Annotated in this window: 46 protein-coding genes, 2 tRNA genes and 1 pseudogene (1 of these 49 running past the window's edge); 5 read left to right on the top strand and 44 right to left on the bottom strand. The window is 33.0% G+C overall.

What is annotated here, in order from left to right; all coding sequences use genetic code 11:
* From IY230_RS03890 to IY230_RS03850, 9 genes are all read right to left on the bottom strand, one after another.
* Positions 1–409, bottom strand: the 5' portion of a protein-coding gene (locus tag IY230_RS03890; protein ID WP_196370014.1) for a response regulator transcription factor. Its footprint begins 242 nt before the window's first position; only the first 409 of its 651 coding nucleotides appear in the window; its start codon is at positions 407–409; the stop codon falls past the left edge of the window.
* Positions 410–427: 18 nt separating this feature from the next.
* The gene (gene phoU / locus IY230_RS03885) at positions 428–1,093 is read right to left on the bottom strand and encodes a phosphate signaling complex protein PhoU (RefSeq protein WP_196370013.1); all 666 of its coding nucleotides are present in this window, start codon (positions 1,091–1,093) and stop codon (positions 428–430) included.
* An 18-nt stretch (positions 1,094–1,111) separates the two neighbouring features.
* Positions 1,112–1,876 (bottom strand): phosphate ABC transporter ATP-binding protein PstB, encoded by a 765-nt coding sequence (pstB, locus tag IY230_RS03880; protein WP_196370012.1) that lies wholly within the window; start codon positions 1,874–1,876, stop codon positions 1,112–1,114.
* Positions 1,876–3,090 (bottom strand): phosphate ABC transporter permease PstA, encoded by a 1,215-nt coding sequence (gene pstA, locus IY230_RS03875; RefSeq protein ID WP_196370011.1) that lies wholly within the window; start codon positions 3,088–3,090, stop codon positions 1,876–1,878. Before pstA ends, pstB begins: the two co-directional genes overlap by 1 nt.
* Entirely contained in the window at positions 3,080–4,027 is a 948-nt protein-coding gene (gene pstC, locus IY230_RS03870) for a phosphate ABC transporter permease subunit PstC (protein WP_230852592.1), read from the bottom strand. Before pstC ends, pstA begins: the two co-directional genes overlap by 11 nt.
* 28 nt (positions 4,028–4,055) lie before the next feature.
* Positions 4,056–5,000, bottom strand: a complete 945-nt coding sequence (locus tag IY230_RS03865) for a substrate-binding domain-containing protein (RefSeq protein WP_196370009.1) — start codon at positions 4,998–5,000, stop codon at positions 4,056–4,058.
* A gap of 98 nt (positions 5,001–5,098) precedes the next feature.
* Complete coding sequence (locus tag IY230_RS03860) at positions 5,099–5,998, bottom strand: ABC transporter permease (protein WP_196370008.1); 900 nt, start codon at positions 5,996–5,998, stop codon at positions 5,099–5,101.
* On the bottom strand, positions 5,991–6,893 hold the full coding sequence (locus IY230_RS03855) for an ABC transporter ATP-binding protein (RefSeq protein WP_196370007.1): 903 nt from the start codon (positions 6,891–6,893) through the stop codon (positions 5,991–5,993). The genes IY230_RS03860 and IY230_RS03855 overlap by 8 nt, the downstream gene beginning before the upstream one ends.
* 18 nt (positions 6,894–6,911) lie before the next feature.
* Positions 6,912–7,820 carry a diacylglycerol/lipid kinase family protein gene (locus IY230_RS03850; RefSeq protein ID WP_196370006.1) on the bottom strand — a complete coding sequence of 303 codons (909 nt, stop codon included), beginning with the start codon at positions 7,818–7,820 and terminating at the stop codon, positions 6,912–6,914.
* Between the two features lie 76 nt (positions 7,821–7,896).
* Here IY230_RS03850 and IY230_RS03845 point away from each other — a divergent pair, with 76 nt between their 5' ends.
* Positions 7,897–8,814: a lipoate--protein ligase family protein gene (locus IY230_RS03845; protein ID WP_196370005.1), complete on the top strand. Its 918-nt coding sequence runs from the start codon at positions 7,897–7,899 to the stop codon at positions 8,812–8,814.
* 4 nt (positions 8,815–8,818) lie between these two features.
* On the opposite strand, the gene IY230_RS03840 is transcribed toward IY230_RS03845, so the two are convergent.
* The 10 genes from IY230_RS03840 to IY230_RS06695 form a co-directional block, all read right to left on the bottom strand.
* On the bottom strand, positions 8,819–9,457 hold the full coding sequence (locus IY230_RS03840) for a YczE/YyaS/YitT family protein (protein ID WP_196370004.1): 639 nt from the start codon (positions 9,455–9,457) through the stop codon (positions 8,819–8,821).
* A 147-nt stretch (positions 9,458–9,604) separates the two neighbouring features.
* Positions 9,605–10,981, bottom strand: a complete 1,377-nt coding sequence (gene lpdA / locus IY230_RS03835) for a dihydrolipoyl dehydrogenase (RefSeq protein ID WP_196370003.1) — start codon at positions 10,979–10,981, stop codon at positions 9,605–9,607.
* A gap of 15 nt (positions 10,982–10,996) precedes the next feature.
* A complete protein-coding gene (locus IY230_RS03830; RefSeq protein WP_196370002.1) occupies positions 10,997–12,613 on the bottom strand; it encodes a 2-oxo acid dehydrogenase subunit E2 in 1,617 nt (538 codons plus the stop codon).
* Between the two features lie 13 nt (positions 12,614–12,626).
* Positions 12,627–13,610, bottom strand: coding sequence for an alpha-ketoacid dehydrogenase subunit beta (locus tag IY230_RS03825; protein ID WP_196370001.1), 984 nt, complete (start codon positions 13,608–13,610; stop codon positions 12,627–12,629).
* A gap of 1 nt (position 13,611) precedes the next feature.
* Positions 13,612–14,697 (bottom strand): pyruvate dehydrogenase (acetyl-transferring) E1 component subunit alpha, encoded by a 1,086-nt coding sequence (gene pdhA, locus IY230_RS03820; protein WP_196370000.1) that lies wholly within the window; start codon positions 14,695–14,697, stop codon positions 13,612–13,614.
* A 155-nt stretch (positions 14,698–14,852) separates the two neighbouring features.
* Positions 14,853–15,452 carry a Fic/DOC family protein gene (locus IY230_RS03815; protein ID WP_196369999.1) on the bottom strand — a complete coding sequence of 200 codons (600 nt, stop codon included), beginning with the start codon at positions 15,450–15,452 and terminating at the stop codon, positions 14,853–14,855.
* Positions 15,449–15,772: a type II toxin-antitoxin system RelB/DinJ family antitoxin gene (locus IY230_RS03810; protein WP_196369998.1), complete on the bottom strand. Its 324-nt coding sequence runs from the start codon at positions 15,770–15,772 to the stop codon at positions 15,449–15,451. The genes IY230_RS03815 and IY230_RS03810 overlap by 4 nt, the downstream gene beginning before the upstream one ends.
* Positions 15,773–15,956: 184 nt before the next feature.
* Positions 15,957–16,457, bottom strand: coding sequence for a hypothetical protein (locus IY230_RS03805; RefSeq protein ID WP_196369997.1), 501 nt, complete (start codon positions 16,455–16,457; stop codon positions 15,957–15,959).
* A 101-nt stretch (positions 16,458–16,558) separates the two neighbouring features.
* Positions 16,559–17,425 (bottom strand): agmatinase, encoded by an 867-nt coding sequence (gene speB / locus IY230_RS03800; protein WP_196369996.1) that lies wholly within the window; start codon positions 17,423–17,425, stop codon positions 16,559–16,561.
* Entirely contained in the window at positions 17,422–18,897 is a 1,476-nt protein-coding gene (locus IY230_RS06695; protein WP_196369995.1) for an aminotransferase class I/II-fold pyridoxal phosphate-dependent enzyme, read from the bottom strand. The genes speB and IY230_RS06695 overlap by 4 nt, the downstream gene beginning before the upstream one ends.
* Before the next feature lie 127 nt (positions 18,898–19,024).
* On the opposite strand from IY230_RS06695, the gene IY230_RS03790 reads away from it, so the two are divergent.
* Together IY230_RS03790 and IY230_RS03785 are read left to right on the top strand one after the other, a co-directional pair.
* Positions 19,025–19,885: a hypothetical protein gene (locus IY230_RS03790; protein WP_196369994.1), complete on the top strand. Its 861-nt coding sequence runs from the start codon at positions 19,025–19,027 to the stop codon at positions 19,883–19,885.
* 71 nt (positions 19,886–19,956) lie between these two features.
* Positions 19,957–20,538 carry a uracil-DNA glycosylase family protein gene (locus IY230_RS03785; protein ID WP_196369993.1) on the top strand — a complete coding sequence of 194 codons (582 nt, stop codon included), beginning with the start codon at positions 19,957–19,959 and terminating at the stop codon, positions 20,536–20,538.
* Positions 20,539–20,580: 42 nt separating this feature from the next.
* Here the strand turns inward: IY230_RS03785 and IY230_RS03780 are convergent, their stop codons facing one another.
* Positions 20,581–22,299 carry an InlB B-repeat-containing protein gene (locus IY230_RS03780; RefSeq protein WP_196369992.1) on the bottom strand — a complete coding sequence of 573 codons (1,719 nt, stop codon included), beginning with the start codon at positions 22,297–22,299 and terminating at the stop codon, positions 20,581–20,583.
* Between the two features lie 68 nt (positions 22,300–22,367).
* Entirely contained in the window at positions 22,368–23,558 is a 1,191-nt protein-coding gene (gene ribA / locus IY230_RS03775; RefSeq protein ID WP_196369991.1) for a GTP cyclohydrolase II, read from the bottom strand.
* A 460-nt stretch (positions 23,559–24,018) separates the two neighbouring features.
* On the opposite strand from ribA, the gene IY230_RS03770 reads away from it, so the two are divergent.
* Positions 24,019–24,318 carry a YerC/YecD family TrpR-related protein gene (locus tag IY230_RS03770; protein ID WP_230852591.1) on the top strand — a complete coding sequence of 100 codons (300 nt, stop codon included), beginning with the start codon at positions 24,019–24,021 and terminating at the stop codon, positions 24,316–24,318.
* A gap of 122 nt (positions 24,319–24,440) precedes the next feature.
* Entirely contained in the window at positions 24,441–25,277 is an 837-nt protein-coding gene (locus tag IY230_RS03765) for a polyprenyl synthetase family protein (protein ID WP_196369990.1), read from the top strand.
* Between the two features lie 35 nt (positions 25,278–25,312).
* Here IY230_RS03765 and IY230_RS06775 read toward each other — a convergent pair whose 3' ends face one another.
* The 23 genes and pseudogenes from IY230_RS06775 to IY230_RS03655 all read right to left on the bottom strand — a co-directional run.
* Positions 25,313–25,402: a hypothetical protein gene (locus IY230_RS06775; protein ID WP_196369989.1), complete on the bottom strand. Its 90-nt coding sequence runs from the start codon at positions 25,400–25,402 to the stop codon at positions 25,313–25,315.
* Positions 25,403–25,410: 8 nt separating this feature from the next.
* On the bottom strand, positions 25,411–25,539 hold the full coding sequence (locus tag IY230_RS06690; protein ID WP_269059430.1) for a hypothetical protein: 129 nt from the start codon (positions 25,537–25,539) through the stop codon (positions 25,411–25,413).
* 107 nt (positions 25,540–25,646) lie between these two features.
* Positions 25,647–26,999, bottom strand: coding sequence for an aldehyde dehydrogenase (locus tag IY230_RS03755; RefSeq protein ID WP_196369988.1), 1,353 nt, complete (start codon positions 26,997–26,999; stop codon positions 25,647–25,649).
* Between the two features lie 108 nt (positions 27,000–27,107).
* Positions 27,108–27,437: a hypothetical protein gene (locus tag IY230_RS03750; RefSeq protein ID WP_196369987.1), complete on the bottom strand. Its 330-nt coding sequence runs from the start codon at positions 27,435–27,437 to the stop codon at positions 27,108–27,110.
* 40 nt (positions 27,438–27,477) lie between these two features.
* On the bottom strand, positions 27,478–28,470 hold the full coding sequence (locus IY230_RS03745) for a calcium/sodium antiporter (RefSeq protein WP_196369986.1): 993 nt from the start codon (positions 28,468–28,470) through the stop codon (positions 27,478–27,480).
* 769 nt (positions 28,471–29,239) lie between these two features.
* On the bottom strand, positions 29,240–36,655 hold the full coding sequence (locus tag IY230_RS03740; protein ID WP_196369985.1) for a S8 family serine peptidase: 7,416 nt from the start codon (positions 36,653–36,655) through the stop codon (positions 29,240–29,242).
* A gap of 45 nt (positions 36,656–36,700) precedes the next feature.
* Complete coding sequence (locus tag IY230_RS03735) at positions 36,701–37,372, bottom strand: hypothetical protein (RefSeq protein WP_196369984.1); 672 nt, start codon at positions 37,370–37,372, stop codon at positions 36,701–36,703.
* The gene (locus tag IY230_RS03730) at positions 37,369–40,287 is read right to left on the bottom strand and encodes a cohesin domain-containing protein (RefSeq protein WP_196369983.1); all 2,919 of its coding nucleotides are present in this window, start codon (positions 40,285–40,287) and stop codon (positions 37,369–37,371) included. The genes IY230_RS03735 and IY230_RS03730 overlap by 4 nt, the downstream gene beginning before the upstream one ends.
* Before the next feature lie 154 nt (positions 40,288–40,441).
* Positions 40,442–40,576, bottom strand: a pseudogene (locus tag IY230_RS06770) (hypothetical protein); the annotation flags it as partial.
* Positions 40,577–40,971: 395 nt separating this feature from the next.
* A tRNA-Glu gene (locus tag IY230_RS03720) sits at positions 40,972–41,047 on the bottom strand.
* Positions 41,048–41,049: 2 nt separating this feature from the next.
* Positions 41,050–41,140, bottom strand: a tRNA-Ser gene (locus tag IY230_RS03715).
* Between the two features lie 63 nt (positions 41,141–41,203).
* Entirely contained in the window at positions 41,204–43,378 is a 2,175-nt protein-coding gene (locus tag IY230_RS03710; RefSeq protein WP_196369982.1) for a Tex family protein, read from the bottom strand.
* A gap of 66 nt (positions 43,379–43,444) precedes the next feature.
* A complete protein-coding gene (locus tag IY230_RS03705) occupies positions 43,445–44,125 on the bottom strand; it encodes a hypothetical protein (RefSeq protein ID WP_196369981.1) in 681 nt (226 codons plus the stop codon).
* Between the two features lie 63 nt (positions 44,126–44,188).
* Positions 44,189–44,545 carry a holo-ACP synthase gene (gene acpS, locus IY230_RS03700; RefSeq protein ID WP_196369980.1) on the bottom strand — a complete coding sequence of 119 codons (357 nt, stop codon included), beginning with the start codon at positions 44,543–44,545 and terminating at the stop codon, positions 44,189–44,191.
* Between the two features lies 1 nt (position 44,546).
* Complete coding sequence (whiA, locus tag IY230_RS03695) at positions 44,547–45,470, bottom strand: DNA-binding protein WhiA (protein ID WP_196369979.1); 924 nt, start codon at positions 45,468–45,470, stop codon at positions 44,547–44,549.
* Positions 45,471–45,489: 19 nt separating this feature from the next.
* Positions 45,490–46,395 (bottom strand): NAD(P)/FAD-dependent oxidoreductase, encoded by a 906-nt coding sequence (locus IY230_RS03690; RefSeq protein WP_196369978.1) that lies wholly within the window; start codon positions 46,393–46,395, stop codon positions 45,490–45,492.
* 13 nt (positions 46,396–46,408) lie between these two features.
* Positions 46,409–47,938 (bottom strand): prolipoprotein diacylglyceryl transferase, encoded by a 1,530-nt coding sequence (gene lgt / locus IY230_RS03685; RefSeq protein ID WP_196369977.1) that lies wholly within the window; start codon positions 47,936–47,938, stop codon positions 46,409–46,411.
* Entirely contained in the window at positions 47,922–48,875 is a 954-nt protein-coding gene (gene hprK, locus IY230_RS03680) for an HPr(Ser) kinase/phosphatase (RefSeq protein ID WP_196369976.1), read from the bottom strand. The genes lgt and hprK overlap by 17 nt, the downstream gene beginning before the upstream one ends.
* On the bottom strand, positions 48,865–49,371 hold the full coding sequence (locus IY230_RS03675; protein ID WP_196369975.1) for a hypothetical protein: 507 nt from the start codon (positions 49,369–49,371) through the stop codon (positions 48,865–48,867). Before IY230_RS03675 ends, hprK begins: the two co-directional genes overlap by 11 nt.
* Before the next feature lie 12 nt (positions 49,372–49,383).
* Entirely contained in the window at positions 49,384–52,197 is a 2,814-nt protein-coding gene (gene uvrA / locus IY230_RS03670; RefSeq protein ID WP_196369974.1) for an excinuclease ABC subunit UvrA, read from the bottom strand.
* Entirely contained in the window at positions 52,190–54,169 is a 1,980-nt protein-coding gene (gene ligA / locus IY230_RS03665) for an NAD-dependent DNA ligase LigA (protein ID WP_196369973.1), read from the bottom strand. The genes uvrA and ligA overlap by 8 nt, the downstream gene beginning before the upstream one ends.
* A 74-nt stretch (positions 54,170–54,243) precedes the next feature.
* The gene (locus tag IY230_RS03660; RefSeq protein ID WP_196369972.1) at positions 54,244–55,392 is read right to left on the bottom strand and encodes an ATP-dependent helicase; all 1,149 of its coding nucleotides are present in this window, start codon (positions 55,390–55,392) and stop codon (positions 54,244–54,246) included.
* Positions 55,393–55,499: 107 nt separating this feature from the next.
* The coding region (locus IY230_RS03655; RefSeq protein ID WP_196369971.1) for a hypothetical protein at positions 55,500–57,671 on the bottom strand (2,172 nt) is incomplete at its 5' end.

The following is a 57,671-nucleotide window of genomic DNA, read 5'->3' as shown; positions in this document are numbered from 1 at the left end:
ATTTTTCTTTATCAATGGTGACATTACCTTTAGTAATAATGCTACGCGCACCTGATTTTCTTAAGTGGGCATTCATTCTAGCGGTTAACTCTAAAATACCAAATGGTTTAGACATATAGTCATCAGCTCCCAAATCAAGGGCTTTTACTTTATCCATTTCGGTATCAAGTGCAGATAGCATAATCACAGGTAGTTCTTTGTAAAACTCTCTTAATTTAGCGAGTACTTCTAGACCAGACATATCTGGTAGAAGTACATCTAAGAGTACTAAGTCTGGTGCTTTTTTTCTAACAGCTTCTAAAAAGTCATTACCTTTCATAAAGCCTTGTTGTTCATACCCGGCATTTATAATTGTCTTTTGGATGATATATGATATTTGCATATCATCTTCTAAAAAATATATTAACATAAGTTTATAAGCCCTTTCTTAAAACAATGGCGTTTTCTTGTGTTCACCTGTAATCATAAATATGGTCCACTCTGCTAAGTTCACTGCGTGATCCGCTACACGTTCCATGTATTTAGCAACCATAATCACAGATACTGCATATTGTGAATCAATGGAGTCATTTTTAATTTGTTCTGTTACAGATGCCATAACATCGTTAAACTGAGCATCTACAATATCATCATCTTCAATGACTTGTCTTGCTAACTTAACGTCTTGTTTAACAAAGGCATTAATTGCATTTAATACCATTTGGTAGGCTGCTTCACTCATAATCGTTGTTTTTGGTAAAAGTCTTTGGTTTTTTAAGTCCCCAATATGTATAGTTTGTTCTGCAATATCGGTTGCATGATCCCCAATACGCTCAAGGTCTGTAACTAACTTTAAGATACCAGTAACAACTCTTAGGTCTTGAGCGTAAGGTTGTTCTTTCCAAATGACTCTTAAAGCAGCCTTTGAAATATCTTCTTCAAGCTGATCAACTTGATCATCAGCTTTCATTAAACTTTCAGCTTTTTTTAAATTATTAGTTTTAAAGGCTAAAAAAGACTCATTAATATTATTTAATACAAGGTCCGCCATCGTTACGACTTCACCTTTTAATTCTTCGATTGCTTTTAATAAAGATGCTCTTAATGCTGACATAGATATTCCTTTCTTAGATTAACCGAATTTACCGGTAATATAATCTTCTGTTTGTGAGTGTTTTGGATTAGTAAATATTTTGTTTGTTTCATCAAACTCAATAAGTTCACCCATATAAAAGAATGCAGTTTTATCAGATATTCTGGCTGCTTGTTGCATATTATGCGTAACTATAACTATAGTATACTCTTTTTTGAGTTCTAAAATCAATTCTTCTATTTTAACAGTAGCTATAGGATCAAGTGCCGATGTTGGTTCATCCATCAAAATAACTTCAGGTTTCATTGCTAATGCTCTAGCTATACATAGTCTTTGTTGTTGTCCACCAGATAAGGCAAGTGCCGAATCATGAAGACGGTCAGAAACTTCATCGTATAACGCAGCTTCTTTAAGAGAGTTTTCAACTATCTTATCTAATATGTCACGTTTTTTAACACCTTGACATCTAGGGCCATATGCAATGTTATCATAAATACTCATAGGAAACGGATTAGGTGATTGGAAGACCATACCTACATTCTTTCTTAATCCATAAATATCTATATGTTTATCATAGATATTTTGGTTATGATAACGAACTTCACCTTCAATTTTTACATTTTCAATTAAATCGTTCATACGATTTAATGTTCTTAAGAAGGTTGATTTACCACAACCAGATGGACCAATTAAAGCAACTATTTCTTTAGAACCAATTTCTATATTAATATTTTTTAAAGCTTGTTTTTCACCATATGACAAATTTAGGTTTTGAACTTCAAATGTTTTAATTTCGTTTTTCATCAAACTGTCCTTCCATTTCTTCTCATAAATCGTTTAGATAAAAACTTCACTAGTAGATTTAACATAAGTACCATCATTAATATAATGAGGGCAACCGTATTAGATAGTGCAACGTTTGCAGGTTCATCTGACATCATCGTTAAGATATGTACTGCAAGTGATGTTGAACTACTTGTAAGTGATACATCATCTTTAATGGTTGCACCAATTGCAAAGACAAGTGCTGCCGATTCACCAATGATTCTACCAATTGCAAGTAGTGTTGCTGTTAATATACCTGAAAATGCGCTTGGTAGGACAACCTTGAAAGTTGTTTGTGTTTCATTTGCACCAAGTGCAAGGGAAGCAAATCTATAATCCATAGGTACCACTTTAAGTGATTCTTCTGTGGTTCTAATAATTACTGGTAAGACAATAACCGCTAGAGTTAACGCACCAGATATTAGGTTACCACCGGTTGCACTTGTAAGTGAAATCGTAATTGGTACAAAGAGTGCCAACCCCATAAGACCATAAATAATAGATGGTACACCAGTAAGTGTTTCAATAAATGTTCTAAGTCTCTTATTAAACCAATTATCACTCGCATACTCATTTAAGTATATAGATGCACCTATACCAATAGGTAGTGCAAATACTAAGGTTAATCCGATAAGTACTAAAGTTGTAATAATAGATCCTCGAATACCACCACCTGGAGTTTGAAATTCAAACTCTCTAATACTATCCACCATATCCAATATACTTATCATATTTTCTGCACCTTGAATAGAGAGTGCAGAAGGTTGATTCGTAAATGCAATTCTTACAACAGCATATTTATCTTTAAGTTCGAGTTCACCTTGACCAACACCTTTATTCACCATATGAAGTAATGGTGAATCTTTGTGTACATAATCAATAAAGATTACATTTTTACCTAATAGGTCTATATCATCTCTTAGTGCAATACCCCATTTTGTAGAATAATACACATCCTCTTCTAACTCAAAATCAATGGTGTAGTTACCCACACTGTAATCTTCTTTTAATTCCGTAACATAAGTTACAGATTCATAGTTATTTAAGATTAAGTCCATATTAAGTAGTGGAATACCTTGGATAAATACATTAACCACTATTAACATCAATACAGCAAAACTTAACAATGCTCCGCCATAAGTTAATATATTTCTAATGACATCTTTATATCGAAATTTAGGTTTATTTAACATCGATGTTACCCACCTTTTTCTTTATAAAGTTTAGGATGGCATTCGTTAATAGAATAATAACCATTAAAATAATACCCACGGAAAAACGAATATCATAATCAATACCGGTTGTTTCCTTCATACCTTCTAACATGATAGAAGTTAATGTAGAAGTTGTATCTAAAATATCAAATGAAAAACCACTTTTTCTACCACCAGCAACTAAAGATACTGCAGTCGCCTCACCTAGTGCTCGACCAATACCTAAAATTGCTGATGCAAATATACCGGATTTTGCTGCAGTTAAAACCACTTTAAAATTGGTTTGAGATTTGGTTGCACCAAGTGCAAGGGATGCATTAACAATCTTTTGATTCACACTACGAATTGCCACCTCAGAAATAGAAGCAATTGTCGGTATTGTCATAATTGCTAAAACTAAAATAGTAGCTAGCATGGAGTTACCACCTTTAGATTGGTAACCAAAAGCTGCCGATAAATTATATACAAAAGGTTTAATGATTGTAGCACCAAATAAACCAAAAATGATCGATGGTATCGATGCTAAAATTTCAATGATTGTTCTAAATGTTTCTGATAGTTTTTTTGGTGCGACTCTCGCAATAAAAAGGGCAGTCATTACACCAATTGGTAAAGATATTAATAAAGAAAGTAATGCAATAAAAATTGTTGACACAATAATAAATCCGATACTATACAAGTTGGACTGGAAAGCAGTACCTGTAAGCCATGTATCACCGGTAATAAATCTGAAGAAATCTACACGCCCTAAGCCTTGATTATACGTGACAAAAGGGGTTATCCCCTTAACGATAATGACCCCTACGATGATAAAAATAAATGAGGCTGAGGCGATTGTAAATGCATACAATACGCCTCTAACCATTTTATCTATTAATTTATTATGGTGTTTTATATTATTTGATATATCCGTCATATAACCCATCCTTACTTGAACACATAACCTATGCTTGGGCTTCTAAGATTGCACCCCAAGTTTTATAAGTGCCATTGTAAATACCTTTTAGTTGTTCAGCAGTAATGTTAGACACTGGATTGTTTTTATGTACAATCGCAACAATTGCGTCCCACGCTAATTGTCCCGTATGTTCGACATCTGAACCTGCAATTTCACTTGCTGTAAACGGTCTTGATGAGAATCCAACATCTTTACCTACTGATGTATCTTTTACTGCTGGATCCCAAGTTCTTTTGAATGCATCACCAGAACCTGTGTGATCATGTTCAGCAATAAAGTTACCAGCTTTAGGTTTAAATGCGTTTGTAAGTGCTTCTGCTACTTTTTGGATAGAGTCAGATCCACCAAATCTTACAGTAACGCCTGAGTTATCTTGATTTGTAATTGGATGATTTGCTTTAATGTCATCCCATGTTTGTGTTGCAGGTAGTGCAATGGCACCACTGTTATTAATAATATCTGCTGCATCCGTTGTACCTAAGAATGCAACAAAAGCTTCTACTAACTGTTCAACAGTTTCTGATGCATAATCACCGCTTGCTCTTGTCATATACATAAATGGTCTTTTTAATCCATAAGTATCATTTAATACATTTGGAACCGTTGGTTTTACACCTTCGAAATTTAAGCCTTTAATTTGGTTATTTAGTGTAGATAATGAAATATAACCAATACCATATTCATCTGTTTGCATGGATGTAAATATTTGAGTGTTATCTTGTGTAACAAACCCTTGCACTAATAATGAGTCGTTTGCAGATGCTTCTTTAAACCCAATACCTTCCATAAATCCAGCACGCGTTCCAGAAGTTGTATCTCTTGTATAAACTACGATATTAGCATCTTCTTTAAACCCATCATTTGATGGTCCACATGCTACAAGTAATACTGATAAAACTATAACTGATAAGATTGAAAAAGTTTTTTTCATGTTATCTCCTTAGATTTAAATTTTCTACCCTAATTATAGACTTTTAAAATGGATAGAAAAACCAAATGATGTAAGGAGATTGTAAAGATTTTGTAAAGTTATTTTTTAATACGTTTACTCATAATTGTTGAAGATAGTACAAGTAGTCCTATACCTAATACAATGCATCCTATCATAATAGCAATCATTGGTACGTCTATACCTAGTATACCTAACTCATTAAACCCATACACTTTTTTAAGTTCCATCATCACTTCATTATATTGTTCCAGTGATTCAAACTTGTTTGGATCAAACAAATCAAATGCTTGTGTCATCACAACACGCTTTAACAAAATATTCATATGTGTAAATGGTACAAGGCTAGCAACCTTTGTCATAAACTCTGGTAACACAAATAGTGGCATATAAATACCTGATGTAAACCCGATTAATGTACCAAACACACCAGATACTGCGCCAAATGCATTCACTGATTTTATTAATGATGTAATAAATATCATGATTGCAGTAGAGATAAATGAAAACAATACAACAAGTAAGATACTTTGAATATAAATCATGAATGCTAAATGTTCACCGGTTGAAATACCCATAATTAAAAAGGCAGCAACTGTTAGTAGTATTGAGATAATAACTGTAATAACAAATGAAGATAGATAGTAAGCTAGTATGACTTTATAACGTTTTACTGGTGTGACTAGAAAACTATCAATTTGACGATACTCAAAGTCATTAATGATGTTACCCAAATTACCTAATGGAATAGATACGCTATTAATTACAATTAATCCAGGGATTAATTGTGAGTACACTAAGAATGTAATTTGGTTATCTGTTAAGATACCTTCTAATCCATCCGGTCTTAAGTTATTACCTAAAAATAGGATATATAATCCAAGTAAGATAATAACTGATAGGAATGAGAAAAAGACTGCTGTTTTATCTCTTAAATAGGCTTTGATGTTACGATTTACTAACGATATTGTACTATACATTTTGTTCACCTACTACATTGACAAACACATCATCTAATGTACCCTTTACAACTTCAAATGTTTTAATGTTTTCTTTAATATCTGTAATTAAGTCCAGTGTATCTTGAGTATCCTTAATCTCAATGTAATATTGATCAGCAATGAGTTCATATACTCTTTTTTGTTTATCTAAATAGTTAATCAGTAACACTTTATCTTTAGGTACAACTCTAAAGTAGTCCTTAGAATACTTATCCTTTAACTCCGATGGTGAACCATGTACAACAATATTTCCCTTATGGATAACGACAATATGATCTGCATTGGCAGCTTCTTCCATGTAGTGTGTTGTTAAAAATACTGTGATACCATCATGTTTTCTTAAATCATTAATTACACGCCAAATCACTTGGCGTGTTTCAGGGTCAAGCCCTGTTGTTGGTTCATCTAATATAAGTAGTTCCGGATTAGAAAATAATGCTCTGGCAATTTCTACTCTTCTTTTTTGCCCACCAGATAAGGTTTTAAATCTTTGGTTTTCAATTTCAATTAAATTAAGTTTTTCCGCTAAAATTTCATATCTAGCTAAAACTTCTTTTTTTGAACTTAAATATAAAGCGCCTCTATTAAGTAAATTTTCCTTAACTGTAAGTGTTCCGTCTAATACGTTATCTTGAAAGACGACACCGATATGATTTCTAATGTAGTTTTCATCCTTCTTACCATTTAAAAGGACTTCACCTCCATCTTTTTCAAGTAGTGTGATAATCATTCGAATAGTTGTAGACTTTCCTGCACCATTTTGACCTAAAAAGGCATACAATTCACCTTTTCTTACATAAAAAGAAATATTGTTAACGGCAGTTAGGTCACCATATTTCTTGTGTAGATTATTGACTTCTAATATTTTTTCCATGTATTCCTTTTCCCTTTTCTAAAACAATTTATTTATTTTCTTTGGATGTACATAAACTTCTATTTCTTCTTTTAATGTCTTAACTATAATTTCACCCGTTGGACCCGCTTCACCATCTACATTCCAAATATATTTTCCTGGTAAAGTGATTTTTGCATAATCTGTGGTGATATGTATATCATTGTGGAAATATCTTCCTTTAAACAAATAAAACCAAATGATTTTCATCCATGAAAATACATGGTTTCTTGTAAAGATACGAATATTTACTTTACCATCATTAAACTTCGTATCTTTTGTAAATTTACTAATATTAAATCCCCCTACTCTAGAACCAGACGCGATTAATATAAGAAAGGCTTTTCTATTAATTTTTAAGTTACTAGTCTCTAGACATAGATCCATATGATACTTATTTAATAAATCCCTTTTAGCATTCATCAAGTAACCAATAGAACCTAGCTTTTTTAACCTGACTCTATCAATGTCATAACTTACATTAGAAAACTTACCTGCTGCTGCAGCATACACAAAGTATTCATTGTTTAAGCAATATACGTCACTATATCTATAATGATTAGTTTTTAAAAGTGCTAAATTAAAATCTAAGTCTTTACCTAAGCCTAGCATCGTCGCATAGTCGTTGGTTGTACCAAATGGTAAAACTAAAAGTTTTGGTCGCTTATGTTTTTCTATACTCATAAGACCATTAATGACTGAATGAATTGTACCATCGCCACCAGCGATGGTGAGTACATCATAATTTGACGCTAGTCTTTCAATGTCATGTGCTACTTTATCCGTTACCCTAACATCATATATATCATAATTAAAGTTGTTTAATTTAAAAAATGTTTTGATTTTACCAAAACTTTGCATAAACTTTCCATTACCTGAAGATACGTTGTATATTAGCAATATGTTCATAATCATTTCCCCTGAGGACCTTATAGTTCCATTATATAATATTATTATGATAAGATTAATTAAACGAGGTAAAAAAATGAGAACAATACATGCAATCAGTCAAGACCCTTACTTTAATTTGGCTTGGGAAGAATATATATTTAAACACATCCATAAAGATGAGGATATTTTTTTGTTGTGGCAAAACGCACCATCTATCGTACTTGGAAGAAATCAAAATGTATTTGAAGAAGTCTATTTAGACTATATTGTTAAAAACCATATACCCCTAATACGCAGAAACTCTGGTGGTGGTACAGTCTATCATGATCTAGGTAATATCAATTTTAGTTTTATGACAAGTGCTAAAAGCACAATCAATAATTATAAGTTGATGACAGAAAAGATTACAAAAGCCCTAAATAAGTTAGGTATTCCTGTTGAATTCATTGAAAAGTCAGACTTAAAAATTAATGGACTAAAGGTCAGTGGAAATTCTCAGTTCGTCTTTAAAGATAAACTACTGCATCACGGCACACTCCTTTTTAATTCTAATTTAGATACACTAAATAGTGTAATTAAACCTAAGCATGATGCAATCGATAGTATTGGTGTGAAGTCCAATCGTTCTTTAGTCACCAATTTAAAAGATTATACAACACTTTCTATAGAGGAAATGAAATCTTATTTATTAAAAGAAATAAGTGGTGAAAGTGAAGTGTTAGAATTATCTTCAAAAGATATAAAGAAAATTGAAATGCTTAAAGAAGAACGCTATTTATCATTTAACTGGAATTACGGACAATCTCCAAAATCCACAATTGTTAAGTCTTTGGGGGACTACAGTATTAAATTGACTGTGAGTTTTGGTCATGTTGAGGACTGTATTATTATGCATAATGATACGGTTGCACTTTCTTTATCATCTAGTTTAGTTGGGGAAAGACTTTTCCCAACCGACTTAAGTTTCTTAAAGAAAAAAGCACCTGAAGTATATCAGATGCTTTTTGAGTAAGTTATTATGATAAATCGCCTAATAAAGGTACTACCACTTTTTCAAATTGACCAATAATTGGTCCTAATAAGAATGCTGATACTAATGTAAACCAGCCGATTTGAATAAAGTCATTTGCAATAAATGCTAATGTAACAGCAATTGTAATCATGACTGCTTCAATTGCAACTTTTGCAACCCATGTCTTTTTAATGAAGTTCTTCAAGTGAACTAAAAATACTTCTGATGGTGCAAGTGGCATTGTTTTGTTTGTAATAATAATGGATAAACTAAATCCTAATAAGATTAATCCTACAAACGCCATACCTGCATTAAACCACATATCATGGCCGGCTGCACTATAGTGTATTAATACATATTTAAACCATAAATCCATTAATGATCCAAATCCAAATACAATAATTAATGACCAGAATACATAAGGCTTTCTAATAATTGCAAAGTTTATTAAAACCCATACAAGACCAAATAGAATCGATGACATACCGATTGTAAAGAAATCGTTTGGAATTAATTCAGATAAATAGTAGCTAATTGCATCATAAGGGAATGCACCTTGTTCGGTTTTTACAATAAGTGATACAGCAAACGTCATAATTGAGAAACCAACAACATGCGTCATAATTTTTTTAAATAATTTCATAGTTCTTCCTTTAAATAGTATTTTATTTTTTGTTAACATTCTATTATACTAAAAAATATATAAATACCAACATAAAAATAAAACTTGGTGATTTCCCCACAATATGAGGGATACACCAAGTTTTTATTTTATAAATTATATTAAGTATTAAATATGGATTGCTTTATCAATTGCACCGTGTGCAGCTTCTTTAGTTAATTCAGAAAGTGTTGGGTGTGGGTGAACTGCATGAGCGATTTCATGTGCAGTAGCCTCAGATGTCATAGCAACAGCATATTCAGAAATTAATTCTGTAGCATTATATGCATAAATATGTGCACCAAGAACTTCTAAGTATTTTTTATCCACGATTAATTTAACAAAACCTTCTTTTTCACCATCTGCTACAGCTTTACCAATTGCAGCAATAGGTACTTTAGATACTTTATAATCTAATCCTCTCGCTTTAGCTTCTCTTTCAGTTAAGCCAATCGCTGCAATTTCTGGGAAACCATAAATTGCTGAAGGGATTTGATCATAGTTCATCTTAGCGTGACCTATTTTTAGGATATGTTGAACAGCTGTGATACCTTCATGTTCTGCAACGTGTGCTAACATGAATTTACCGTTAACGTCTCCAATAGCGTAAACACCAGGAACATTGGTTTGTAGGTATTCATTTGTTTTAATGTTTGCGCGGTCCATTTCTAATCCTAAATGCTCTAAGCCTTTAGAATTTGCACGTGTACCAACTGACATTAAAATTAAGTCACCTTCAATAGTAGTTTCTTTACCATCTAATCTATAAGTTACTTTATGGTCATCAACCTTTTTAACTTCTGCTTTAGTTAGAATTTCGATACCGTCACGTTTTAGTGTTTTAGTATATGCTGTACGGATATCATCATCCATAGTTGGTAAGATACCATCCATCATTTCAATGATAGTTACTTTAGAACCAAATGAATTAAATACTGTTGCAAACTCAACACCAATAACACCACCACCTACGATAACGATGGATTTTGGATAGTTCTTAACATTTAATAATTCACGGCTTGTTACAACAATACCTTTTTCATACGCTTCTTTAACACCAGGAATTGGTGGCACTACAGCAGATGAACCGGTTGCGATAATAACATTTTTAGTTTTTAGTGATTCGCCGTTTACGACAACTTCATTTGCTGATCTAATATCACCAAATCCGTTATAAACGTCTACACCATTTTTCTTTAATAAGAATGCGACACCATTAGTTAATTGCTTAACAACGCCATCTTTTCTAGATACAATTTTTGACCAGTCAAAACCAACTTCACCTGATGTAGATACACCATAGTCCATTGATTTTTTAACTGTGTTAAATACTTTAGCAGATTTTAAGAATGTTTTAGTTGGAATACAACCGTGGTTTAAACAAATACCACCAACAACCTCTTTTTCTACAAGTGCGACTTTTGCACCATATTGTGCAGCTTTAATCGCAGCTACGTAACCGCCGGGACCTCCACCAACAATTATTATTTCATATTCTTTTGACATTTTGGAGTTCCTTTCTTAGCTTAATAACAATAATGTAGGGTTCGTTAATAACTCTTTTACTCTCATTAAGAATCTACCACCGTCTGCACCATCAATGATTCTATGATCAACAGCTAATGATAATGGTAATGTATGTGCAATCTTAATTTCATTGCCTACAACCCAAGGTTTTCTATCAATCTTACCAATACCTAAGATTGCTAATTCTGGGTAGTTAATTACAGGTGTTCCAAATGCAATACCTGCTGAACCAAAGTTAGTGATTGTAAATGTTCCACCAGTTTGTTGATCCATTGAAATCTTTCTTGCAATTGTATCATCAGCAAGTGTACGAATTTGCGTAGCAAGTTCAAATACACTTAATCTATCTGCATTCTTGATGTTTGGAACAATTAAACCGTCTGGTGTATCAACAGCCATACCTAGGTTAATGAATTTTTTAATATACACTTCATCTGTATCATGGTTAAATGATGCATTGAACATTGGGAATTCTTTTAATGCAATTAATACTGCTTTAGCAATAAATGACATGTAAGTTAATTTAATACCCTTAGATTCAGCTAAACCTTTAGCTTCATTTCTAAAGTTAACTAATGCATCTACATTAATTTCATCCATTAATACTGTTTCAGGAATAATAGATTTAGAACGTGTCATTGCATTAGATACTGCTTTACGTAAACGTGTGATCTTAACAACTTCAACATCACCTTGTGGTTTACCTTGAGCAGCAAAACTTGGAGCAACTGAAGTAGATGCTTGTGCTGGAGCTTGTGCTTGTTGAACTGGTGCTTGAGCGTTAGCTGGTGCTTTAGAGTTTTGAACATCATCTTTCATAACTCTACCTTGTTCACCACTACCTTTAATAGTTGCAATATCAACACCTAAATCACTTGCTAATTTACGAGCAACTGGAGATGCTAATACTTTACCAGTAGTTGCAACTACATGAACTTCTTCAGAACCACCAATGATATCATCAGATACTTCAATTTCACCAACAACACCTGCACCCTTTTTAGGTTCAGATACTGGAGCTTCGGCTGGAGCAGTTTGTGCTAATGTAGCACCCTTTTCTCCAATTAATACAACTGTTTCGCCTACGTGAATCACTTCACCTTCAGCTTTACCTAATTTAAGAATTGTTCCATCTACTGGTGATGGTAATTCAGCGTTAACTTTATCTGTTTCAACAACAACTAATGTTTCGCCTTCTTTTACTTTATCACCAACTTTGAAGTTCCATTGTAGAATTGTTCCTTCATGGATACCTTCTCCGATGTCAGCAAATTTAAAATCATAGATATCTGCACTTGCAGCTTGAGGTGCTGCAGCTGGTGCTGGAGTTGGAGCTGATGCTTGAGCAGGCGCTGGAGCAGCAGCAGGTGTACCTGAGCCGTCATCGATTGTAACAATAACTTGCCCAACGTGAATTTCTTCACCTTCTTTAGCACCTAATGAAACGATTGTTCCATCAACTGGAGATGGTAATTCAGCGTTCACTTTGTCTGTTTCAACAATTACTAACGTTTCGCCTTCTTTTACTTTATCTCCAACTTTAAAATTCCATTGTAAGACGGTACCTTCATGGATACCTTCGCCGATGTCGGCAAATTTAAATTCATACATATGTCGTACCTCCTTATGGTCTTGCTTTAGCTAATTTTCTAATGTAGGCAGCAATCTTTTCAGGTTGTGGGAAGTGATAATGTTCGCCTCTAGCTAAAGGTACTGTAATATCAAATCCTGTAAAACGTACTGGAGCAGCTTCTAAATGGAAGAATGCTTTTTCATTAACCATTGTAATAAGTTCTGCAGCTGGACCATAAGATTTAACAGCTTCTGTAACAACCATGAATTTACCTGTTTTCTTAACAGAGTTTAAAATAGTTTCTTCATCAATTGGAGAAATAGTTCTTAAGTCGATAATTTCAACAGAAATACCTTCTGCTTCAACTAACTTAACAGCTTTTTCAACTTCACGTACGATAGAACCCCATGCAACAACAGTCATATCTGTACCTTGTTTAGCAACTTTAGCTTTACCAATTGGAATTTCATACATTTCTGCAGGAACTTCTTGTTTACCAGCTCTATATATTCTCTTAGGTTCTAAGAAAACTACTGGATCTGGATCATTGATTGCAGCTAATAGTAAACCTTTTGCATCATACGGTGTAGAAGGTGTTACTACTTTTAAACCTGGAATTGAACCAAATAAAACTTCTAATGCCTCTGAGTGGTGTTCTAATGCACGGATACCACCACCGTGTGGTAAACGTAATACCATTGGAACAGTAAATTGTCCACGGCTTCTGTTACGCATACGTGCAGCGTGTGTAACTAAATCTGTATAACCTGGGAAAACAAACCCGTCAAATTGAATTTCAGCGATTGGTTTAAGACCGTTAATTGCCATACCTACTGCAGAACCTACGATTGCAGATTCAGCAATTGGAGTGTCAAATACTCTTGTTTCACCATATTTCTTTTGAAGGCCAGCTGTGACACGGAATACCCCACCTTCAAAACCAGCGTCTTCACCAAATACAACGATAGACTCATCTTTTTCCATTGCTTGGTCAATTGCTTGATTAATTGCTTCTAATAGTGTGATGATTGCCATATTACTTTACTCCTTCCATATACTTTTTATGTTCTTCGTATTGTTCTTTTAATTGAGGAGTCATTTCTGCATATGTATGTTCGAAGATTTCGATTAATTCAACATTTGCACCATAACTTTCAACTTTCTTGAATGTATCATTGATTTCTGCTAAAACTTCTTCTTCTAATTTCTTATCTTCTTCTTCAGACCAATAGCCTTTATTGATTAAGTATGTCTTAAATCTTGCAATTGGATCTTTCTTTGCCCATTCATTTTCTTCTTCTTTAGTTCTATAGATTGAAGGGTCATCAGAAGTTGTATGTGGCCCCATGCGGTATGTAAATGCTTCAATTAAAGTTGGACCTTCACCTTTTCTAGCACGATCCATTGCTTCTTTACTTGCAACATACATAGCTAACATATCGTTACCATCGACTTGGATGTAAGGAATACCGAATGCCACACCCTTTTGAGCAAGCGTTTCTGAGTTAGAAGCTTTTCTAACTGGTGTTGAAATTGCCCATTGGTTGTTTTGAATAACAGCAACAACTGGAGCTTTAAATGATGCAGCAAAGTTTAATCCTTCATAGAATTCACCATGCGCTGTACCACCATCGCCGATTGTGAATGCTGTTACTTCATTAGTCTTTCTAATTTTTGACGCCATTGCTAAACCAGCAGCAATATTTGATTGTGAACCAATAATAATATTTGTTGGTAAGATTTTCACGCCTTCAGGTTTGATTGAACCTCTTTCGTTACCATACCAGTATAAGAACACGTTTTCTAGTTTATCGCCACGATATAGTAAAGTGTTTAACTCTCTATACATTGGTGAGTTCCAGTCTTGTGGTTCCATTGCAGCAGCCATACCAATTTGTGCTGCTTCTTGACCCATGTTTGGTGCATAGGTTAACATACGACCTTGTCTTTGGTATTGTAATGCTTTAATATCAGCATTACGACCTAAAACTGCAGTCTTATACATTTTTAACAATGTCTCTTTCGGTAATTTTGGTTCCATCTTTTCGTTTACCACTTTACCGTTTTGATCTAGTATTTGAAATTGCTTATCTTTTGAAGCATCATATTTCTTTGCGATCATAACTTCCTCCTAATTAAAAAGTTTTTATCATACCTTGATTATATAATAAAAAAGCCTAATCACATTGAAAAAGGCTTTTAAAAAACTTACGCTGTTAACCGATTGTGTATTTCTTCCACACATTTTGGTATTTATACAACATTTGATGAACTTTTTTAATTCTCTTTAACGATGATTTTATTTAAAATCGTCTTAATGTTCAAGAATTCTCCGATTGCGCCCCACACAAATCCATTACGTAAATCATTACTTGCTAAACCAAACCCTTCTAAGTCGATTTGGTAGCCATATTTCCTAACAAATAAGTCCATATACACAATTAAAGTTCTTGTATTACCTTCTCTAAGTGGATGGACCACCCAAAGATCGACTATAAACTTACATAAATGGTCAATAAACTCTGATTTTGTTACAAATTTCCATGGATAGCCTTGGTATTTTAAATCTATTTGTTTAAGTTCTTTTTCAATTGTTCTAAAGTCTGCAAATTCAACTAAACCATCACCTAAGATAAATTCTGAGGTTGTCATATTTACAGTTCTAATTTGTCCAGCCCATGGAAAAACATTCTCAAATAGTAGTTTATGCAACTCTAAAAAATCAAACGCACTCTCCATTTTTGGTGGATTTTTAAGGATATTTAGCATTGCAAGGCCAAATTGGTTAGCTGTATAAGTCTTTAATAGTGCTTTATCCCTTATACCCATGACATTTACATGGGTATTAGTACCTTTATAAAAATATGGATCACTCATTGTATTTTCCTACTTAATGCAAAGACTGCAGTATCTAGATCTATAAGGTTCTTAGCATAAAGTTTTAAGATATTATTTGCATAATCACTAGGTATACCTCCACCAAAGGCATTATAAGCTACTGCTTTTTCTAGTTCTTTATATGCTTTCTCGTATTGAGGCAGTTTTACTTCAAAAGGAATACCTTCTTCTAGTACTACTTGTCGTAAAAATATATTGATAGCATCAGAAATTCTTAAATTAAAGTTTTTTAATATCTCTTCTGCCTTAGTTTTTGTATCTTCATCAATTCTTACATTGATATATTCATTCTTTTTCATATTATCACCTACCCTATTGTAACACATTTGTTTTACAAAATAAATTATAAAACATTCTAAAATGTTATTTTATTTCTCTTAATATTTAATTAGATATTTCATACACTATTTTTTATCTAGTTATAATAAAAACAAGCCCTCCCATAGATAGGGATGACTTGTTTTACTACAAATTATTTGATTGTTATTTTGTGTTTTCTAAATCATTTTTATTGTCATTCTTACTTTTCTTTTGAATATATACGTATGTTAATGACATCGATATAATTGCAAGTCCGGCAGCTATAAATATTCTAGGATTAATACCGTTTGCCACTAACCAATTTGGAATTCTAATACTGTCATTATAATATCTATTTGTTGTAACAGAAAAGAATGTTGAGTTGATAATGATTAATCCCCCTGCATCTTCCCCTTGATAATTATACGATGCAACAGAAACCGCAGTATATGGTGTTAATTCTTCTATATTATTACTTGTAAATATGATGTACATAGTGTCTTCATTGTATAAAGCTTGATGTATATTAATCTCAGTCAAATCACCCAGATACTTTTCTAATCTATAAACTGCAGTACTATAATCTCTTTCACTTTTGGTTGGTAAACATATTAATACAAACATTATCAAAGTAAATATGCCTACAACCCAATATATTTTTTTACGTTCACTTAATGCTTTCATATCCTATCTCCCCCTTTAATAGTAGATATTTATTTCATTGTATATTATATGCGCACTTAAGTGTAAGAAATTATTCATATAACATGTATGACATTTAATAATTATTTTTTATTTTTATGAAGTATTAAAATTAATTCTCTTAAAGATTTTGCAGCGACTGCATTGGATGCACCACTTGGGTCTAAATATGGTGATAACTCAACAATATCAGCACCTACAATATGGTTTAGTTTTTCAAATTGGTCAAAAGCCCATAATAAGTCTTTATATTGCATACCACCTGGTTCAGGGGTACCTGTACCAGGAAATACTGCTGGATCTAGTACATCTAAGTCGATTGTAATATATACAGGTTTATCTTTGATTTGATCAACAATCTTATCTAGACCTTCAAAATCAAACTTTTGTTGGTGGATGTGTTTCTTAGCCCACTCAAACTCATGCTTGTCACCACTTCTAATACCGAATTGGAATATTTTATGATTTCCTAAGAATTTATGAGCTTGTCTCATAAATGTTGCATGAGATAATTCTCTACCAAAGAATTCTTCGCGTAAATCAGTATGTGCATCTAAATGGATGACGTGTAGGTCATTATATTTTTCATGTAGTGCTTTTAATACTGGATAGGTAATTAAGTGTTCTCCACCAATTACCATTGGTTTTTTACCATCATTAATGACTGTCTTAGTTGCTTCATATACGATATCAAGTGCATCTTCAACTGCACCGATTGGTAAATCTAAATCTCCTGTATCTACAGTCTTAAAATCTTTTAAGTCTGCATCACGGTAAGGTGAGTACCATTCTACCCCAAATGAGTCTACACGTATTGCATTACCTGCAAAACGTGTACCTGGTCTAAAGGATGTTGTTGCATCCATAGGTACTGAATAAATAACTACATCTGCTTCATCATAGCTTGATGTGCATGATTGAAATGATAAATCTACTTTGCTTAATTTCATAAGTCTCCCTCATATTTAAACCACAAGTCTTTATCTACTACTTTAATATATCCATCTTCTGTGTCAGATAATATGGTAGATCCTTGTGTTGTATAAAATTCCAAATCATCTAATATTTCTTGATTAATAATTTCTCCTGGTATTACAAGTGGTATACCTGGAGGATACACCATAATATTTTCTGCAGCTACTTCATTTAAAGCATCTTCTATTTTTACATATTTTTTAGGTGCGTGGTATGCCTCACGTGGTCTAGTATAAGAATCTGGATATGTAAACCTAATCTTATGTGCAATCTTAACATCCTTTTTATATTCAGTTAATCCTTTTAACCCTACAACAAATCTATCAAAATCATTTTGGGTTGTACCAATGGATAAGACTGCTAAAATTAGATGGGTTTCAGCTAACTCCATTTGAATACCAAACTTATCACTTAATATGTTGTATGCTTCAAATCCTGTAATACCTAAGTCAGATACTTTAACCATAATTTTTGTTTCATCATAATTATGGCCTTTTTTATTCATGATATCTTGTTTAGTAATAGCTTTTAAACCAGGTATCTGATTAATTTCATCTCTGGTTTTTTGAGCCATTTGAATTAATTTATCTAATGCTTCTTTACCATGCACTGCGATATGGCTTCTAGATGCATCTATCGATGCCATAAATAGCGATGAAGGTGATGTTGATTGCAAGATATTTAAAGTAGATTGAACTCTACTTGGTTCTATACGGTTACCTTTAATAAGTAAGATAGAAGATTGTGTTAATGATCCTACTGTTTTATGTATACTTCCTGCTGACATATCAGCACCAGCAGCCATAGCACTGATTGGTAATTTATCATTAAAATTAAAGTGTGCACCATGCGCTTCATCGCATAACACTAACATGTCATGCGCATGTGCAATCTTTACAACTTCTTCTAAATTAGAAGTTACCCCAAAATAAGTCAGGTTAATCACAAATACTGCCTTAGCATCTGGATGTTCTGCAATCGTTTCTTTTAACTCTTCAATATCAATCCCATTAGCAATTCCTAATTCACTATCAATATAAGGTTTCATAAAAATAGGCATAGCACCTGATAGGATAAGTCCATTAATCGCAGATTTATGGACATTTCTAGGTATAATAATCTTTTCTTTGGCACGACAAGCTGTCATAATCATTGCCATAATACCTTGTGAGGTACCATTCATTAAAAAATAAGCATGGTCTGCTCCAAAAGCATCAGCAGCTAGCACTTGTGCTTCCTTAATAACGCCTTTAGGTTTCGATAGATTATCTAAACCTCTTGGAGCATTGGCATCTAACAAAAATAGATGTTCTCCAACATAGTCTCTAAAGTCGTTTTGAATTCTGCCTAGTTTATGACCAGGCACGTCTAATGCGACAGTATGTGACTGTCCATAACTTTTAATTTTGTCGTAAAAAGGTGTTTTGGTTTGGTCTAATTTTGCCACTGATGCACACTCCCTTATTGTATTATTATTTTGTTATTTTATAATACCATATTATTCAACTTTTTAAAGATTTAATAACCATATTTTTCGTAAATGTCGTATAATATAATCTACTGGGGGTTACGTTATGAAAAGAAGACAACTTATTATTTTTAGTATCGTCATTGCGTTTAGTGTTTTAGTATTAACACTATCTATTTTATCACTTGTTTTTGATGAATATTTAGCATCAACTATTGATGTTATTGGTATTCGTATTGCGGCTATTATTATTGCATTTGGTTCTTTTGGTTCCAGTACTTTATTTAGTTTATTAATCCTTCATCATAATACAACCGTCAGTCAAATTAATGATGACGTCAACCGTCGTGCGGAACTATTTAGAGAGTTACAATTTAACTCTAGTAACTATTCCATCATTGAATTTATGGACCGCATGTTAATTTATAATGAATCAGAAAGATATGTTGAAAGATATGTCCAAAGAAAAGATTATGTATTTCACATGATTGAACAAAATGCTGATATTGATCACGTTGCATCAAATATTAACGACTATAAATTCTTCTCCTTTAAAATACCATTTAAGGTTGTTGAAGGTAAACTTATATCTAAGATCACATTTAATCAAATTTACTTTGAAAGACAGGATACAAGATTTTTCTTTGTACCTCCAAAGGGGTATCCATATAGTAGAGCATTCTTGCTATATAATGAAACAACCAAACGAAACAACGTCATTATTAACTTGATTGTTAAAAAGGATAGTGCATTCTTTGTTCCTGAAGAAATTAATGTATTCTCTAAAATTAAGATGGATATGACAATCGTCAGTTTACTTGGTGTAGGCATTCACGGTTTAAGTGAACTTTACTTTACAAACCCAGTTAAAATTGAAGGCGATCTCACAAATACATATAAGATCAACTCTTCAAACTTCATATTAAAAGGTATGCCTTTCATATCTAAAGAAGAACAACAATCTTAAAGAAGGTGGATGCATCCATCTTCTTTTTTATTTTTATGATAGAGTATACTTATAATAAGAAGGTGTAAATTATGACTATAGATACTATTAGAAATGATATTATAAATCACTCTGATCAAACTGAATTTACATCAAAAGGGTGGAAACCCTTATTTGATGTAAGTAGTTCCACCAAAATACTGATCATTGGCCAAGCACCAGGGATAAAGACTCAAGAAAAAAACTTGCTTTGGATGGATCAAAGTGGTAAAAAGTTAAGAAGTTGGTTAGGTGTTGATGAAAAGACATTCTATGACAACAAGTTATTTGGTCAAATGCCCATGGATTTTTATTTTCCAGGTAAATCAAAGTCTGGTGATAAGCCTCCAAGGAAGGACTTCGCATCAATGTGGCATCCAAAACTACTTGGTTTAATGCCCAATGTAAAACTAATAATTCTTATTGGGCAATACAGTCAAAGTTATTATTTAGGTAAAGATTTCAATCAAAACCTGACCCAAACAGTTAAATCTTATAATCAATATTTACCAAAGTATTTTCCCCTACCACATCCATCACCTTTAAACTTATTTTGGTTAAATAAAAACCCTTGGTTTGAAATAGATGTTCTACCCGTTTTACGACACCTTATTCAAAAGATACTTCACACTTAAGCTACAACAAAAAACTCAAACCTTAGTTTGAGTTTTTTGTTGTTAGTTAAATTTGATGTTATCGATATTGACCGTACCATTAAGTACTTCAATTTTTATTTGTACATTTGATTTATCTATTAATATTTCATAATACATAAAGTCTTCTGTTAGGCCGGATACAGTATCTAGTAATTCAAAAGTAGATGTTTCATCATTCATATAATAGACATTGATGACACTTTCAAATGTAAAGTACCCATTTGATCCAAATAATCTTGCATCAAAGGATAAAGTATCTACATGGATAAATGCTTCCACATTATACATATAAGCACTTTCAGTACTCATATAGTGTGTACTAAGCCCTCTGAATCTTGCAACGACATTACCATGTACTTCACTATCCATATATGCTAGTTCTTTATCACCATGCATATTTAGTGTATGTACTTCTTTCATCATAAAATCAATACCACCGATGTTTCTTACTTGTTCTGTGTAATCAAAATCATTTGATGCAGATTCAAAATCAATCAAAACAGGTTCTGTTTCTGAAATATCTCCTGATTTATTGGTTATCCATAAAATATTATCAAGTGTTAAACGGTGTCCACTACTTACCTCAATAGAAAGACTGTAAGTCCCTGTGATGTTTAGGTTATCTATACTAAAAGTTGTACCTTTATTTGCTTCATCATCATCTTTAAATTTAAAGGATTCTATGAGTTCACCATTAATAAACACTTTAATAACTACATTGATTGCTTTATCTTTACCATTAACTTGTGGGTATGTAGATTTAGGTGAAAATGGTAGTCTTGCATCAAAAGATATACTTTGTATCCCGTCATGGATTTGTGCTGCATAAATGCGCCCCATACCTGCATCAGTATAGATATTACCAAAACCTCCAATAGTTATGGCATTACCACCTTTAGTCATTCCTAAGTCAATACGTGCATTCACCAGTTCCCAAAGTACATAGGTTTCTCCAATATAATCATAATCCATATATTCACTAGAGTTTTGTCCACTGTCTTTAATTGCTTGAAGTGATTCAAAGTTTTCTCTAAGTGTGTCATTAGAATCAAGTATGATTCTTTCCCATACTGCTTTAAGATGCACATCATGTGCAGGCATGGTATCTGGAAGTTCTTTATCCCAACCTATAAATATATAACCTGGTTTTGTAGGTTCTAATGGTGCATAGATGTTTTCTTCATATGCTAGAACTATAGGGTCAATCTTGCTACCACCACCTGTATCAAATGTTACTGTATAAGATGCTTTAGTCCAGATTGCTTTGACGTTAAGTCCGTTTAACGGCATCATATCTGGTAATGTAATATCCCAACCACCAAAAATATAACCTTCTTTAGTTGGCACTTCTATTTCAGGTAACCCTTCTAAATAAGGAAGTGTTAGTGGATCTATACTACTACCGCCTTCGGTATCAAATGTAATCGAATAGCTATTTGGTTCCCAAGTTGCTTTTAAAGTGACATTATATGCCGGCATGATGGTTGGCATACTTAGTTCCCATCCAATAAAGATGTAGCCATCTTTAGTTGGAGGTGCTAAATCAAGTTCTATCTTATCGCCTGCTTTAAATATTTTATTATCAATACTTGATCCCCCATTCGAATCAAACATTAATGTGTAACTTAATGGAGTATCTATGTGATCACTAGGATTCGTATTCGTATCACATGCCATTAAAAAAAGCACCATGGTTAGTAAAAAGACACCAAAAATGCTTGTTTTAAATTTTTTGTTCATAATGTTATTGCCCCTCGCTTATGTTTTATGTATGAGTTATTATAACATTAATGATATAAATTTTTAAATTAATCTTTGTACTTTAGAAGATGACCCATTTTCTTTTGTTTAGTTCTTAGATACTCTTCGTTTTTTTCATTATGGTTTAAAATAATCGGTTCTCTTGAAGTAATCTCCAAGCCATAACCAGATAACCCAGATATTTTAAGTGGGTTATTCGTCATTAATCTTATTTTACCCACACCTAAATCTTTAAGAATTTGAGCACCAATACCGTAATCTCTTAGGTCTTCTTCAAAACCTAATGCGATGTTAGCTTCTACAGTATCCATACCTAAATCTTGTAAGTGATATGCTTTAATCTTATTGATTAAACCAATACCACGCCCTTCTTGTCTCATATAAAGTAGTACACCTTTGCCTGCTTTTTCAATATTATCTAAGGCAGCTTGAAGTTGTTCACCACAATCACATTTTAGTGAACCAAAAGCATCACCTGTTAAACATTCAGAGTGTACACGTACTAATACTTCTTCACCAGGTTTAATATCACCTTTAACTAAGGCAACATGGTGTTCACCATTAATGGCATTTTCAAAGCCAACCATTCTAAACTCACCATGTTTTGTAGGAAGTTTAGCCTCGGCTGCTTTTTTAATTAAACTTTCTGTCATTTGACGGTATCTAATAATGGATTCTACAGAAACGATTGGTAGTGCGTGTTTTGTAGCAAACTCTATAATCTCATCCATCTTCATTGGTTGTTTATCATTATTTAATAATAGTGATAACACACCAACTGGTTTAAGATTAGCTAGTTCAGACAAGTCTACGATAGCTTCAGGATGCGCAACTCTTTTTAATGTACCACCTAATCTTGTAATCAAAGGGAATACAACACCATTATTAAAGTATTCAACTTTTTTCTTATTTAATACAGATTGGGTGGTTGCAAGAATATTGGATGGATCGTCTTTAAGCGTGTCAGTTAATGAAATAGTAGTATCTTTAAAAGCATGCATAGACCCAACTACTTCATATACTGGATCAATGTTTAAACCTTCATAATATTGTTTACTTGCAGCAACATATATATATTTATCACCATACTCTTTTAAAAAACTGATATTATTTAAGTTTAATTTTTCTGCATTAAAAATTAAACTCCCCGTATTTTGTAAATCATGATCATCTACAACAATGACAGGTTTACTCATCTTGATTGCTTCAATGATGGATTGTACAGTGTTAAATTCCATGTTAAATTCATCTCCCTTTATTAGAAGTCACTTTCTTATAGGATCTTCTCTTTTTTTGTTTTGTAACTTATTTTACAATGTAAGTTTCTATTTCATATAAAATATACTTCTATACCTAGAAGTTTAACATAAAGTGTATTTTATTGTAGGAAATATTACATAAATTTGAGTAAAGCATAGTTAAAAAGTTTTACCAAAACCACCGAACTTAAGAGTTAGTTATAACTTTCTGCATACTTTTTGAAATTATCTAAAATTGCTTGCCACCCTTTTTTGTTGATGCTCATCGGTGATCTAGTAGAAATCATAAAAGATCTTAAAAAAGAAGACATTGGTATACTTATAGTTACTCATGACCTTAATTTCGCTAAACAAGTGTCTGATAGATTGCTTTTTATGCGAGATTCAAGTATCATTTTTAATAGGGACATGGTGGATGTAAAAGACATTCACACGGTCTTTGACCTATAATCTATTTAAAAAGGAGTCTTGTATATCTAAATTAAAAAGTGATGTAAATGATCTATTATTTGAAAGTATTTTAAAACTAGAAACATTAGAGGATGCTTATAATTTTTTTAGGGATCTATTAACCATGAAAGAAATCGAAGCTATGTCACAAAGAATATTAGCTACAAAACGCCTTATAGAAGGAAAAACTTACGAACAAATCACAGAGGAAACTAAAATTAGTTCTACCACTCTAAGTAGAGTTTCTACTTGTGTCAGATATGGCACGGGTGGTTATAAAAAGTTTTAAGTAAAACCTCTAAGTAAAGTTAAAATATTAGTCGCTTATCATAATTATGTTACAATAGGTTTTACATAAAACTAAACATTAAGGAGACCCGTAATATTTCATATATTATTGGAGTACATTTTATGCCAACAATTGAAAATAGACTAAAAGCTTATATCGAAACATTACCTGAAAGTAAATTAAAAGCGGCTATGGCCTATGCATTACTCGGTGATGGTAAACGCATAAGACCTATGTTAGGGATGACCTTACTTGAAAGTAAAGGTGTTGATCCAACACCTTACATAGAAGTATTTTTAGCTGTTGAAATGATTCACACTTATTCGCTTATTCATGACGATCTTCCTGCAATGGATGATGATACACTAAGACGTGGAAAACCAACTGTACATATTGCTTTTGACGAAGCTATAGCCATCCTAGCTGGTGATGCACTTCTAACAGATAGTTTTAGACTTGTTACTCAAAACAAATATCTAAGCGCTCTACAAAAAGTTGAAATCATCGATATTATTTCTTCTAAAGCTGGAAGTACCGGTATGGTCTTTGGTCAAATCAAGGATATTGAATCCGAAGATAAAATGATTACAATAGAAGATTTAAATTTAATGTATGAACTAAAAACAGCTAACCTCATTCAAGCAAGCCTCATGATAGCTGGCGTTATTCTTTCAGATCATGATATAAAAAGTTATGAAGATTTAGGTTACTATATTGGACTTATTTTCCAAATTCAAGATGACATATTAGAATATACATTATCACCTGAGGAATTTGGTAAATCTAAATCAGATGACATTAGAAATAAACCTACCTATGTGTCACTGCTTGGTTTAGATAAAGCCAATCAAGTACTAAATACATATGTTGATACATTAAATACATTAATCGAGTCTCTCTATATTAAAGATACTGTTATACATACACAAATTAAACTATTATTAAATAGAAGAAAATAATAAAAAGAACTATCAAAATTATTTTGATAGTTCTTTTACTTTTGTTTACTCTGATACATCATTTGATCTACTCTGTTGATTAGTTGATCTATAGTTTCCCCAGGTTTATACTGAGATACACCCATACTAAGGACTACATATCCAATGGTACGTGCTTTAAGTTAATACTTAATTGATGTTCTTTTTGTTGGAGTGCTTTTTCTAAAGTGAGCACATAATCTATGAGTTTTTCTTTTGAATACTTACTTAGTTTTTTATCCATAGAAATTCTTTCTATAAAAAGTTAAATACTTTAAAGACATATACAGTTTATATATTCTAATTATATACCTCTTCCAATAGGCATAATCACTTAATGACTTATAGAAGTTACTTAAAAATCTTTCTAATAAGTTTTTCCTTAGCTTTTGTATAAGGCGGATATACAATTGGTAGATCAAGCCATGTAGCTTTTTTCACATATCCTTTCGTGTGGGAAAATAGTTTAAAGGAATAAAATCCATGGTAAGCTCCAATACCACTCATGCCAATACCACCAAATGGTAAGTAAGGATTACTCACATGCATAATTGTATCATTGATTGCACCACCACCAAAGGATAAGTTTTCAAATACATATGTTTGATTCTTTTTATTGTTTGAAAATAAATAAAGTGCTAGTGGTTTATCTTTTGTTTTAAGTAATGATACTAAATCTTTTAAGTTGGAATATTTCAGTACCGGTAGTATGGGACCAAAAATCTCTTCTTGCATCACTTTATCTTCCCATGTAACGCCTTTTAATATTGTAGGACTTATCAGTTTGGTTGGAGCATCAGTCACTACTTCTTGAGTGACTTTTGTCTCATCAATTAAAGCGGTTAGACGATTAAAGTGTCTATCATTGATGATACGCCCAAAACTATCCATATCACTGTATCTAGTGTTAATGACTTGATTTAAAGTGGTTATAAATTCATCATGAATAGTATCATGTACATAAATATAGTCTGGTGCAATACATGTTTGACCAGCATTTAAGAATTTACCAAATAAAATCCTTTCAGCTGCTATTTTTAAGTTTGCTGTTTCATCGACTATGGTTGGGCTTTTACCACCTAATTCTAACGTCACAGGTGTTAAATGTTTACTTGCTTTTTCATAGACAATTTGACCTACACGACTACTTCCTGTAAAGAAGATATGATCAAATTTTAAATCTAACAATTTACTTGTCACAGTATAGTCACCTTCTAGGACGTATAGATAGTCTTTATCAAAGTGACCATTGATTAATTCAATTAACATTTTTTCTGTATGTGCTGCAAATTCAGAGGGTTTAATGATTATTGTATTACCTGCAGCAATCGCGCCAATAAGCGGTTCTACAATTAACTGAAATGGATAGTTATATGGACCAATAATCAAAACAGTACCCAGTGCATCATAGGTGAGATAAGATGAGGTTGTTGTTAAGTAAAATGGGGTTTTAACCTTTTTAGGTTTCATCCATTTCTTCAAACTTTTAATGGTGGATGTTAGTGATTTTAAAACATAGCCTACTTCAGTTGAATAGGCTTCAAATCTAGACTTATGTAAATCTTTATAAAGTGCTTCTAAAATTTCTTCTTGATGTTCTATAATAAGTCTTTTTAACTTTTTTAACTGTGATACGCGAAATTCATAGGATAGTGTATTACCACTTAAAAATAATGTTTTATGTGCCTTAAATATATTCTCCATAATATTTACCTCTTATGTTTAGTATATCAAAAAATTATTTAATTCCTTTTATTATCACTATTACATATATAAGCCCATCTATTTTTATTAGATGGGCTTATCAGTTCATTATGCACGTATATAAGGTGGTGTCGATGGTTTTGTTGGTTTATCCTTAGGTATTTCTATCACAGACATAAATTGCTTAAAGAAGAAACCAGCAATCGCATCGATGTTTTCTGCAATGCGTATAATGATAACACCTGTACCGATTGTAATCGCTAATTCACCACTAGCTATTTGTTCCACACGCTTATTACCATCAGCATAGCTTTGTACAATGATAAGTCCTATCGTTTCTTCTGCATATTTAATGATTACATCAAAATGACTTATAAAATCCACTATATTTATAAATAAAACATCACTAATCAGATGTTTATAAAATAAAAACCCCATCTATTTTGAATAGATGGGGTTAAAACATATTAATTATTATTTACACGATAGCTAGTGCACGTAAAACGATATAAGTTACATAAGCTGTATAGATTAATACTAAGATAAATCCTTCTTTTTTAGATACCATATCTTTTGTGATTGCAAATACCACTGCAATGATTGTAACACCTAACATAATGAATGTATCGATTACAACATCACCATTGATACCAAGTGGTGTAAATAAACCAGATAAACCTAAAATGAATAAGATATTAAATATATTAGATCCCACAAGGTTACCAAATGCAATTTCATTTTCACCTTTTTTAGCGGCAACTACTGATGTTACCATCTCAGGTAGTGAAGTACCTACAGCAACAACCGATAAACCAACTAGTGTGATTGCTTTTGTTGTAGACATACCAAATAGTCCAACTAATACGGTTGTTGCTAAATTACTTGCGCCCTCTGTCACCATATAACCGCCTAAGGTAACACCTGCTAGACCAACAATAAGTAGCAAAACAGACTTTTTCATATTAAGTATTTTAAACTCAGTATCTTCATTTTCACTCTTACCAGATTTGATCATGATATAGATGTAAACAATAAAGGCTATAAGTAATATAAGTGCTTCATACCAAACAATTCTTGTATCACTTTGGAAAAACAGTGCTAACACCAAAATTAATGTAGTGGAAAATAATAAATAAGGAAACTCTTTTCTATACATGGTATTAGATACTTTAACTGGTCTTACCAATGCTGTTAACCCTAAAATAAGTGTGATATTAACAATACTTGACCCTATGACATTACCCATTGCAATATCTGCTGTTGCACCTGGTGCAACAGTGAGTGATGCAATAAAACTTACTGCAAGTTCCGGTAGAGATGTACCAAAAGCAACCAATGTTAAACCGATCACTAAAGGTGATACTCTAAACTTTCTTGCAATGGATGAAGATGATGCAACAAAGAAATCTGCACCTTTAACTAAAAATATGAATCCTATGATAAGTAAACCAATGTTTATGACGTAATCCATGAGATGTTCCCTTCATAAAAAGACCTTGACAGACTTTTTTATCTTCTTTTTTTGTAGAAGTTCTAACCCATAGTTATCTAAATAAAATGGATAAACTCTAAGTTTTTTAAAAGATACTTTTACATTCGAGAAGCATTTTAACATGCCTCATTTATGAAATCAAGCGTAATGGTTTAAACAAGTATATAAAATATACTTTAATGTATTGTATGTAAAATTTCTTCTATTTGATTTGACGCCTCTAAATTAGGCACAAGAGATAATTTAAAACAGATTCTGAAATTACGTTTTCTATATAACAAAATATTTTCACTAAATCTCAACTTATTTTGATTCCTTATCATACCACATAAAATCAATTACATAAGTTCCAGTTACGAGGACTTTTTGAATATCTTATAAACCATTTATATTCATGATATCCCCCTTTTATTGATTAATTTCATTGTATCATGAGTTCTTATATATAAGGATATCATCTTGAAATTTTATAGCCTTTTATATTTTTATGGGGACACTCCATAAATAGATAAATGTAAAGATGGCTAACCTGATGATGAGTATGATGGATATACTTATCATCGACCATATCAGTCTTTTTAATGGATTTTTGTTTCAAGGTACCATCACTTTATTTTAAACGCACGTGTTATCCAAATTATATCATGATATCAACCTTGATTTCATCATGATTTATAGAGAAGAAAAAGCATATCCCAAAATATATCATTGAGATACGCTTTTATTGAAAACTACATACTGCTTGAACTTATGAAAGTGATGTAATCTTCCCACTAACATATTGTAAAATTTTTAATACTTCCCAAGTTTCAAGCGTGCCATTACCATCTAAATCTGCTCTTAAGAATTGTTCTTGTGTAAGATTTAAGCGATCGTTTATGGCCTGTAATACCATCAGGGAATCTAATGTTGTAATCACACCATCACCGTTAACATCACCTTTACTGCTTGGTGCGACTGTTTGTTGGACAGTAATAACAAATGGTTCTTGCTCTGATCCTTTATAGGTGTAGTTTATACCATCTGATGCTCTGATATAATACTCAAGTCCATCTAGAGTAATATAAGTTGATGCAATCACTGCTGAATATCGGTTATTGTTTTTGGTCATCGTGACTTGATACCATGACTCTTCTCCAACCATTCTATAGAAGACTTTCGCATCTTGAACTTGTACGTTATCTACAATGGTTGCTGTAATCACCAAATTGCTCTGTGTAAATGCAGTATATATTGGTGTATGATAAATATTTGGTTCCATTGTATCTAGTGACATGATTTGAATCTTACCAGATGGCTCTGATTCTGTTAAATCTGTTTTAACAACTGTGAAGTTGTAATAATATAGAACACCAGGCTCAACGGTTTCATCGAAGAAAGTCTTGGTTGAATAAGGAATGACTGATGAATTGAGTCTTTGGTAGAACCCGTGCTCAGAAGTGCTTCGATACACATTGTATCCTGCAAGGGTATCAAAATCATCTTGTTCCCAATTCAGTTCTATACCTGTTATCGTTGCAACACCTTGCATAATCATTGCTTGCGCTTCTGTGGTATCGATTTGGAATGTGAACCTACCGAAATCCGGTTGTAATGTTAAGAATGGATTATCTGCAGCAGCACCTTGTTTAATGGTGAAAAATTGATTGCCGTTTTCAATAATTGTATTGAGTGTATAAACACCCATCCACACTCTTGGAGTTACATATGAACCTGTGATTTGATAATCAGCAAACGGTAGATAAGACCCAAATGTTAGATTTAAATCTTGTGTGATATCCATATCTCTATTAAATGTTACAACAAACGTTACTGTTTCATTACCTACTGTAGTGACTTTATTGCCTAGGGCATTGAATAAGGAAATATCAACAACAAATGGGAATGTGTTTTCTGGAGCTATGGATAAGATTTCACCTTCAATAACATCAATTAATGATTGGAAATCATCAAAATCAATGATGTGCTTATCGATAATCATTTGGTTTTGTGTTCCCCAGTAATTGCCGCCGATACCTGTAGATCGGTGATAATTGCCTGAAGATTCTGCTTGGAATCTAAACCACTGCTCTACATTGGTATTATTGAAATTATTTAATATAGCATTCCCATAGAAATTCGTATTGTGTCCTTTATCAACTAGTTCTTGCCAGTATGGAAGCACGTTGCTATAATCCCAGAAGAATCTTGTTTGTTTGGTAACAGTTGAGAAGTTTGTTTCGATTGCTTCATTAATAACACCCAACTCATCTTTAAGTGCACCTGCTGGTATCAAAATACGATACTCGTTACCAAATAGCAAAGGTGTCACTGATTTGATTTCTAGTTGCTTATGATCGGTGATGGTGATGTTTGCAGGTATGATTTGGTTTTCATGATTTAACAGTTGAATGTCTGTAAAGAAGTCACCTGCTTCAATATGGTTAAAGAAGTAAATGATGGTTTGAGTAGGATGAATATTGGATTGACCATTGTTGATGCTTGTGCGAATCAATTCAATCGGTGCATATGTTTTAAAAGTTGAAGTGATGACATCATTTGTGTTGCCCAACTCATCAATCAAAGCATTTGCAGGAACGTTTAATTGATATACTTTATTCATATCAAGTGAATTGCTTGGTGTGATGGTAAGTACGTTATCGATCAGAGTAACAACAACTTCAATTGATTCATTAGCATCATTAAGTAACGCTATTTGATTAAATGTTTCGTGTGGTAATGCAACATTAAAAGTTAATACTATCGGCTCATCAACCATAATGCGTTCACTACCATCTATGTGCGTGATACCTTCTAACAACAACGTTTTAAGGACATTGAATGAAATGATAACTTCTTCGTTTATGCCACCAATATTGTCTTTAAGTGCACCAGATGGAAGTCTTAGTTCATAACTACCAAATGCCAATGTGCCAAGTATTGATAACTTGTTATGATTTAAGGTAATAGAAACATCAAGAACTCTTTCATTGTTTTGATCAAATATACCAATATCATCAAATGAGATACCTTCTGCTGCATATGTGTATAAAAGATCTATTTGAATGTCTTGCTTAACAAAGTCATGATTGTTTTGAATCGATTGTGAAATGAGTGAAATAGCCGTTTGTTCACCTTGATATATAAAGGTGTAATTGAGCGCTTCATTTCCAGTCATAAACTTAGTTAGTAGTGAATTGGCCGGAATCGTTAATGTGTAGGTTTCTCCAATTGTCCAACTGGAAAATGGTGTTATTGTAAGTTTATCTAAATGGATATGTCTGGTTATAGCCAGTGTATTGTTTTGGCTATCTTTAAGTGACATATAAACGTAATTATCGCCTATAATCATTGCTTCGTTAAAATCTAAGATAATTGAGTTTGCATATAGTTTCTCATCGGTGATGTTAATGGATTCTAATGAGAACCCGCCCTCATTACCTTCTAGATCAAAGAAGATACGTACAGGTGTTGCAGAGGGCTGGTTGTTAAAGTTTGCAAGTTGTAAGTTGCTATTTGATCCAGAACCATAGAATTTGCCATCTTCTGTTTGATAATAGGTATTTTGATAAAATACGAAAATTTCCTTAACATTTGCAATTTTGACTGTTTTTTGGAAACTTGACACATAACTACCTTCACCCATAGCATTGGGGAAATATCCAAGTCCATATTTACCAAAGTAATCATAACCCTTGTTCCAAACATATCCGTCTTCTATATAAAGGTTGTTATCGTAACCATCCAAGTATGCTTTATTGGTTGTGTTCATAGTTGCGACATTCGACGTATATGACTCGTTATAACTATATGTAGTGCTAGTACTTCTTGCAACAACATATTCATTGTTATATAGTGAATCGATAGTTTCAATGTTCTGATTGATTTGAGTTGGAACCATGTAGCCTGGACTACCACCCGTTGCATATAAATCTCCAGTATTTTGTAAAAACATGGTATAACCGCTTCCAGTTATAACTTGTTTTACATCATCAATCATCACTTGAACCGGTGAGTTTCTGCTGGTTTTGGTACCGTCTCCAAGTTGTCCTTGTTCATTATTGCCCCAAGCCCAAACTGAACCATCACTTCTTAATGCATGAGTAGAACCATAATTTTGATTTCCACTAATTTGGACAATGTTTTGAAGTGTTTGTGTTTGATAATTATTCCTAAGATTAATTGGCGAAGTACCTGAGTTATTAAAGAAACTCCATATATAAAACTCAAGCACTGTTCCATCGTTTGTTAGAGCAAACAAATAACTACTATTCATGGTTGCAAAATCAATTATGAATTCATCAGTTGTTAGAGGTAGTATTTTAGGAGATAAAATATCTTTCCCCCAATAATAGATATTGCCATCAGAATATAAAGCAAGCATTTGATTATTGCGTTCAACCATTTTTAGTACATAACCAGATGTTTGGTCTCCTTTGATCGAGACAATCACTTCTGCTTTAAGGTTTGTATTTTCAACCGTAGCTACCAATGTAGCAACACCTTCTTTAAGTTTAACAAGTACGCCGCTTTCATCAACATAAGCAACTTCTGGATTAGAACTCTCCCATGTTAAATTACGATTAGTTGCATCTAGTGGCAATACCAACGGATAAAAGTCCTCATCTGTTTGAGTAAGTGTTGTCATATAAATGCTTTCTTCAAATTTAACTGATGTAACTGGACTCACAACATGAATAACTACTTCATCAAAAATGGCTCCATCTTGATTAGATGCTGTAATGACTACTTCACCAACTGTTTTCGCATTTAAGTTACCACGATGATCAACAGATACAACTTCTGGATTAGATGAACTGTAATTGATGATGCGTTCTGTCGTGTTTGATGGTAGCAATTGAATGTTTATCTTAGATGTTGTGTTGATATTCATTTGTGTATTTGAAATGGATGCATCGATTGATTCTAAGGCAACCTTTTCTAAAACATTGATAATTAGTTGATTGCTAACTTGATAGTCATTTGAATATATATAAACAACTGCTTGACCATATGAAACCGGCTCTACAAGACCGTTTTCATCCACAGTAACTACACCTTCATCAGAACTTACATATATTAAATCATCTGGATTTGCGGTTGTAGGGACAAGCACTGAATTAATCAGATAACTACTTTCCATATCTATATCAATAGAGGTATTATCAAGCAATATTTGTTGAGTGTAGATATCTCCCTCAATTTCTACAACAAAACCATAACCTATTTGACTCATCGGCGTAAAATTGTCGAAATTATATCTATAACCATAATAGGGGCTCTTACTCAAATGATCGATAGGCATGAATGAGCCAATATCACTACCATCTAACCACTGGTATTTGTTATTTTCAAAATCTCTTTTTATACCAATGAATATATCCCGTGTATCTGTATATATTTGATTTTTTAGTAGATTATATTCTTCTTCTGTTTCAATTTGAAGCAATTTACCGCCTAATGACTCTGCAAGTCTTACAGCTGTTTGCTGATATATCGGCGTGTCAAATTTAAGTGCAAGATATGTTTTTCCGGTTATCGGATTGTAAAATTGACTAGTAATGGATTCAAGTCGCCCGAATCGACTCAAATGTGCATTGGAATTGGTTTGAGGTCCATATATTGAGGTGTTATTGCCTAAAAAGACATTACCAATATATTCCCCTTGGAAATTGATACCAGAATTAACGAATATATTATTAATAAATGTCCCCGTTAATACTGGTTTATACGAACCACCTATAGCATAAAATATATTATTTTCAGCATATCTTATATTGATGGAAGTGGTACCCCAAGTTGATGTTTGAACTTGACCAGATTCCAGATATCTATAAGCTAAATTGCTAATATAGTTTTGATTGAATTTAGAATGTTCGGCATATGAAATTGTCAAATGTCCATTGGTAACATGCGTATGTGTTAATGATACATATCCTTTTGATCCTGTTTCGTATATTTCTACACGATAGCTATCTCTTAATGCACTTGGGAATAACTTAACAGGTTCTTCTTGTGTACCTAACGTAATGAACTTGCCTTCTACACGCAAATAGACAATTGCAGATTCTGCATATGCATCTTGTGGATCATTAGACCAAAACTGTATGTTTGTCCCTGGTTCTACTGTCACGGTTGCATTCTCTTGAATCACCATACTATTTGGAATGATATAATACTTATCTTTGGTAAGCGTCATATCTTCACTGATGATATTTGGTAGTATAAAACCATTACGCACTTTGATTTCAATAACACCATTAAATGTGTAAATGGTTTCATCCAACGTATCTAGTCCATTTAAATATGTACCTGACACATTGACTTTAATGATGTAATCATTGGGTGTGTTTTCAGCAACTTTTATTCTAAATGGTGTTTCTACACCAGTGACAATCGATCCATCTTTGGATAAAGTATCTTTAGTTGAATATGTGCCAATTTGACCAAAATCAATATCCTTGGTTATAAACTCAACGAACTCTGACTCAACACCACCGATGGTGAGTGTATCCATAGAAACAATGGTCTCTTTACTCATACCCCATCTATTTCTTAAAACAAGACCGATATCAATGGTTTCACCGGCATCAATGATACCGTCACCATTGTTTTCTTCAGCAATACCTTGAGCATCAAAAATATAGTAATTGTATAAATTAATCTCTGGTTTGGGTAATTTGGTTAACGCTTTATAGGCATCAATAATGGGTGGTATATTGTGCAGCCCACCACCTACTGTATGTCTTTGTGGATTATTACAAATCGCATATGTTTCTGATGTTGAGGTGAGTTGTCCCATAATGAACTTATTTGAATACATATCACGATCATCATAAACAGATCTTAAAAGTGCGGCAATTGCTGATACAACTGGCGCGGCCATCGATGTACCACTCCAAGTTGCATATTGATCATTAGGAAGCGTTGATAGCATTTGTTCACCTGGTGCATACACTTCATATTCAACAGCATTAAATGCTCTTGCATCCCAGTTACTAAATGAGGATTCTACACCTGTTGAACCCACACTCATTACACCAATGACATAAGATAATGCTGCAGGATAATTAGGTGCAGGCAAATAGAAATCAGTTAATTCATTTGGCAAGCCGTTGTTACCAGCGGATGCGACAAGTACCGCTCTAGAGTATGCAGTCATTAACGCATCTTGAACAGCAATGGATACAGCCCCACCACCAAATGACATGTTAATAACATCAGCACCATTATCATAAGCATATAAAATAGCTTTGGCAATACTGTCTTGTGTGAAATACCCACTTGACATACCCGCTTTAATAGCCATGATTTGAACATTGTGTGCAATACCTACAATGCCTTCTTTGTTATTTGAAGCAGCAATAATACCCGCAACGTGTGTACCATGACCATGGTCATCCATTGGATTTCCAGAATGGAATTGCTCATTACTGACAACATTAACACCATGGATGTCATCCACATAACCATTGCCATCATCATCAATACCATTGCCTGGTATTTCTTTGGTGTTTGTCCACATGTTAGCGCGTAAATCAATATGATTGTAATCAACACCTGTATCTATCACAGCAACCACAACACTAGGTAGTCCACCTGGATCAATATTTGAGTGTTCTAACCATTTCCATGCATCTTGAATACCGGATGCATTTAAATACCATTGTTGATTGGATTGAGGGTTCTCAGAGACATCAACATTAGGTATGATAGTTGGATCGAAATCTTCTGTTTGATACACATAATTATAATCAGCCACAAGCACTTCATTCAATGCTCTTAAACTGCTCATAACGTTTTTAATGGTGTAATCACGTTTGATGTGTGCAACATACCATACATCATCGGCACCTTGCATCATTTGCTCAAGTGATTCGATACCTGCATTTTTTAAGTTTCTCGTCAGTGTCCCATCAAATGCAACATCAAACTTAACAAGTACTGTTTGATCGTCATAGTTTGCTAGACCACTATCAAAATAATCTTTATATGCAATATCAAAAGGAACTCTTAAATTCCCTTCTGCATCAAAGTGTTGATCACTTGGTAAATTGTAATCAATTTTATTGATTGATGGTTCATGTTCAATTGCCTTTTCACCTGTTGTACATGCAATAAAGATAACACTCATGATGAGTGTCCAGGTTATAAGTAAATATTTTTTCATTGCGTAGCGTTTCATGTGTACACCTCTTTTATTTTTCTTTGATAACATCATGGATTTACCCTATGGCATTATGACTTGTGTTTGTCCATAAAATGGTTTGAACACAATGTCTGTGTGTGATGCTTCTTGAGTATAAGTGATTTTTATCTCAATAATCGTCTTTGTGCTTGGTTCGTAGATGAATGTAAATTCTATGTCTTGTGAAGTATTGATTGTATAGCCTAGAACACTACGAATTCTACTGTTTTTAATGACACCTACAAAGGTATTTTTGAGATTATCTTTAGATACTTCAAAGCTTTCAAAATCATCTGCCTGAATGCGTTGTACTGGTAAAACAAGCGTTTGATATGCTTCTAAGGTTGAATATTCCCATGTGACTGGTTCATCTTCTATTTGTGTGCCTTTTTGGTTTTGATAGAAATAATATGTTTTTTGTGTGATTTCATAAGGTGATACCGTATTAAATGTTAATAGTCTTTTTTGTATGTGTTCAGTCATGATTTTGATATCATCTGATCGATCGATTCTTTCTTTGATGTGATCATAATTCATGATGACATCATTTACGTATTGTTCGGTAATCAGATCATAGCCATCGATGTTGTTCAATTGAAAATCTCCAATCGTCGCATTTATATTAGAAATGTCTGGATTATTGTTAATCTTATTACAAGCACTTAATATCAAAAGGGTAATGGATAGTGTTATGAATATAACTAATTTTTTCATAAATAACGTCTTCCCTTCCATAAAGTGACTAGAGATAATAGAGATAAACTGCTTAAAACGAACAGTGATGTTACGCGTGTTCCAATGGATTGTGCAGTTTCATACTCTTGATTCAATGTAGTTACATAAGCATTATATGCTGCTATTTTTTCTTCTAAAAGTATGTTTAGAACTTCTTGATCCTCTGGGTGCATGTCTTTAGTGAGCAAGGTTGCTTCTAGGAGTGTGTGATAGTCATCTAAAGATACAGAGGTTAATTGTTCCAATGACTCATAAACTTCAGTAGATGATCGGTATGTTTGAATGTAAATGGTGATGAAGTTACTTGGAAGATGATAGGTTGTTTCTTCGATATATAGGGTTACTTCATATGCTGTCAATTCGTTTAGATCCAATAATTTTGATGTTTTTTGGTAATTAAAGCCATCGATTGAAATCATGACATGTTCACTTAAAGCAGGGTTATTGAACTCTACCCACGTGTCTTTAACAATCCATGTGAAATCATCAATTGATATTTGACGTCCAGCTTTGGATATGATGATTTCACCACTAAGTATTAGTGGGTGGTAGTTTTCATGTGATAAAGTGACTTCGATGGAATATGTCCCTGCTTCTATAAATGTGTTGTTTTTGTTATAGACCACAGATAACGTATCCCCGTATTGTGTGGTTGTTTTGTTTAACACAAACGCTCTGATGCTTCCATCATATGTAAACAATCCACCTTCTAGTGTAATGCCTTCGATGGTTGCTGGCTCTATGGTCAGTTCAGCAATCATGTTCTCAACAGGATCCATGCCTTCTTCGACAACGAATCTTGCGATCACTTGTTGTGTCCCTACATCTAGTCTTGTTTGTAAAGTATAGATGACTTCTTTAATACCTTCAGGTAAATCACCGTTGATTTCTATTTTTTTCTCTGTACCATCATAGGTAAATGTCTGATGATCAAATGTAATGCCAGTCATATCTACTGTTTGACCTTTAATGGTATAAACACCTTGAATGATGGTTATTTCATAAGATGGGTGATTGATATGTGTAGTGATTGTATACATCCCCGCTGAAAGACCTTCTTCTTTTTGAAGTACAATATCTAGGTCATCATAAAGATTCCCTATAACTGTGTATGTCAAGGGCAATAGTTCTTGACCTAAAAAGGATGTTTTAGAATCGATTTGAATGGTTATTGGTGCTTTTGAGATGGTTAGCGTTGAAGTAAGTATTAAATCTTCATAACCTTCTTTAGAGATGGTTGCTGTAATGTCATATGTGCCTGGTAAAACATACCCTTCTGAAGGATCATAAGTGATTGTACTACCTTCAATTGGATTGGTGACTTCTAGATGGTGTGCTTCTTTATTGTAAACAACAGTTTTTGGATCTAACCGCATGGAAGTATCTAAATCATATTGTGCAGTCATCGTTTGATCTTTAGTCGCAACATCAAATGACTCACTCCATCCTTTAAACACATAACCAAGTCTAAGTGGTGCTTCAGGTGCAATGATTGGATCATTTTCTATGATGGTAGATTGTGATAAAACCTCCCCAAAAGCATCTAAGAAGGTGATGGTATACGCTTGCCCTAATTGAATGATTAATGATTCAAATTCCAAAGCAATCTCATTCAAATCCGAATCAACAAGTCCACTACCAGAAATGTGAATCGAACCACTATAGGGTTGTGATTTGATGATTGGTTCAAAGGTAATCGTTAATAAGTGTTCATTTAAGGTGAGTCCTTCTTCATGAATGTATGAAAAACGTATGGTTCCCAAACCAATCGTTTCATTAAACATAAGTATCCCACCATTTTGATTCACATTGGGACCCAATTCAACTTGAATAGCTTTGATTTTTTGAGCATCATAGGTGATGATAAAATCTCCAGCAGCTAAATTAGAGAATGCATCAATGTGAAGGTCAATTGTAAAGTTATCTTGGTTTGAACCTGTAAATGATGATAAGTATAAACTTGGTAATGATACTTCAGGTTCTGTATATGTCAATTGAATGGGTATGTTTTGAGCTGAACTGAGTAAAGGCACCAACTGATCATTATATAAATTTTTATATTGAACGGTGATTGTTGATGATACATTTGTATTCTCAATTACCTTCATTTGGATGGTTACAAATGGATATGCACTTGATAGTCCGTTTAACGATGCAAATGAGAGGTTTAAATATCCTTTAATCGCATGATTCATCGTGTGCAGTGTTTGAGCATCAATAAGACTATGACCCAATTGATATCCAACAAACTCAAGTTTAGAGGCGTCATAGAAAAACTCTAAGTTGCCAGTTGCCATATTTCTTAAATTCCAAGAATATAATGTCACATCAAATGTATCACCTTGACGCAAGGTTGATTGACTTAAGAAGTTTTGAAAATGGATGCTTTCAAATGTGATGGGTCTTGGTGTGATGTTTAATGATGATGGTTGGCTTGTGATGTCAACAGCTTCTAAGTTTATATCATAGGCTTCACCAACTGCGATAATGAGCGGATAGGTATCTATAGGGGTATCAGAGAGGGTTGTTATCCAAAAATTAACCATGGTGCCTCCACCATAGATACCTTCAAGTGATGCCATCGTTAAACGAAAAACACCTCTTTCATCAAAATTTAATGAGGTGTTTGCTTGATTGAATAAATATCCTGTATGTGCTGATGAAATAGAAAAATACGTTTCATCATAATAAATATCAAAAGAAAGTGCTGCTAAATTTTGCACATGGTTAATCGATACACTGATGTATGCAGAATCCCCGGGATGTACAGTAGGTGCACTCATGGTGATGAGTGGTGTCGGAGATATCTCTTCAGCTTTTATTGTTTGCTTATTTTCAAAAAGCAAAAACAAGCATACCACAGTTAAAATAAATGTACTGATTCTATGAGCCAAGATAGGACCCCCTGTCGATTTACAATGATAGATAATTGGGATTGTTATGTTTATTATGATTTTAGCACAATTACATTGTGAAGTAAATAGGGGGTTGAATTTTCATGTTTAAAAACTACATAAATAATAATATTTTCTTGTGGGAATTTCTTTATTATAATGCTCGAATCATCAGTGAAACAGTGGCATTTGTAGATAATCTATATTCTGTCAGCACACCATCAATCTCTAAATTGACTCTTTGACCACTATAGCTTTTATTATGAACGACTACGACAATTGATTGATCAGGATTTAAAAATCAGTTTTTGAAACTTACATATCTCTATTATATAACACGTCTACCACGCGTACCACGCCAAAAACTGTAGTTACAACCAAAACTTATCTACTAATAAGTTGCTATTTTTCGTGATTTTTTCAAACTAAGTATGAATATTCTTTATTGCAAAGTAATTCTGCTTATTTGTATATAAGTTTTATGAAAACAGGAGTGTATACCCTAAATGGCAAAATACTTTCACAAAATCTCAACTTATTTTGATTCCTTATCATACCACATGAAATCAATTACATAAGTTCCAGTTTCGAGGACTTTTTGAATATCTTATAAACCCTTATAATTTTTTTCATCAAAGACAAAAAAACCTACCACAAAATGTGGTAGGTAAATTGATTACTAGTTGGTGACCCGTACGGGATTCGAACCCGTGAATGCATGCGTGAAAGGCATGTGAGTTAACCGTTTCTCCAACGGGCCAATGGCGGAGCGAGAGGGATTTGAACCCTCGCACGGGGTTAACCGTCTAACGCGTTAGCAGTGCGCCCTCTTCGGCCTCTTGAGTATCGCTCCATTGTAGGCATGAATTAAATCATGCCTTATTATATTAACTTATTTTGTGTTCGTTGTCAATCACTAATTTGATGTATTTACCATGGTTAGCCCTACTTGACCTTTATCACGGTCAATATTGAGTACCCAGACAGTTACAATTTGCCCAACTGAGACAACATCTTTGGGATGTTTCACAAATTTATTAGACAATTTAGAGATATGAACTAGACCATCATTTTTAAGTCCTACGTCAACAAAAGCACCAAAGTCTGTGACGTTTCTTACAGTACCTTCTAATTCCATACCTACCTTTAAGTCTTCAATAGATAATACATCAGATTTTAAGATTGGTTGAGCATAGTCATCACGTGGATCTCTCATTGGTGCAACAAATGCATCTAGTATAAGATCTAGTGTATATTTATCGGTATGTAGTTCACGAGCTACTTGTTCTCTATCGATATTATCTGTCCATAGTCTAATACTTGGTTTACCAATATCTTCAGGACTGATATTTAATTTTTTCATCACTTCTCTTGCAAGTTCATAACTTTCAGGGTGAATGGATGTTTGGTCTAAGACTTCATTAGATTCTGGTATTCTTAAGAAACCAACTGCTTGTTCATATGTTTTAGGTCCAAGGCTTGGTACTTTTAATAAATCTTCACGAGATTTAAAACCACCAATATCATTTCTGTAATTTACTAATTTTTCGGCAACATTCTTGCTTAAACCGGAAACATAGGTTAATAGTGACTTGCTTGCAGTATTTGCATTGACACCCACTTGGTTTACAACTTGTGTAACAACAAAGTTTAGAGAATCATCTAATTTCTTAGGGGCAATATCATGTTGGTATTGACCAACACCAATAGATTTTGGATCTATTTTAACAAGTTCAGATAATGGATCTTGTAGCCTTCTTGCAATACTTGCAGCAGAACGCTCTTCCACTGAAAAATCAGGGAATTCTTCACGTGCAACATCACTTGCAGAATATACAGATGCACCCGCTTCATTAACGATAACGTATTTAGCATCCATGTTTTGTTCTTTAATCACTTCAACAACAAACCTTTCAGTTTCTCTTGAAGCTGTACCATTACCAATTGCTATTAATTCAAATTTATATTTTTTGTATAAAACTTTTAATTGAAGTTTAGCTTCAAACACTTTTTCAGGATTTGGTTTACCACCTTGAGTCATCTCGTGTGGATAAATTACCCCTTTATCAAGTACTTTCCCAGTTTGATCAACAACAGTCCACTTACAGCCTGTTCTAAATGCAGGGTCAATACCTAAAATTACTTTACCTTTTAAAGGTGGTTGTAATAAGAGTTTAGATAAATTATCTGCAAAGACTTCAATCGCTTGTTCTTGTCCTTTTTCAGATAGTTCTGTACGAATTTCTCTTTCAATTGAAGGAAAGATCAAACGTTTAAGTGAATCTTTAACAGCATCTTCTAAATACGCATCTGCATTGGAAGGCTTTTTAATCACTTGTTTTATAAGATAATTTTCCATAGCATCTTTAGTACCATCTAATTTAACTGTAATAACTTTTTCATCTTCAGCACGGTTAATTGCTAAAATTTGATGTGGTTTAAGTTTAGTGATGGATTGACTATAGTCATAGTAGATCTCATATACACCTTTCACATCTAATTCTTTACCATTTTTTCTTAGATTAGATATCAACACACCATGTCTAAATAAGTAATCTCTTAAATATTTACGATAGTTTGCATCATCACTAACAAGTTCTGAAATAATGAATCCAGCGCCTTCAAGTGCATCTTTTGTAGTTAATACCTCATCATTAAGATATTTGTTTGCTTCTTCTAATACATCCGTTTTTGGAAAAGATAATAAGAATTTTGCAAGTGGTTCTAAACCTTTTGCGATAGCTTCTGTCGCTTTAGTCTTTTTCTTTTCTTTGTATGGTCTATAAAGGTCTTCAACTTCCACTAATTTTGTAGCACTTAAAATTTCATTTTTAAGTTCTTCAGTTAGCATACCTTTTTCATCAATTAAACGGATAACATCTTCTTTACGTTTAAATAAGTTATTCGCATACTCAAACATCTGGTTGATCGCAAATATTTGTTCCTCATCCATACCACCAGTCATTTCCTTACGGTATCTAGCGATAAATGGAATGGTTGCACCATCTGCTAAAAGTTCAAGTACAACTTTGACTTTAGCTGTTGGTAATTTGAGTTCTTTTGATACACTCATTACTAATTGTTCGTTCATAGTTTCCTCCTAATACTCGTTCTATATAATAAATAAAGGGAAAAATTGATTTCCCTTTATAAATGGTTAATTTAATTCGTTTAATACGTCTGTTAATTTATCTTCAGCACGTTTGTTTTGACCTACTTGGTCAAAAGGTCCGTACCAATTTAAGTCTTCACCATTAAATACGTGTAATAACACAGGGATTGTTGCTCTTGAAGCTTGTCCATCAGTAATATCAACAACTGCTTGCCAACTTTCATTTGCAGGATTATCCACATTCACAAAGAATAAAACATATTCATCGTTAATTACAGTGAATTCAAAATCGTCAAATTCTACCTTTTTAACAGTGTCTAAAGCCATGATATCATCAGCCACATCAAGTGCACCTGGTTGCCATGAGTTTGTATCTTTTTCTGAATAGAATAAGATATAAACATTTGCATATCTATCCAGTGTATATTTTAAACCTTTATGCGTAAGGTTTTCAAAATTTTCACGGTTTGATATTTTAGTAATATCATCTACTAAAACATAGTTTGATTCTTCATAACGGAAAGGATCATTATCTCTTCCACTTGAGATGATTGCATCAATTACAAAATATAGCACAACAGAGACCATTGCAACCGCCATAATAATTAATACAATTTTGAAAAATAATTCGCCTTTTTCTGATTCTTCTTTAATACCTGATAAGTTTTTTTCTACTTTTTCTTGTTTAACAGGTTTTTTAACATCTTTTTTATTTATTCTTGCCATGTTTTTCACATCCTTAAATTTTTACGCAATAATATTATACTTAAATATCATCAATTTTACAACCTAAACTTTAGTTTCTAATACAACAAATGCGATAGCATAAAGGTTTGTGTGACTTATTGTAATATGTACTACAAAATCAGTTGTATGTTTAGATAGAACATAAGGTGCACCCACACTGTCATTTAGTACCGAAAAATCTTTATAATTGGCCGTTTTATCTCCTGCTTTAAAGCATTTGAATAAAGATTCTTTGACAGCAAATCTACCAGCTAAATAGGTTAATTTCCTATTTTCATGGTTGATTTTTGCATATTCGTTCTTTTCATCTTCATTTAATATTTTATCTTTAAAGCGGTCAATGCCAATGGATTTAATTCTTTCTAATTCAACTAAATCTGTACCGATAGCATGTATCATATTAACCCTCATTTCTTAACTCATTTGCTAAATCTTTGATCTTTTTAAATCGGTGATTTAGTCCTGATTTTGTAATCGTTTCACCGTAGAGTACTTCATACTCATCAATAAGTTCCATGAGAGATGCATCAGGATATGTTTTTCTCAAATGTATTACTTGAAGTAGTTTATCATTTAATCTCATGTGATACTTTTCTATGAGTTCGATATCTTTTAATTGACTATTAGCTGCTACAATTGTTTTTTTCTCATTAGCAATCTCACAGTTTAATATACGGTTAATAGAGTTATTAAAATCTCTTTTAATACGTATATCTTCAAATTCAAATACTGTTTGAGATGCGCCAATATATCTTAGGAAGTCTTCTATTTTATTGACATCTTTTAAGTATACAATATACCCTTTACGTCGCTTCGTGATTTTAGCATCCATGTCAATGAAGTTCATTAAGCGTTGTATCTTTAATATAGTGTCTGAGTTTTCAGAATATATTTCTAAATGATACTCTGCCTTTTTAGGATCGTTTACAGAACCAGATACTAAGAATGCACCTCTTAAATAACTGAGTTGAGCTTCTTGAGAAACGGTTAAGAATTCAGAGGCGTCTTTATCTCCTAAAATACCGTGCTCTTGCATAATTTGTTTCAAGGATTCTTGAATGCCTAATCGAACTTGGTGTCCTTTATTAAAACTACCTTGCTGTTTGGTAAGTAAGGTAGAATCAATCTTGTATTGTTGTTTGAGCAGTTTTAAAAACCTTCTTGCAACGGTTGGATTATTTGATTTAAACCAAAGCGTTGGTACACCTTCTGAAATAGAAAGTTCTGTACCTAAATCGATCATCGCAGAGAGTTCAGCTAGTTGTTCTTCATTGGTTGTATTTAGTTGGATGAGTTCATTCTTAACTTCTTTAGCGTAACTCAAATTTTATCATTTCCTTTAATTATAAATTTTCAATATATTTGATAACGTTTTGTGTTGCGATTGCACCATCGCTTACTGCAGTAACAATTTGTCTAATCTTTTTAACGGTTACATCTCCTGCAGCGAATATGCCTTTACAAGGCGTTTGAAAGTCTTCACCGGTTAAGATGTAGCCAAACTCATTTAAGATGTTTAAATCCTTTAAAAATGAGGTTGCTGGGGTTAATCCAACGTACTCAAAGACCCCATCTGTATCAATGACTTGTTCTTTACCATCCACGGATATTTTCACACCTTTTAAGTTATCATCACCAATAAATTCTTTAGTTTCCGCGTTAAAGATAAAATCAACGTTTTTAGCATTCATGAGTAAATCTTGAGCTTTTTTATCCGCTGTTAAATGTGGTAGGTTTTGTACCACTGTGACATGACTCGCAATATTAGATAAGAATAGTGCTTCTTCTACAGCGGAGTTTCCACCACCAATAACAACCACTTTTTTATCTTTATATAATGGACCATCACAGATAGCACACCACGAAATACCTTGTGCAGTGTAATTCATTTCACCTGGTATGTCTAATCTTTTCGGTACCACACCTGTAGTAATTAAAATAGCCTTGGATTCGAATGTTTCATTTGCAGTTACGACTACTTTTGTAGTGCCTAAATCTTTAATTTCTAGTACTTCTTCAAACTTGACTTCTACACCTAAGTTTAATACATGTTCAAACATAGATGTTGCTAGTTCATAGCCTTTAGCTTTTGTAAAACCTGGGTAGTTTTCTACTTCTGCAGTATCTACAATTTGACCACCTGGTGCGCCTTTTTCAAACATCATGACTTTTAAATTCGCACGCTTTGCATATATCGCTGCTGTCATACCCGCAGGACCTGAACCAATTATTAATACATCATAAATCATTTATTTTTACCTCTTAAAATATATAGAGTAGTTTTTCTAAGTTATCAACTACAACGTCTGGTTTTGCACCTAAGAGTGCTTCATAATGCACAGAGTAACTTACTCCGATAGATTTTACATTTGCAGCTTTGGCTGCTAGGATATCATTTGGATGATCACCTACATATGCTGCATTTGAAGGACTTACATGAAGTCTTTCAAGTGCCATATTGATAGGTAGTGGATCTGGTTTATGTTTAGGAGATTCGTCACTACCAATAATTACATCCACATATTGCATTAAATCATTTTGTTCTAATCCTAGTTGTACAAATCTGTGTATCTTACTACTTACAACGCCTATTAGATAGTCATGTTCTTTTAGAGTTTTTAGTACCGTTAAGGCGTTTTCAAAACTCTCTACCTTAACCTTATGATTTACTTCATTAATTTCTCTATAGGTTTTAATCATTGCTTGTAGTTTATTGTTATCTTTTTCATACCATCCAAAGGATTCATCTAGTGTTGGACCCACAAATGCTTTTAATTCTTCATCGGTTAACTTCTTGTTTGGAAAATGGACTTTAAAAGTTGCTGTAATATTTTTGTAGATAAGATCTATGGTATCTAGTAAGGTACCATCTAAATCAAATAATACAGCTTTTCTACCGTAGTCATCATATGCAACACGGTTTTTAACTTTAAGTGTTCTGTATAGATAGATCGCTAACCCAGCAATGATAAGCCCTACTGAGGTTGCAATACTTGTTGGAATGTTAAAAATCATTAAAGGTTCTGGAACACCACTATTCATTCTTAAGATTTCAGTTGGAATACGGCCAATACCATACCACACTAAATAAAACGAAATGATGTCTCCAATTTTAACTTGTTTTTTTCTTCTAAATACTAAGATAAGTATGAGTCCTAAAAGATTCCAACTACTTTCATATAGGAAAGTTGGGTGTCTAAAGGCACCACCTATATTCATGTTGTCTCTAATAAACGGTGGTAACCAGTTTAGATTATCAATTGCCGGACCGTAAAGTTCACGGTTCATAAAATTCCCCCAACGGCCAAAGATTTGACCAATTAAGAAACCTGGTCCAACCATATCAAGCACAAAGTAATAATCTATTTTCTTCTTTTTAGCAAATATGATTAAGCCTAGTACTACGACGATAATTGCTCCATGAATAGCTAATCCACCTTCTGTAACATCTAACATACGTAGGATATCACCGTTATATTTATCTAAGTTAAATAAAACATACCAAAGTCTTGCACCAATGATTGCAGAAGGTACAAAAACTAATAAGCCATCCCAAAGAATGTTTGGATCTTGTTTATATCTTGTAAGTTCTAAATAAGATAAAACTGCACCACTAATGATACCTGATAAGATAAACACCGCATACCACTGTACACTAAATGAACCCAGTTCAAATGCAGTGCCACTATAAGGGGCAGTGCCAAAGGTTGCAATCAGTATAAGTAGAAGGAATAATAATGTAATACCACCATATACAATATAGCCTTGGTATTTTTTAAATGTCGTCATCATCGTCTGTCTCTCCTTTTAGAGCTTTTGCTGCTACGTTTTGTATAAGTGTTTCTGCTGCGTTATAACCTAAATATTTTAACTTTTGATTCATTGCTGCAGATTCTACTAAGGTCGCGTTATTACGTCCTGGTAAAACTGGAATTGTAATCTTTGGTATTTCGGTACCAAAAATAGTATAGTTTTGAGTTTCAATACCTAGTCGGTCATACGTTTTAGACTTATCCCAATGTTCTAATTCAATCACTAATCTAATTTTTTTGTTTTCTCTAAATGCTCCAGCACCTAACATTTGAACCACATCTACAATACCAATACCGCGTATTTCTATATAGCGTTCTAGTATTTTGGGTGCTTTACCAATAATCACACCAGGTGCTGTTTCATAAACATCAACTCTATCATCAGCCACTAAAATATGATTTCTTTTAATCAGTTCCAGAGCAGTTTCCGATTTACCTACACCAGATTTACCAATAATTAATGTACCCATACCATAAATATCTAGTAACGTACCATGAATACTTTCACGTGGTGCAAGTGCACTACGTAAATAAGAATATAGTTTTGAGTTAATTGGTGTTGTACGTTCATTGGATTTATAAAGTGGTACATGATACTTATTACCTAAGTCCATAAAGTATTGTGGGATATCCACATTAATACTAAATATCACTGCAGGTGGTTGTAGTTTAAGTACCGCATCTACACGCTCAATTTGAACTTGCTCATCTAGTAACATCAAAAAGTGTGCTTCTTTTGAACCGATAAGTAAAATACGTTGTGGATCAAAAAAATCTAAGAATCCTGCAAACTCTACACCAGGTCTGCTAAGCATTTCTACTTCTACACGTCTATCCTCTCCGTCAAAACCTGCCACTATTTTTAAATTTAAGTCATGTGCTATTTTTTTAAGTCTAATTGAATTTTTATAAGCCATGAGATGCCCCTTTCTGAATCCACTTGGATTTTCTTACATATGTTGTAAATAATAATCTAATCATCATAAAGATGAATGTAAATGCGAAAATGTTGGAACCATTATAAAGAAATGATATTTGGCTGATACTTAAGTCAACTAAATAAAAGGATAAGAGATTACTTAAGTAAAACATGAGACCAAATGTCATCAGTACAAATCTGTATAAGTATCTTACCATGAGTCCTTTGATAAATACTTCAATACTCGTAAATAATAACATAGCTACTACAAAGGATTCAATCGATTCAAATTGAATGATTGGATAAAATCTTAAAGATAGTCCTACGACTATACCACCCACTAAAAAGTTAATGATGGTAAGTAGTAATACATGATAACCAAAATTCATGTGTAAAATAAGCCCTAATTGGTAACCAATAATCGCCTTTTTTTTACGTATGATTTTATCCTTGTTGTCTTCTTTTTTATTTGGATCGTTTGAATCATTTTGCATAAATAATTTTCCTTATAATAAATCTTTTAAATATCTTCCAGTATAGCTATTATGATTTTTAGCTAACTCTTCTGGTGTACCCATACCTACAATATAACCACCTGCATGACCACCATCTGGTCCTAAGTCAATAATATGATCTGCATTCTTTATCACATCTAGGTTATGTTCAATCACAACCATGGTTGCTCCTTGGTCTACAATTCTGTGTAATACGCTTACTAAGCGTTTTACGTCATCTGTATGTAGTCCAGTAGTAGGTTCATCTAAAATAAATAATGTTTTAGATGTAATACGTTTATAGAGTTCTGATGCAAGTTTCACACGTTGAGCCTCACCACCAGATAAGGTTGGTGCAGATTGTCCTAATTTAATATAACCTAAACCTACATCTTGAATGGTTTTTAGTTTATCATAAATCTTAGGATGGTTTTCAAAGAAACTTACAGCTTCATCAATCGTCATATCTAATACATCTGCAACAGACTTACCACGATATTTTATTTGAAGGGTTTCATGATTATATCTTGTACCCCCACAAACCTCACATGGTACATAAACATCCGGTAAGAAGTGCATACTAATTTTAATGACACCATCACCGCTACAATGTTCACAACGTCCTCCGCGTACGTTAAATGAAAATCTTCCCTTTTTATAACCCCTCATCTTCGCTTCATTGGTAAGTGCGAACACATCTCTAATATCATCAAATACACCTGTATAAGTTGCAGGGTTACTTCTTGGGTTATACCCAATTGGGGATTGTGATATTTCTATAATTTTATCAATATAACCGTAGTCTTGAATCATATCATGTCGTCCTGCTAATTCTTTAGAACGATATAATTTTTGTCTAAGTCCTTTTAAAAGTATCTCATTCACTAATGTAGACTTACCACTACCAGATACACCTGTAACAAGTGTTAACTTAGATAATGGGATTGCAACCGAAATATCTTTAAGATTATTTTCTTTAGCACCAATAATCATAATATCTTTTCCGTTACCTTTACGTCTTACTTTAGGTACTTCTACTTTAAGTTCACCCTTTAAATACTTACCTGTTAAACTATTTGGATTGTCCATAACTTCTTGTGGTGTTCCAGCAGCCATAATACGTCCACCGTATTCACCAGCATATGGTCCAATATCCACTAAGTAATCAGATTCCAACATGGTGTCATGGTCATGTTCTACCACAATTAATGTATTACCAAGGTCCCTCATTTTTTTAAGTGAGTTGATAAGTCTTTCATTATCTTTTTGATGTAAGCCAATACTTGGTTCATCCAAGACATATAACACGCCAGAAAGTTTAGAACCAATTTGAGTAGCCAATCTAATACGCTGTGCCTCACCCCCTGAAAGGGTTGCTGCACCGCGTGCTAGATTTAAGTAGCCTAATCCAACATCATCTAAGAAGATAAGACGGTGACTAATTTCTTCAAGTAATAGTTTTGAAATTTGTTGTTGTTCGTTGTTTAAATCAAGGTTGAAAATTAAATCTTTGAGTTCTTCAACTGGTTTATCCATCATTTCACTAATATTTAATTTTTTAATTTTTACAGATAATGCTGCTTCATTTAAACGGTGTCCCTTACATACAGGACAAGTAGATTCAGACATAAAGGATTCAATCCATTTACGAATCCAATCAGATGTCGTTTCAATATATCTTCTATTTAGGTTTTGAATAATACCTTCAAACTTAACACGTTTTTCATGACGTCTACCGCTATTAGATACTAATGCGAATTCAATCTTTTCTTTAGTTCCATAAAGTATAATATCTAGCTTATCTTCTGGTATTTCTCTAATTGGTTGGTAAGGATCAATACCATAATGTGCGCACACAGTTTCAATTTCTTGGATATTAAGGTTATTTTCATCCGCATGACGATAAGGAATAATACCCCCATCAAGTAATCCTTTTTCAGGATTGACAACTAATTCTTTCGCTACTTCCATTTTTAGTCCTAAACCATTACAGTGTGGACAAGCACCAATCGGTGTATTAAATGAAAATAATCTAGGTTCTAGTTCAGGTATTGTAAAATCACTGCCCTCACAAAAGAAGCGCTCACTAAAATCAATCACTTCATGATCGTTTATGATGATTCGCGTTTTACCTTCACCAAATTTAGCGGCCATTTCCATAGCATCATATACTCTAGATCTTATACCTTCTTTAATAACTAATCTATCAATGACTACTGCAATATCATGAAATTTATTTTTATCTAAGGTTTCCATCTCTTCGATTAAGTGTACTTCACCATCGACCCAAACACGTGTAAATCCTTCTTTTAACCATCCAGATAATTTTTCTTTATGTGTACCTTTTTGTCTATTAATTGTAGGTGCTACGATAATTACTTTAGAGTTTTCGGGTATTTTTAAAACACGAAGCGTCATTTCTTCGATGGTTTGCTTAGTCACAGGTGTATCAGAACCCGGACAATATGGTACCCCTACACGAGCATAGAGTAATCTAAAGTAATCATAGATTTCAGTTACCGTACCAACAGTAGATCTTGGGTTATTAGACGTTGTTCTTTGGTCAATTGAAATACTTGGTGATAATCCGTCAATAGAGTCAACATCCGGTTTTTCATAGTTACCTAAAAACTGTCTAGCATAACTAGATAATGACTCCATATAGCGTCTTTGACCTTCTTGATATATTGTATCAAATGCCAAACTTGACTTACCACTACCAGAAACACCAGTCATAACAACCAGTTTGTTTTTAGGAATATCTAAGTCTATATTTTTTAAATTATTTTCCCTTGCGCCTTTAATGCGTAACCAATCATTATTCATTAATCTTCACCTTGAATGTAGCCTCATCCATAACTTCTATACCCAGTTCTAATGCCTTGGTAAGTTTAGAACCGGCCTCTTTACCTGCTAAAACATAATCTGTCTTTTTAGAAACAGATCCACTAACCTTGCCACCTAATTTTTCAATGATATCACTTGCTTCAGTTCTTGAAAAATCATCTAGCGTGCCTGTAACAACAAATGTCTTACCATTAAATGGATGTGTTGTAACAACATCTATTTTGTAAGTCATTTGTAGTCCTAAGTTCTTTAATTCTTCTAACATATGTTGGTTCGATTCATTAGAGAAATAAGTAGTTACACTATCTGCAATTTCTGGACCAACATCAGGTATTTGAATTAAATCCTCATACTTCGCATCAGCTAATAACGCAATTGATGGATAGTGATTTAATAATGTTTTTGCAACTTTTGCACCCACATTTTTAATACCTAATCCAAAGATAAGTCTATCTAAGGTTTGCATTTTAGATGCTTCAATGGCATTAAGTAGTTTTTCTACCTTCTTTTTACCAAATCCAGGTAGTTCTTCTAATTGATCTTTAAAGGTATGTAATTTGTAGATATCCGGTATCGTTTGAAGATAGGTTTGATCATGTAAAAGTTCAACAACCTTTTCTCCTAATGTATCTATATCCATAGCAACTCTACTTGCAAAATGAATAAGCCCAAATACGTTTTTACCCGGGCAATTATTATTTGTACAATAATAATCTGCCTCACCTTGTTTTCTTTCTAAACTTGATTCACAAGCCGGACAATGTTTAATCATTTCAAATGGTGCTTGGTTGTTTCTACTATCCATTACGACTTCAATCACTTCAGGTATGATTTCCCCTGCTTTATGAACCAATACTTGATCATGAATTCGAATGTCTTTATTTAATATATAATCTTCGTTATGTAGTGTAGCTCTAGATACTAAAGAACCAGATATAAATACTGGTGTTAATACAGCCACCGGTGTAATCACACCAGTACGTCCTACTTGGAAGATGATATCTTCAACTTGAGTAATTTGTTTTTCAGCCTCAAACTTATATGCGCCTGCATACTTAGGATATTTAGCCGTGTAACCAATTGTTTCATAATGTTCAAACTGGTTGACTTTAATAACTACACCATCTGTATCATATGGTAATGTTTTTCTTAAAATGTCATAGTTATCAATAGCATCTGATAATGCATCTAAATTATCAACAAGTTTATAATGAGGATTTACTGGAAACCCTAGTTCTGATAAAAATTCTAACGTTTCTTTTTGTGTGTTATTAAAATTACTTGCACCTACTACAGTATAGGTAAAGAGATCCAACCTTCTTTTAGCAACCACTTTAGAATCTAGTTGTCTGACTGTACCAGCTGCTGCATTTCTAGGATTTACAAATAAATCTAGATTGCTATTAGCACGTTCTAAATTCACTTCTTTAAATGTCTTATGAGACATATAAATTTCACCACGTACTTCTATATCTAAAGGTTTAGATAATTGTAGTGGTAAGGTTTTAATGGTCTTAACATTTTCAGTAATATCTTCACCCACCACACCATTACCACGAGTAGCTGCCTTTTTAAATATACCTTTTTCATAAATAAGCGTTACTGCTAAACCATCTATTTTAAGTTCTGTTGTAAAACTAGTGTTTGGTATAACTTTTTGAATTCTATCATAAAAGACCTTTAACTCTTCTTTGTTAAAGATATTAGATAAACTCATCATTGGTACCGTATGTGTATGCTTTTTAAAGGCATCTAAAACAATACCACCAATTTTTTTGGTTGGAGATGTTTCATCATCATATTCTGGATATTTAGTTTCAAGTTCAATCAATTCACGCATTAATCCATCATAGACAAAATCACTAATAATCGGTTGATCTTTTGTATGATATAGGTAGTTTGCTTCATTGATTTGTTTTCTTAGCTCTTTGATTCTAGTCTGTATGTCCATAATTATCACCTTTAGATTATTATACCACGAGGCCGCCTGTGTCATGAATATTTTAGCAGGAGAATACGGTAATTTTACACATACTTTATTTTCATGTTTGTATTTTTTATAAATGATGTTTTCTTAGTTGAAAACATAAATAAGTAGTCCATAGCACGTGTCATACCTACAAACAATAACCTTCTTTCTTCTTCTGTATTTTTATAAATATTTATTTTATCATAAGGTAGATCTTCTAATCCAACAATAAATACAGCCCTAAATTCAAGACCTTTAGATTCGTGAAAACTTAAAAATCTAACACTAAATAAATAATGTCTTTTAAGTAGTTGTTTTAAGTAAGCTATTTGATAATGATTTCTAAATAAAATCACTGCATCAAATAATTTATAATGTTTGATTAGATTGATAAGCTGTTCATATAATTTATCTTTCTTACCAATATAAGTAATTGGTATATGACTTTTTTCTTTAATGCCAATTAATCGCTTGTTATAGCGATTAATGTTTTTCTTAATGAGCTTATTAGATACATCTAATATCCATGGATTAGATCTGTAATTCATTTCTAACTTCAGTAATTTTGCAGCGTAATCTTTGATATATCGGCCAATCAGTTCTACTCTTGCACCTCTAAATGCATAAATAGATTGGTCAGGGTCTCCTACTGCAAATATATGTACACCTTCTTTAAACATCCTTTTTAGGAGTTCATATTGTAGTAGATTGGTATCTTGAAACTCATCTATAAATATATGTTTAAATGGATGATTACCCATATACGGAAATGCTTCAATCATTAGGTCATCAAAATCTAGTAAGTTACGTGTATTTAAGTACGCCTCATATGTATGATATATTTTTGGTTTCTTACTTGTTTTTATACTATTTTTATAAGTTGCAACCTTAAGTACCTCATCCGGACTAAATTCGTTATTATACTCAAATACTTGAAATGTTTTATGACTACTTAAGACCTGGTAACAATACCCATGAAAGGTGTGCGTTGCTACATCATAGCCTTTAAGTCTTTCTTTCATTTCATCGGTTGCTTTATTGGTAAATGTAATACATAAGATTTCATTTGGATCCACTCCATTTAAAATCAACCGCTTAATTCTTTCCACAATAACTCTAGTTTTTCCACTACCAGCACCTGCAATTAAAAATATACATCTTTCATTAGATGTTACTGCAAGTTCTTGTTCTTTATTTAATAGCATGTTTATACCTCCTTTAATTTTATAGTAGTTATAACATGCTAAAAATACTTTTATAAAGTAAAAACCACAATCTCTAAGATTAGAGATTGTGGCTTATGTTTAAATCTTTATGTAACTGTTACAGTTAAAGTAACATTTTCGGAACTGTTATTAAATAAGGATGCAACTGTTAAAGAAACGTTGATTTTACCACCTTGATTCCATGAGTAAGTATTTAAGTTTAATGTACCACTTGTAAGTAGGTCACTTTGCTTAATGGAACCATTACCTGGAATTGAGTTGTTTTTATCTGCTTCTAAGATTTGATTGATGAAACTTGAAGAACCTTCATTGTCATTTATAAAGTATTCACCCCAAAATACCGGGTTAGATGTAAGTCTTGCATCAATATGGTATACAACTATACCTGCGTTACTTGGAATATATTCTAATCCTGAATGTGCACTATATAATCCGTTAGGTGTATAGAACATAACAAGTAAATATTCATCAAATGCGTTACCATCATTTAAATCACTTGAGTTAAACGGAATTAATAAAGTATTGTTTAAACCATCTGTATCTGTTGAGTAACTATCAAGTGTTACTTGGTAAGTTCCTTTTTGAGCTATGAGTGGTTGTAACCAACCAAATACTAATTTATTGAATGGACCATGATCCCCTGCATTAGCATCCATCATGTCAAATCCACCCATTGGTCCATACCGTTCGCCATCATACTGATAGAAATCTACTATACCCATTAAGTGACCAAGTTCATGAATATAGGTTTCACTATTTAATATAAGGTCATTATTTCCCGGTAATGTATCATTAATGAACTCATAACTTGCCCAGAAATAATATTCAAAGTTTTTACCGTCTAATTCACTTACACTACCAACAATCGTTGGGTCAGATACGTATACCCAAGCCCACCATGGATCCACATCATAATTGTAATCAGTTGAGTAGATGAAGATAATTGAATCAATGACACCGTCATTATTAGAGTCATATTTGCTAAAGTCAATTGTACTATCAAGTGCTGTTAATGCATCTAAAATAACGTATTGATCACCATCTTCATCCTTAGTTTCATAATAAGACTTAACATTGCTTGTTATGTGTTTATCTAAGATATCAAAATTTAAATCAAGTAACCCAAAACTACTCTTATAGTAATAACTTGAAACACTTTCCCAACCTGTATCTAGACTTGTACCATTAAATACTTTATCTAGTTTGGTTTTATAACTTGCTTCAAATGGTACATTTTGGATTTCTACTGGTACAACTAATACATCATATGTACCAGTTGAAGGTAAACCTGACATACCAAATTGAGAAACTTCGTATTCATTAATGGATTGACGTTTTGATAAGGCTTCTAAAACAACTTCCTCCATGACTGCATCAAACTGATAGATATATACTTCTAAACTTTCAGTACCTTTAATAATGTACATTGCATATGCTAAATCATCATTTACAACATATACATAAACATCATGTCCTATTAACAATGATAAATCATTATCTTTTTCAAACGATTTATTAAGTATGAGATTGATATATGTTGTGTATAAAGTATCTATATCTAATGTTGTTCCACCAACAACCTTAAATGACTTATCATTTACTTTAGTTACTTTTAAATTACTTAAGTCTGCAAAATCTGGCATATAAGTATTAAAATCTAAATCATCAAACTTAGCTTCTAAATCTGTTACAACATCACTCCATAATTCATAAACTGGTGCTGGTGCTTTCCCTGATAATAAATTCACATTAAAGATCATGAATTGTCCGCCATTAGATGTAGCACCTGAACCCTGGAATAATAATCTAAACTTGGATGCGTTAATACCAGAGATAGTAATTAATGTTTTACTTGTTGTAATTTGGCTATAGAAGTCTCCATTAGCTAAATCTGTCCAAACACCATTATTAAATACTTGCAGTTTAGCCCCTGCTAGGTTTGGACTAAAGCTTGTTCTTGCTTGTATTTCAAAACTCATTGTATCAATTACATTACCTAGTGCATCTATTTCTAGATATACTAAAGGTTTCTTTATATCTTTTACGTTAGAAGCGAATATCTTACCTTTTGATAAACCACCTGGTGCGGTTTGAGTAATATTTGCTATATGGCTTGCTTTTACAATCACTTTGTTTGTACTGCCAGCAAAATTTAGTGTAACATCGATATTATTTTTATAACTTCCATCTAGTGTACTTGTTGTATCTTGAACATTAAAGCTATAATACTCACCAATTTCAGGTTCAACTGGATCTAC

This window comes from Acholeplasma laidlawii (assembly GCF_015709225.1).
Taxonomy (GTDB): domain Bacteria; phylum Bacillota_I; class Bacilli_A; order Acholeplasmatales; family Acholeplasmataceae; genus Acholeplasma; species Acholeplasma laidlawii_A.
This window is presented reverse-complemented; position numbering and strand designations above follow the sequence as displayed.

Excerpts from the sequence above, each read along its gene's own strand:
- IY230_RS03860 (WP_196370008.1), bottom strand. The coding sequence starts at position 5,998 with ATGTATAGTACAATATCGTTAGTAAATCGTAACATCAAAGCCTATTTA.
- IY230_RS03785 (WP_196369993.1), top strand. The coding sequence starts at position 19,957 with ATGACTATAGATACTATTAGAAATGATATTATAAATCACTCTGATCAA.
- IY230_RS03735 (WP_196369984.1), bottom strand. The coding sequence starts at position 37,372 with ATGAAAAAATTAGTTATATTCATAACACTATCCATTACCCTTTTGATA.
- lpdA (WP_196370003.1), bottom strand. The coding sequence starts at position 10,981 with ATGTCAAAAGAATATGAAATAATAATTGTTGGTGGAGGTCCCGGCGGT.
- IY230_RS03790 (WP_196369994.1), top strand. The coding sequence starts at position 19,025 with ATGAAAAGAAGACAACTTATTATTTTTAGTATCGTCATTGCGTTTAGT.
- IY230_RS03830 (WP_196370002.1), bottom strand. The coding sequence starts at position 12,613 with ATGTATGAATTTAAATTTGCCGACATCGGCGAAGGTATCCATGAAGGT.
- IY230_RS03710 (WP_196369982.1), bottom strand. The coding sequence starts at position 43,378 with ATGAACGAACAATTAGTAATGAGTGTATCAAAAGAACTCAAATTACCA.
- hprK (WP_196369976.1), bottom strand. The coding sequence starts at position 48,875 with ATGGCTTATAAAAATTCAATTAGACTTAAAAAAATAGCACATGACTTA.
- IY230_RS03745 (WP_196369986.1), bottom strand. The coding sequence starts at position 28,470 with ATGGATTACGTCATAAACATTGGTTTACTTATCATAGGATTCATATTT.
- IY230_RS03845 (WP_196370005.1), top strand. The coding sequence starts at position 7,897 with ATGAGAACAATACATGCAATCAGTCAAGACCCTTACTTTAATTTGGCT.
- ligA (WP_196369973.1), bottom strand. The coding sequence starts at position 54,169 with ATGGACATACAGACTAGAATCAAAGAGCTAAGAAAACAAATCAATGAA.
- IY230_RS03855 (WP_196370007.1), bottom strand. The coding sequence starts at position 6,893 with ATGGAAAAAATATTAGAAGTCAATAATCTACACAAGAAATATGGTGAC.
- speB (WP_196369996.1), bottom strand. The coding sequence starts at position 17,425 with ATGAAATTAAGCAAAGTAGATTTATCATTTCAATCATGCACATCAAGC.
- IY230_RS03865 (WP_196370009.1), bottom strand. The coding sequence starts at position 5,000 with ATGAAAAAAACTTTTTCAATCTTATCAGTTATAGTTTTATCAGTATTA.
- IY230_RS03765 (WP_196369990.1), top strand. The coding sequence starts at position 24,441 with ATGCCAACAATTGAAAATAGACTAAAAGCTTATATCGAAACATTACCT.
- IY230_RS03740 (WP_196369985.1), bottom strand. The coding sequence starts at position 36,655 with ATGAAACGCTACGCAATGAAAAAATATTTACTTATAACCTGGACACTC.
- phoU (WP_196370013.1), bottom strand. The coding sequence starts at position 1,093 with ATGTCAGCATTAAGAGCATCTTTATTAAAAGCAATCGAAGAATTAAAA.
- IY230_RS03660 (WP_196369972.1), bottom strand. The coding sequence starts at position 55,392 with ATGCTATTAAATAAAGAACAAGAACTTGCAGTAACATCTAATGAAAGA.
- IY230_RS03815 (WP_196369999.1), bottom strand. The coding sequence starts at position 15,452 with ATGAGTGATCCATATTTTTATAAAGGTACTAATACCCATGTAAATGTC.
- IY230_RS06690 (WP_269059430.1), bottom strand. The coding sequence starts at position 25,539 with ATGGATAAAAAACTAAGTAAGTATTCAAAAGAAAAACTCATAGATTAT.
- IY230_RS03840 (WP_196370004.1), bottom strand. The coding sequence starts at position 9,457 with ATGAAATTATTTAAAAAAATTATGACGCATGTTGTTGGTTTCTCAATT.
- ribA (WP_196369991.1), bottom strand. The coding sequence starts at position 23,558 with ATGGAATTTAACACTGTACAATCCATCATTGAAGCAATCAAGATGAGT.
- lgt (WP_196369977.1), bottom strand. The coding sequence starts at position 47,938 with ATGATGACGACATTTAAAAAATACCAAGGCTATATTGTATATGGTGGT.
- pstB (WP_196370012.1), bottom strand. The coding sequence starts at position 1,876 with ATGAAAAACGAAATTAAAACATTTGAAGTTCAAAACCTAAATTTGTCA.
- acpS (WP_196369980.1), bottom strand. The coding sequence starts at position 44,545 with ATGATACATGCTATCGGTACAGATTTAGTTGAATTAGAAAGAATTAAA.
- pdhA (WP_196370000.1), bottom strand. The coding sequence starts at position 14,697 with ATGATCGCAAAGAAATATGATGCTTCAAAAGATAAGCAATTTCAAATA.
- pstC (WP_230852592.1), bottom strand. The coding sequence starts at position 4,027 with ATGACGGATATATCAAATAATATAAAACACCATAATAAATTAATAGAT.
- IY230_RS03705 (WP_196369981.1), bottom strand. The coding sequence starts at position 44,125 with ATGGCAAGAATAAATAAAAAAGATGTTAAAAAACCTGTTAAACAAGAA.
- pstA (WP_196370011.1), bottom strand. The coding sequence starts at position 3,090 with ATGTTAAATAAACCTAAATTTCGATATAAAGATGTCATTAGAAATATA.
- IY230_RS03690 (WP_196369978.1), bottom strand. The coding sequence starts at position 46,395 with ATGATTTATGATGTATTAATAATTGGTTCAGGTCCTGCGGGTATGACA.
- IY230_RS06775 (WP_196369989.1), bottom strand. The coding sequence starts at position 25,402 with ATGGGTGTATCTCAGTATAAACCTGGGGAAACTATAGATCAACTAATC.
- IY230_RS03780 (WP_196369992.1), bottom strand. The coding sequence starts at position 22,299 with ATGAACAAAAAATTTAAAACAAGCATTTTTGGTGTCTTTTTACTAACC.
- IY230_RS03750 (WP_196369987.1), bottom strand. The coding sequence starts at position 27,437 with ATGGGGTTTTTATTTTATAAACATCTGATTAGTGATGTTTTATTTATA.
- IY230_RS03850 (WP_196370006.1), bottom strand. The coding sequence starts at position 7,820 with ATGAACATATTGCTAATATACAACGTATCTTCAGGTAATGGAAAGTTT.
- uvrA (WP_196369974.1), bottom strand. The coding sequence starts at position 52,197 with ATGAATAATGATTGGTTACGCATTAAAGGCGCAAGGGAAAATAATTTA.
- IY230_RS03675 (WP_196369975.1), bottom strand. The coding sequence starts at position 49,371 with ATGCAAAATGATTCAAACGATCCAAATAAAAAAGAAGACAACAAGGAT.
- IY230_RS03825 (WP_196370001.1), bottom strand. The coding sequence starts at position 13,610 with ATGGCAATCATCACACTATTAGAAGCAATTAATCAAGCAATTGACCAA.
- IY230_RS03755 (WP_196369988.1), bottom strand. The coding sequence starts at position 26,999 with ATGGAGAATATATTTAAGGCACATAAAACATTATTTTTAAGTGGTAAT.
- IY230_RS03810 (WP_196369998.1), bottom strand. The coding sequence starts at position 15,772 with ATGAAAAAGAATGAATATATCAATGTAAGAATTGATGAAGATACAAAA.
- IY230_RS03805 (WP_196369997.1), bottom strand. The coding sequence starts at position 16,457 with ATGAAAGCATTAAGTGAACGTAAAAAAATATATTGGGTTGTAGGCATA.